We start from the raw sequence: 57,671 nt of genomic DNA, 5'->3' as shown, positions 1-57,671 counted from the left end.
GCCGAACAGACCGGCGTGAAGACCCTGTCCGACTACGCACGTCTGGTGCAAACCGATCCTTCGGCAGCCACGACATGTGTGGAGACGGAGTTCAACGTCCGCCAGGACGGATACCCGGGGATGGCGGCGAAATACGAATTCGATCCGGCTGCGGTGCCTCGACAGATCTTGCAGACCGGAATCATCTACCAGGCCACAGCCGACGGAACACAGTGCAAGTTCGGCGAGGTCTTCACGACCGACGGCCGCATCATCGCCTTGGATCTCGTGTTGTTGGAAGACGATCGAGCGTTCTTCCCCAAGTACAACCCTGCGTTGATCATGAAGAAGGAGTTCGCCGACGCGCACCCCGAGGTCGCCGAGGTGATGGCACCGATCTCTGCGAGGCTCACCGACGAGGTCATGACCGAACTGAATCGACAAGTCGACGTCGAGGGCCGAGAACCGGCCGAGGTGGCACGCGACTGGATGGTCTCCGAAGGTTTCGTCACCGCCGAGTAACCGGGTCGGCAGGTCACGACCTGGCACGATTCACACCGTCGCGGTGCGCCGGCATATCTCGTCCCATGGCGATGGCGTGAGCCCGAGTTCTCTTTCGCTGAACGACGAGTCGAGGATGTAAGGCGACGTCCGTTGGTAGGACAACTCGTTCAGTTCGCGCACCATCGGCACGACGAGTCCGAGGCCACGAGTAAGAACGCGGGGAACAGTCATCACGCGGACAGGGGGCTTTCCGACCGACGCGAGCGTATCGCTGATGGCTTGCTCGAGTGTGCGCGGTGCGTTGGTCGGCGCATGCCAGATGCGACCCCACGTCTCCGGGCGATCGGCAACAGCGATCAGTGCCCGCGCTTCGTCGAGTACATCGGTGAACGAGTGCGGCTGATCCTTCGCGTCGACTACCCACGCGGTCTTGCCCTGCAGGGCGCCCGGCAGAACGCGGGTGACATGGCCGTTGGCACCGACACCGATGCCCACATAGTCCGAGGCCCGCACCTCGACCGCCCGAAGGGTTCCCGCGTCGTGCGCGTGCTTCAGATCGGCCCACATTCGAGCACGGAGAACACCCTTGTGGTCAGTGGCAGCGTCGGGCATCCCTTCGACCATGCGACCGCCGGAGACAGGTCCGTAGGGGTAGAGGCACCCGACGACGGCGAGGACGGCACCACTACGTTCCGCCGCGAGACGTAATGACCGTGCAATCGGTGGCCACACGTCCTCCCACGTCGTGTAGTCCGAGGGATTCGCGCAATTGTAAAGGGCTACAGCACCTTCAGTGAGTCGACTCAGAGCGGCGTCGTCGGAAGCGTCGAGGGCGACGGACTCGATCCGACGAGACGACGACTCGATTGTCGTTCCCCGTCGGGTGACGACAACCACCTCGGATCCACGATCGGCGAGCATGCGGGCAACGTTCGTGCCGACGGGACCCGCCCCGACGACAATGTGGCGATCGGACATGGCATAGGCCTTTCAAGAAGGGGTACGAGAGCACTGCTCTCGAAATGAGTATGCACCCCTTCGTGCGACGAGTCAAGAGCACTGCTCTCGGTTTACGCACGGCCGACGCCATCGGTCACATTCAGGCCCCGAAAGTCCTCTCCACCACAGCCTTTGCTCGACGCGTCACCCGCAGGTAGTTGTCGAGGAATTCACCCGCGTCCGCATTCTCCCAACCGGCGACCTTCGCCACTGCCGACAGCACGTGCCCCGGACGCGGCAGCTGATCGGTCGGCTTCCCGCGAACCAATACGAGGGCGTTGCGCGCCTTGGTGGCCAGAATCCATGCCTCGCGAAGCAGTTCGACGTCGGTCTCGCTCATCAGCTCGGCAGCGCCAATAGCGTCCAAGCTCTGCAGGGTCGAGGTGTTGTGCAAGGACAGAACATCGTGCGCGTGACGAAGCTGAATCAGCTGCACAGTCCACTCGATGTCGGCGAGACCACCGCGACCGAGCTTGGTGTGCGTCGCAGGATCGGCGCCTTTGGGCAACCGTTCGGAATCGATCCGAGCCTTGATGCGGCGAATTTCGCGGACCGATTCGACCGAGACACCGCCCTCGGGATAGCGCACCTTGTCCGCCATCAGCAGGAATCGAATTCCCAGGTCCTGGTCGCCCGCAACCTGATGCGCGCGCAGCAACGCCTGCACCTCCCATGCCTGAGCCCACTGCGCGTAGTACGCCTCGTAGGAGGCGAGGGTGCGAACGACCGGGCCGTTGCGTCCTTCCGGCCGTAAACCGGTGTCGACTTCGAGCGGTGGATCGGTACTCGGCGCGCCCAGCAGCTTCCGAATACGGTCGGCAATACCGTTGGCCCACTTGACTGCAACGCTGTCGTCGATGCCCTCGACCGGTTCGCAGACGAACAACACGTCGGCGTCGCTACCGTAGCCGAGTTCCCCTCCGCCGAGTCGGCCCATACCGATGACGGCCAAGGTCGCGGGTGCAGGTTCGCCGCGCTCGGCGACGCTGGAACGGATCGCGGCATCGAGTGCCGCATTGATGACCGCAGCCCACACCGAGGACAACGCACGACACACCTGGGGAACGTCCAGCATTCCGAGGATGTCGGCAGATGCAACCCGCGCCAGTTCGTGACGCCGAAGCGCGCGGGCAGCGTTGATGGCACGCACTGGATCCTCGTACCGTGCGGACGACGACAGGATCGCGCGGTACGTCTCCTCGGGCTCGACGTCGAGCAGCCTCGGGCCCGTGGGACCGTCCGCGAAGAGACGGATCACCTCGGGTGCCTTGATCAGCAAGTCGGGTACGTATGCCGACGATCCCAGAACGATCATCAGGCGCTGGGCGACTGCTCCTTCGTCGCGTAGCGTCCGCAGGAACCACGTCTGATCGACCGCCGCCTCGGACAGTCGTCGATAGTTGAGGAGACCGGCATCGGGATCCGGTGTGTCGGCCAGCCATTCGAGCAGCGTCGGAAGCAGCACCGCCTGAATCTGACCCCGGCGCGCACCACCACCGACGAGTGCGCGAAGGTGACCGAGCGCGTTCTGCGGAGTGGCGAAGCCGAGCGCCGCGAGCTGCCGAACAGCAGCATCAGGGGTGAGCCGGACCGTGTCGGAATCGAACCGAACCACAGAATCGAGCAATGGCCGGTAGAAGAGCTTCGCGTGAAGTCGGCGGATTCTCTGCGCGTTTCGCTTGATCTCGGCGTTCAGGACCCCGAGAGCATCCCGGTTGCCGTCGGGACGCATATGCGCAGCCCTGGCGAGCCATCGCAGAGCTTCTTCGTCGTCCGGCGGCGGGAGGGTATGGGTGCGCTTCATCCGCTGCAACTGCAGGCGGTGCTCGATGAGGCGGAGGAATTCGTACGAGGCCGTCAGATTCGCCGCGTCGTCGCGGCCGATGTATCCACCCGCGGTGAGTGCGGACAGTGCGTCGACAGTGCCGAGCACGCGGAGAGACTCATCGGTTCGACCGTGCACGAGTTGCAGTAACTGCACCGCGAATTCGACGTCACGCAAACTGCCGCGACCCAGTTTGATCTCTCGCTCACGCAGCTCGGTGGGAACCATCTCTTCGACACGGCGACGCATCGCACGGACCTCGGGGACGAAATCCTCACGCTGCGACGCGAGCCAGACCATCGGGTTGAGGGCCGCGACATAGTCGTGCCCGAGTTCCAGATCACCCGTCATCGGGCGAGCCTTCAGCAGCGCCTGGAATTCCCAGGTCTTGGCCCATCGCTTGTAGTACGCAATGTGGGAATCGAGGGTGCGAACCAGTTCGCCGCGTTTGCCTTCAGGGCGCAGAGCCGCGTCGACCTCGAAGAAGGCCGAGGATCCGATTCGCATCATCTCGCCCGCGATGCGGCTGGCAACCGAGTCCGCAGGCTCGGCAACGAACACGACGTCGACGTCGGAGACGTAGTTCAGCTCGCGCGCACCGCACTTGCCCATCGCGATGACCGCGAGACGCGTCGGGCACGGCTTGTCCGGACAGGCTGTTGCAACCGCGACAGCGAGCGCGGCCGTCAGGGCGGCGTCGGCCATGTCGGACAGCTGCGTTCCCACCAATTGATACGGCAGCACCGGCTCGTTCTCGACGGTGGCCGCGAGGTCGGCGGCGGCGAGCACCATCACCTGGTCGCGGTATGTCTTACGCAGCGCGACAACCGCTTCCGGACCGATGATTCCGGCGCGATACAGGTTCGGTGACGCATTCTCACCGGTCTCCGGTACCGCCTGAACCGCGTCGAGAAGTTCCTTGGTGAGTTGATCCTTGCTCGGCAGTTCGGCTCGTCCGTTATTGCCCGACTGTGTGCCCTCGGGGGTGCGAAGCTTCCGCCACGCTTGCGGGTCGGACACCAGATGGTCGGCCAGAGCGCTCGACGCCCCGCACAGACCGAACAGTCGACCGCGTAGGCCCTTGTCCGAACGCAACGCGGCATCGAGTTCGGCATAACCGTCGCCGAGCGCATCATCGAGACGAACGACGGTCCGCAACGCGAGGTCTGCGTTGGCCGCGCGCGACAACGACCACAGCAATTCGAGGCTGTCCTCGTCGACCCAGCCGAGTTTCTGCAGGTCGGCTGGCGCAGACGGCTCTACCAGGCCCAATCGACCGGCCCCGGGGATGACGGAACGTGACGTGGGTGGACGCACCATCAGCGAACACCTCGACTCTGGCGTGACACAGATTCACCTCGTAGCGGTGGGGATTGCCCTTCAGAACTCCCAAAAGGCTAGTACCGAACGAAGTAGAACCTAACGCATCCCCGGCTCCCGAAATTACGAGCCCGAAGTTTTCTAAAGACCCAAGTAGGCCTTGAGTTCGTACGGGGTGACGTGGCTGCGGTATTCCTCCCACTCGCGGCGCTTGTTGCGCAGGAAGAAGTCGAACACGTGCTCACCGAGCGCCTCGGCCACCAGTTCCGAGTTCTCCATCGCGTTGAGCGCCTGGTCCAGGTTTCCCGGAAGCTCCTTGTACCCCATCGCGCGGCGCTCGGCCGAGGTGAGCGCCCACACGTCCTCCTCCGCTTCCGGAGGCAATGCGTAGCCCTTCTCGATGCCGCGCAGACCCGCGGCGAGCAGTACGGAGAACGCCAGGTACGGGTTGCACGCGGAGTCAGGGCTACGGATCTCGACGCGACGAGACGACGCCTTGTTCGGGGTGTACATCGGTACCCGGATCAGAGCCGATCGGTTAGCCGGTCCCCACGAAGCCGCAGTAGGTGCCTCGCCCCCGCGCACGAGGCGCTTGTAGGAGTTGACCCACTGATTCGTCACGGCACTGATCTCGTTGGCATGCTCGAGAATGCCCGCGATGAACGACTTGCCAGTCTCCGAGAGCTGCATTGGATCGTCCGGATTGTGGAAGGCGTTGGCGTCGCCCTCGAACAGGCTCATGTGCGTGTGCATCGCCGATCCGGCCTGGTCGCTGAACGGCTTGGGCATGAACGTTGCGCGCACGCCTTCCTCGATCGCGACCTCCTTCACGACATAGCGGAACGTCATGATGTTGTCGGCCATCGACAGCGCGTCGGCGTACCGAAGGTCGATCTCCTGCTGTCCGGGCGCAGCCTCGTGGTGGCTGAACTCGACGGAAATGCCCATCGACTCGAGCGCGTCGATGGCGTGCCGGCGGAAGTTCGGGGCGGAGTCGTGCACTGCCTGGTCGAAGTAGCCACCGTTGTCGGCGGGCGTGGGCGGCGAACCGTCTTCCGGGCTGTCCTTGAGGAGGAAGAACTCGATCTCGGGATGCACGTAGCAACTGAACCCCAGATCGGCGGCCTTGCTGAGCTGACGACGCAGCACGTGGCGCGAGTCCGCCCAGGACGGCGAACCGTCCGGCATCGCGATATCGCAGAACATGCGCGCCGAGTGCTGGTGTCCCTTGCTGGTGGACCACGGCAGAATTTGGAAGGTCGACGGATCGGGCTTGGCTACGGTGTCGGCCTCGGATACGCGCGCGAAACCCTCGATCGCACTTCCGTCGAAACCGATCCCCTCGTCGAACGCGCCCTCGAGCTCCGCTGGTGCGATTGCGACCGATTTCAGGTAACCCAGAACATCGGTGAACCACAAGCGGACGAAGCGAATGTCACGCTCCTCGAGTGTCCGGAGCACGAATTCCTTTTGACGATCCATGTCCGCGAGACTAAGCAAACTGCGTTAAATCTGTGTTACATCGTGAATTCGGTCTCACTTCCGAGAACTCTCACCTGGGAAAACACCCGTGTGAAGTTGCTCAACAAACCAAATCGTTACCTGGCGGGACGAGATCGACGAGATAGTCGACCAACGGGTCGTCGATGCACTGCTCACCGGAGAACGCGACCGTGTGCTGTGTTCCGTCGAATGTAATCAGGTCTGCGTCCAGCTGACGCGCCAGCTCGACACCGGCCTGATAGGGCGTCGCCGGGTCGAAGGTCGTCGACACCACCACCAGCTTGGGCAGTCCGCTCACTGCGATCGTATGAGGATTGCCGGTATTGGGAACGGGCCAGAACGCGCACAGGTCGAGAGGCGCATTGCCGGTCCCACGACCGTCGTCGAGGAACGGCGCCGCCTCACGGTAGCGTCGGTCTGCCTCGCCGGCCTCGGCACGATCGGTCGTCGGTGGATCGTCGACACAACGGATCGCATTGAAGGCATCGTCGAGGTTCGAGTAGGTGCCGTCGTCGAGACGGCCGGTGTAGAGATCTGCGAGTCGAAGCAGAGTGTCTCCTCGGCCCTCGGTCAACTCGGTGAGACCGACACCGAGTACTCGCCACAGGCTCTGCGAGTACAGCGCCTGCTGCACTCCCGTCAGCGCGTCGTCGTAACTCAGGCCACGGGGGTCGGTGGTCTCCGCTGGCCGATCGATCAACGGATCGACGAGCTCCCGGAATCGCACGGTGGCGGTCGTCGGGTCGTCGCCGAGTGCACAGGCGTCCGACTCGCTGCAGGACTCGGCGAACTCGTCGAACGCCGCCTGGAACGCGGCACCCTGATCGACGGCCTCGTCGACCGGAGTCTGCTCGGGGTCGAGCGCCCCGTCGAGGACCATCGCACGCACGTTGGCGGGGAAGGTCTCGGCGTAGGTGGTGCCGATGCGGGTGCCGTAGGAGTATCCGACGTAGGTGAGCGTGCTGTCTCCGAGCACCGATCGGATGACATCCATGTCCCGGACGACCTCTCGGGTCCCGACATGTTCGAGAACCTCGGTTCCGTTGCGGCTCGCACACTTGGCGGCGTAGTCCTGCTGCTCCGCCTCCTTCGCGGCGATGCCTTCCGGCGAGACGTCGACGTCCGGCTCACGACGCTCGGTGTCGACTTCCTCGGTCGTCAGGCATCGCACGGCTGGGGTCGACGCCCCTATGCCTCGCGGATCGAATCCGATGCGGTCGAACCGCTCGGCGACGGCAGACCCATCTGCTTGCGTCGCCGTGTAGAGGCCGGACACACCTGGGCCACCCGGGTTGAACAGAACCGAACCGATCTTGTCGCCGGACGCCTGTACGCGCGAGATCGCGATCTGGGCGGTGTCGCCGGCGGGATCGTCGTAGTCGAGGGGAACGGTGATCTTTGCGCATTGGACCGAGCTGCCGAGAACGGTGCCGTCGGTGTCGTACGACTCGCACGAATCCCAGACCGGTTCCTGAGTGTAGAAGTCCGCGAGCCCTTCCGGCACGACGCCTGCCCCCGGTTCGAAAGAACTGCTCGGTTCCGGTTGGGGTACGCCCTGAGATGTCTCGCCGGTACCGCACCCAGCCGACAACATCAGCACTGCGGCGACGAGCGCGCCGGTGCGGGCTTTCGACTTCGACTCGAAACGGATCGACCTCATAACCAACGATCGTGCCAGAACCAGACGGCGTCGGATTCTTACGGGAAGCAAACCCGCTCCCACCGCATTAGGCTTCGGTGCGTGCAGGTTCTGCGAGTCGCCCTTGCCCAGATCAACCCCACAGTCGGCGATCTCGTCGGGAATGCCGCGTTGATCGTGTCGTGGGCGTCCCGTGCGGCGCAGGAAGGCGCCCACGTGGTGCTGTTCCCCGAAATGGCGACAACCGGGTACCCCGTCGAAGATTTGGCCCTTCGACCATCGTTCGCTGTGGCATCCAGGGAGGCGCTCGGCGATCTCGCCGTCGATCTGGACCGAGCCGGCTGTGGCGACCTCGCCGTCGTCGTCGGCTACCTCGACCGCGACCGGACGGGCTCGCGCAACAGTGCAGCGGTGCTGTTCAGGGGCGAGGTCGTGTCCCGATACGACAAGCACGCGCTCCCCACCTATCGGGTGTTCGACGAGCTCAGATATTTCGCACCCGGGTCTCGCCTGAGCATCACCGAGGTCAACGGCTTCCGGCTGGGGCTGGTTGTGTGCGAGGACATCTGGCAACCGGGAGGGCCGGTTCCCGCCTACACCGCCGCCGGTGTCGATGCCTTGCTGTGCCTCAATGCCAGCCCGTACGAGCAGGGCAAGAGCGCTGTTCGACGATCTGTCGTGGAGCGTCGTGCGGCCGAGTCCGGCGTGCCGATCGTGTACGCGAATCTCGTCGGTGCGCAGGACGAACTGGTCTTCGACGGCGGCAGCATGGTCGTCGCGGCAGACGGGACCTTGCTCGGCCGGTCACCCGAGTTCACCGAACACCTGCTGTGCCTCGACATCGACATGCCCGAGGCCCGTCGCGAGGACACGGCGTCGATCGACGGCTGGACGGTGCACCGCCGCACCCTGCCGGACCTGCTAATACGTGGGTACGACCGTTTGGAGGGATCGGTTGCGCCGTTGATGTCCGACGAGGAACAGGTGTGGAGTGCACTCGTGACAGGTCTGCGGGACTACGTTCACAAGAACGGGTTCGCGACGGTGATTCTCGGCCTGTCCGGTGGAATAGATTCTGCTGTCGTCGCCTCCATCGCCGTCGACGCACTCGGCAGCGATGCGGTCTACGCGGTGTCGATGCCGTCGCAGTACTCCTCGGATCATTCGCGAAGCGATGCAGCCGAAATGGCGCAGAGAACCGGAATTCACTACCGCAGCGAGCCGATCGCGGACATGGTGGGCGTGTTCGTCGGGCAGCTGACTCTGGCCGGCCTCGCCGAAGAGAACATCCAAGCCAGATGTCGGGGCATGACACTGATGGCCCTGTCCAACGCAGCCGGACATCTCGTCCTGGCGACGGGCAACAAATCCGAACTGGCAGTGGGGTATTCGACGATATACGGGGATGCAGTCGGTGGGTTCGCTCCGATCAAGGACGTCCCGAAGTCACTCGTCTGGGATCTGGCTCGGTGGCGAAACAAGGCTTCCGTCGAGCGCGGTGAGGTCCCGCCCATACCCGAGGGCAGCATCGACAAGCCACCCTCGGCCGAGCTGCGCCCCGGCCAACTCGACACCGACTCCCTACCCGATTACGAAGAACTCGACGCCGTGCTGTTTCGCTACGTGGACTGCGACCAAGGTCTGACCGACATCGTCTCGGCCGGGTACGAGCGCACCCGCGTCGCCGAGATCATCGGCAAGGTCGACGCTGCGGAGTACAAGAGGCGGCAATACCCTATCGGGACCAAGATCACCTCTCGGGCGTTCGGGCGAGACCGCCGGATGCCGATCACCAACCGCTGGAGACAGGCACCCACCGAGGTGTGACGTATTGCACGTCTCAGTCTCTTCGTCGGCCGCTTCTGCAGGTGGCACACTGGCGGATGTCATCAACCCCATCCCGGGTACCCGCCGAGCGGGCCTCGAGGAACCGAAAGGGACAAAGATGTCCGACAACACGATTTACGGAGCCTCCGATTCATCGGTATCCGGCCTGACCCGTAAGACCCGCACACACCATCTGGCGCAGATGAAAGCCGAGGGTGAGCGGTGGGCGATGCTCACGGCGTACGACTACTCGAGCGCGCGCATCTTCGAAGAGGCCGGCATCCCGGTCCTTCTCGTCGGCGACTCTGCTGCCAATGTGGTGTACGGCTACGACACCACGGTTCCCATCACGATCGACGAGTTGCTTCCGCTCGTCCGAGGTGTGGTTCGCGGAGCTCCCAACGCCCTCGTCGTCGCCGACCTTCCGTTCGGCACTTACGAGGCGTCGCCGCAGCAGGCCCTGGCGACGGCGATGCGCTTCATGAAGGAAGGCCTGGCCAACGCGGTCAAGCTCGAAGGCGGTGAGCGCGTAGCCGATCAGATCGCGGCGATCACGGCCGCTGGCATACCGGTGATGGCCCATATCGGCTTCACCCCACAGAGCGTCAACGGCCTCGGCGGGTTCCGCGTACAGGGACGCGGTGATGGCTCCGAACAGCTGATCGCCGATGCGATTGCAGTCCAGGAGGCGGGCGCATTCTCCGTCGTCATGGAGATGGTCCCCGCCGACGTCGCGGGTCAGGTCAGCCGCAAGCTCACCATCCCGACGGTGGGCATCGGCGCGGGCAACGAGACCGACGCTCAAGTACTCGTGTGGCAGGACATGGCCGGCTACACCAATGGCAAGACGGCCAAGTTCGTCAAAAAGTTCGGGAACGTCGGGGACGAGCTCCGCAGCGCGGCATCGAGCTACCTCGCCGAGGTGCGCAGCGGGGTATTTCCAGGCCCCGAACACAGTTACTGATCACCGATTCGCTGATTTGTGAGACCGACTACGGCTCCGCCGTAGTGGCGCGGTTGAGTGCACTCCCGTGCGCTCAACCGCGCCACTGGCTCGGAGCGTCAGTGGTCCGCACCCTCTGGCACACTCGGTGCCATGAACTCAGGTCTGAGCACCAGCAGCTATCGCCGAGCAGCAGTGTCCCTCGCAGGAGCGGCCGCCGTTCTCCTGACTGTCGGCGCATGCGGTACCGATTCGACGAGCACCGGATCTTCGTCATCCTTGACCCCGACCACAACTGCCGCGCCGACAACCGAGCCGGCGGTGGCCGGCGGCGTCACAGAGCAGCAGAGCCAGCAATTGTGCACCGACCTGAGCGAGCAGCTCCAGGAGTGGCGCATCCAGGGCCCGACGCTGGGCCGTGGTGGCCTCAACATCGTCGTGCAGACGTGGGCGGCTCAGAGCGGAGTGATCAACCTTCAGGTCGTGCAGAACCGCGCCATCGTCGACGACATCACCATCGCAACGTGCCCCGACGTACGGGAAGAAGCAATGCGCTCACTCGACATCCCCGATCTCGCCTCGGGACTGGTCGGGTTCTGACGGTGGCCGATACACACGTGCGGGAGCTTTATCCACCGATCGAGCCGCACGACGCCGGTCATCTCGACGTCGGTGAGGGCCAACGGATCTACTGGGAAATCAGTGGAAATCCCGCCGGAGCTCCGGTCGTGTTCGTGCACGGCGGACCGGGCGGTGGAACTGGCCCCGCCCAGCGTCGATATTTCGATCCGGACAAGTACCGGATCATCCTGTTCGATCAACGCGGCTGCGGACGATCGACCCCGCACATCGCGGACGGTGCCGATCTGACGGTGAACACCACCGATCGACTGGTAGCCGATATGGAGAAGCTTCGCGAACACGTCGGCGTCGACCGCTGGCTGGTGTTCGGCGGGTCGTGGGGCTCGACCCTGTCACTGGTGTACGCGCAGGCCCACCGCGAGCGCGTCACCGGCCTGATCCTGCGCGGAATCTTCCTGCTGCGTCGAAGTGAAATCGACTGGTATTACAACGGCGGCGCCGGACACATCTTCCCCGAGCAGTGGGACCGATTCCTGGCGCCGGTTCCTGAGAGCGAACGCGTGGGCGACCTCGTCGAGGCCTATCACCGACTTCTTCGGTCGGACGATCGTGCCGTTGCCACCGACGCCGCAATTGCGTGGTCCTCGTGGGAGGCAGCGACAAGCTACCTTCTCCCCCGGCCGGACCAGATCGAGGAGAACGAGGATCCCCGGTTCGCGTTGGCATTCGCGGGAATCGAGAACCACTACTTCCGGAACAGCGGCTTCCTCGAGAAAAATCAGCTCCTTGCCGACGCCCACCTGCTCGCCGGAATCCCGGGGGTCATCGTGCAAGGCCGGTACGACGTGGTGTGCCCGGCAACGAGTGCATGGGAACTCCACAAAGCCTGGCCCGACGCGACACTGACGATCGTGGACGATGCCGGGCACTCAGCAGCCGAACCCGGCATCATCCATCACCTCGTCGAGGCGACCGATCGATTCGCGTCACCGCCGGAGTCGTAAGCGAATTCGATACGCCGGGAGGTGGTGTCGGCGACGGTCAACCTCACTGTCACCTTCTCGCCTTCCGGCGGATCGCCGGTGCACTTTCCGATGACGATGGGCGTGTCGACGAATACTTCCGCAGCGCGTTTTCCGTCCGATCCACGAAGCACACGACCCGAAAACTGCTCCCCCACGCGATTCTCGAGGATCGATGCCTCGGTCAGGTCGATGCACGCTCGATCGACCTTCGATGCCGTCGAATCGGATCCGCGCATCGCGGCGGGCAGGTCTGGCAATGCCGTTCTGGCCCATTCGGGTACGTCGCGGGCGGCAACGACGGCGAGGCAGACTTCGGTTGCGAAGCGGTCCGACAGTCTTCGCAAGGGCGCGGTGACGTGGGCGTACGGCGCCCCGATTCCCGAATGCTCGGTCAGTTCCGGCGCTTCGCCGTCGAACGCCGCGTAGTCCGCGCCCCGCAGCAAGCTCGTGGCCTGTGTCATCATCGCCAGTGTCTCGGGTGCGTCACTGGGTAGCGACGCCAGGACCGCGCCCGCCGATGCACCGTCGGGCCAGTCGATTCCGAGCATCGACGCAGTCTTCTTCAACGTCGACACAGCACCGGCCGGTGCGGGAGGGAGGGTCCGCAGCAGCCCGACGCCTGCGTCGAGCATGATTCGGGCTGCACACATTCCGGTCAGCAACGACACCTCGGCGTTCCACGAATCGACCGCGGTCCGCCCCTGCAACTCGATGCGCCAGGAATCACCGTCACGGACGACATCCTGCTCGGGAAGTGCGATATCGATCGCTCCTCGGCGCCGCGCGGCACGCGCCCGCAGTTCGCCGAACTCACCGAGCGCAGCAATGGACGGATGTGGAGTCCCGGCATCGAAGTCCGCCTGCACTTGCGCATAGTGGAGTCGCGCGACGGACCGTACGCTCGCCCGCTTCACCGTCCAGGAGACTGCCTCGCCGGATTCGTCGACTTCGATTCGCCAGAGAGCCGCCGGACGAATTGTGTCGGGGAGCAAACTCGCTGACCCCTCCGACAGCACGCGAGGATGCAGCGTGACGGACTCGTCGGGCAAATAGAAGGTCTGACCTCTCGCCCTCGTCTCGGTATCGAGCGCTCCACCGGGCGTGACGACAGCTCCCACGTCTGCAATGGCGTAGTGAATCACAAACCCTGTCGACGACTTCTCGACGTGCACAGCCTGATCCAGATCCATCGAGCCGGGGGGATCGATGGTCACCAACTCGATGTCGGTGCGATCCTCTCGATCCGACGCACACCGGTCCACCGCCGATTCGGCTTCTGCCAGCGCCTCTGCAGAGAATGTGTCACGAAGGTCGAATTCGGAGCGGATGGAGTCGAAATCGAACGATGGAGCCGACAGTCGCGCCAGGACGACCACCGTCAGTTGTTCCAGTCGTCGTCGGCCTTGTCGGCTGCCTTGTTTCGCTCGGCCGCGATCTGAATCGCACGCTCGGCGCTCTCACGATCCGGATACGGACCCATGCGATCGAGTGCGCCCGATTCTTTGCCCTGCGAGACCGTCTTGCTCCGTACGTCGTAGTACCAGGCTTCGTCGTCTGTGCTCATGGATTCCAGTCTGCCCGAAAACCCTCACCGAGACCGGCCATTCACGCACTGGTCATTCCGCAGGCTCCACTCCCCAGCCACGCACTGGTCATTCCGCAGGCTCCACTCCCCATCCACGCACTGGTCATTCCGCAGGCTCCACTCCCCTGGGTGCGAACGAGTCGGCATGTAAGCCGGATCCTGTGGACCACGCACGCCCGAGAGCGCACGCAGAACGACGACCATCCATCTGGGCACACCGTTGCCGGGTACCTCGAGCAGTCAACCCGCAGGCTCGGGCGAGCAGCCCTCGAACACCTGCGCAGCCGGACCTTTCGAAAAAGGTTCGGCCTTCGACCTTGCTCCGGGCGGGGTTTACCTAGCCACCCCAGTCGCCTGGGGTGCTGGTGCGCTCTTACCGCACCGTTTCACCCTGACCTGCATTGCACTTTCCGAAGAAAATGCAGTGCAGGCGGTCTGTTTTCTGTGGCACTGTCCCGCGAGTCACCTCGGGTTGCCGTTAGCAACCGCCCTGCTCTGTGGAGTCCGGACTTTCCTCGGCTCGGAGCTTGCCGGAATCGCTCCGCCAGTTCTCCGCGCCGCAGCCGCCCAACCGACTCGTTCGCAGGATCGAACTCTACTGGTTCCGAGCCGCGAACTACAGTTCACGTCATGGATCACGTCGTTCTGCTTCGCGGAATCAACGTCGGCGGCATCAACATCAAGATGGCCGACCTCCGCGCTGCACTCACGGCCGCAGGCTTCGAGAATGTCAGCACTGTTCTCGCCACCGGCAACGTTCAGCTCACCTCGCCGCAGAAGGGTGACGCTCTGAAGAAATCTGTCGAAGCGACACTCGCGGCCGCCTTCGGGTACGAGGCGTGGGTCATCGTGCTCGACCGTCCGCAGCTACGCGACATCGTCGACAGCTATCCGTTCGATCCCGATCACGACGGCTGGCACCCGTACGTCATCTTCGGTAACGATGCCGACCATCTCGCGGAGTTGACAGCGGTCGGCGACACTTTGGATCCGACGGTCGAACGCGTGTCATCGGGCGCAGGCGTGGTCTATTGGGAGGTGGTCAGGGGCAGCACCACCGACAGCGCGATCGGCAAGTTGACAGCCAAAGCGAAGTACAAGCCCACCATCACGACCCGGAATCTACGGACACTCGTCAAGATGCTCGCGTGAGCGGTGTCGCGGAACCGATCATCGCTGCAGCGTTGGTCGCCGCGGTTCTGATTTTCGCCATCGCCGCGCCCCGAGGTCTCCCCGAAATCGTCGTCGCGCTACCGGCCGCAGTAGCGGCCGTGCTTCTCGGTCTCGTTACCGTGCCGGACGCACGTGAGCAGGTAGTCGAACTTCTCCCGACGGTGGTGTTCCTGGCATTCATCCTCGTGCTGGCGCATCTGGCCGATGCCCTCGGGGTGTTCACCTGGATCGCGTCGGTAATGAGCAGATCGGCACAGGGAAGCCCACACCGTCTGCTGACGTCGGTCTTCGCGGCGGCAGCGGTCACCACTGCGGTCCTGAGCCTCGACGCGACCGTCGTGCTCCTGACCCCGGCAGTGATCGGCGCTGCGCGAGCCCTCCGCATGTCGCCGCGCCCGCACAGCTACGCCACCGCACACCTGTCCAATTCGGCGTCGACGCTGTTGCCGGTGTCGAACCTGACGAACTTGCTCGCCTTCACCGCGACCGGGCTGACGTTCGTTCACTTCGCGGCATTGATGGCGCTGCCGTGGATCGTGTCGATTCTGATCGAGTTCGCGGTGTTCTGGCTGTTCTTCCGACGAGATCTCGTCCGCACCGAACCTGCGATCGCGGACCAGCCTGCTCCCGAGAAGCCGGTGGCCACCCCCACTGTGCCTCTCGCCGTGCTCGGCGTGACCCTGCTCGGTTTCGCAGTTGCCGGGCTCTTCGGTGTCGAGCCGTTCTGGGTGGCTGCTGTCGGTTCGCTCGCGCTGGCCGTACCTGCGCTCGAGCAAGGTTTCACGGTGCCGAAGCGAATCCTCTGGGCAGGCGACCTGAAGTTCTGCGGATTCGTGCTCCTGCTGGGCATCGTCGTCGAGGGAGTGACCTCGGGGCCAATCGGCGAATGGCTGAGCGGAGTACTGCCTACCGAGGCCTCGTTCACCGGCCTGCTCGCTACGGCAGCGATCGCCGCGCTCGCATCGAACGTCGTCAACAATCTACCGGCGACCCTCATGCTGCTGGCCGCGTTCGGCTCGTCAGCCCCACCGGGACTGCTGCTGGCGATGGTCATCGGAGTGAACCTCGGCCCCAACCTGACCTATGTCGGATCGCTTGCGATCATGCTGTGGCGCAGGGTCGGTACCGCGAACGGTGAACCCGCCTCGATCGGTACGTTCACCGTTCTCGGTCTGATCACCACCCCGCTGACGATCCTCGGATCGGTTGCGGCACTGTGGATCGCGTTAGGCGTTCAGATATGAGGTGTCGTTGACCAGACGCACTGACGCGCCTCCGTCGGGATAGAACTCGGCGATGCTCAGCGAGGCCAGATCGAGATGCAGGCGGTAGAGCAGCGACGGGCCGACATCCAAGGCAAGCTGAAGAAGCAACTTGATCGGCGTCACGTGACTGACTACGACGACGGTCGATCCGGCATACGACGCGACGAGCTTGTCACGAGCGATCGTCACACGCTCGCGGACCGTGTCGAAGCTCTCGCCGCCCGGCGCGGACACCGACGTGTCGCCGCGCCACTGTCGATGCACGTCCGGATGGCTGTCCATCGCCTCGGAGAACGTGAGCCCTTCCCAAGCGCCGAAATCGGTCTCGGTGAGCTCGTCCAGTGTCGAAACCTCGAGTCCGGTCTTGCCGGCCAGTGCGCCTGCAGTCTGCTGCGCGCGACCGAGAGGCGAGGAGATGATCGCCGAAATGTCGTCTCGCGAAGCCAGATACGCTGCCGCGGCTGCGGCCTGCCGCTCCCCCAGCTCGGTCAACGATGGGTTGCCTCGTCCCGAGTAGCGCCGTTCCACGGACAAGGGCGTCTGCCCGTGGCGAAGCAACAGCAACCGCGTCGGTTCGCCCACTGCGCCGGTCCATCCCGGGGCCGCAGGTTTTTTCTCGGCCTCGCGCGGCGGTTCCAACACGGCCCCGTCAGCGGCCGCATCCATCGCCTCGTTCGCCAGCCGATCGGCGTGCGAGTTCTGCGCACGCGGAATCCACTGGAACGTGACGCGGTCGAACCCCCGGACCAGACCGGCGGCCTCCCGATTGAGCGGGATCATGTCCGGGTGCTTGACCTTCCAACGACCCGACATCTGTTCGACGACGAGTTTGGAATCCATTCGAACCTCGACCTCACGTGCGCCGACGTCGCCCGCTGCTGTCAAACCTGCAATGAGGCCGCGGTATTCGGCGACATTGTTGGTCGCCACTCCGAGCGCCAGACGACGTTCGGCGAGCACCTCCGACCGATCGGCCGAGAACACGACGGCGCCGTAGCCTGCGGGGCCCGGATTGCCTCGCGAACCGCCATCCGCCTCGACGACGACCCGTTGCGGTGAACTCACAGACCGGAGTCCTTGGTGCGCACGAGAATCGCGTTGCACTCGGAGCATCGCAGGAGCTCGTCCGCAGGCTTGGCCGCAATACGAGAGATTTCGCCGCGATCGAGTTCGATACGGCACGCGCCGCATCGCCGAGCCTGCAGCAATGCTGCACCGCGTCCGGTGAGCCCGCGCTGCTTCTCGTAGATTCCGAGCAGATCTTCGGGGAACGACGCGGCCAATTCGGTTCGACGCGCCGTCGCACGCTGCTCCGCGGCATCGACGTCGGCCACTGCGTCGTCACGGCGCCGGCCGGCGTCGACGAGCTCGTCCTCGATCTGAGTCAGCTGAGCACCCGCGTGGTTGTAATCGGTTTCCGACGCCTCACGCCGCTCCATGACCTCGAGCAGTTCCTCTTCGAGGATGCCCTGACGCCGTTCGAGGCTCGACAGCTCGTGCTGCAGCTCGGACATCTGCTTTGCTGCGACGGTCCCGCTGTCGAGGAGCTTCCTGTCGCGGTCCTCGCGTTGCCGGACGGCGTCGACCTCGCCTTCGAGCTTCTTGATGTCACGGTCGAGATCGTCCATCGCGATCTGGACGGTGACGGCGCTGTCCTTGCGGGCGATTCGCTCTGCCTCGAGCTTCTCGAATTCGACCTGCTCGGGAAGACTACGGCGACGGTGTGCGATCTGCGTCAGCTCGGTGTCCACTGCGGCCAGTTCGAGAAGTGAGGCCTGCACTCGGGGGTCGACATTCACGCGTGATGACTCCTGCGACTATGGAAGTTGATTCGATCTACACTACCGGCTCAGTGCGCCCCGACGGTCCATGGATCGGTGCGGAGGTCACTCACCCTGCTCCTCCACCCCGGCACAGTCCCGAACTCGGCATCGACAACTCCGCGTGCTTGCTCGCACCACGGCCATTCCGACGCCCAATGCGCGACGTCGACGACGGCAGGTCCGCCCGCTCTCAGGTGCTCGTCTACCGGGTGGTGCCGCAGGTCGGAGGTGACGAACACGTCTGCACCCAGGCGTGCGACGGCATCCAGGAACGAATCACCCGCACCGCCGCACACGGCGACGGTAGAGACGATGGAGTCGGGGTCACCTGCTGCCCGCACGCCCCACACCGTCGGAGGGAGCGCCGCCCGGACGCGTTCGGTGAAGGCCCGGAGCGTCGTCGGGACTTCGAGGCTTCCTACCCGTCCGAGACCGGTCGACGTCGGCAACCGCGCCTCCTCGAAGATGTCGAACGCCGGCTCCTCGTACGGATGTGCACTTCGTAACGACGCGAGCACAGCGAGTCGTACGGACGCGGGAGCCACCACTTCGATGCGATCCTCCTCGACGTGCTCGAGTGCACCGACCGATCCGATGGCCGGGTCTGCCCCCTGTTCGGGCTGGAATTGCCCCACCCCGCGGACACTCCAACTGCAGTTGCTGTAGTTGCCGATCCAGCCGGCTCCCGCCCTGAACAGCGCACCCCTGACCGCGTCGCTGTGGGAACCCGGAACCAGCACCACCCACTTGTCGATCGGTGGAGCATCGATCGTCTCGATGGGGCGCGTGTCGGTCACCCCGAGCAGATCCGCCAAAGCGTCGGATACTCCGGGGTCGGCGCTGTCGGCGTTGGTGTGGGCGGTGAACAGCGCACACCCGGCTTTGACGAGGCGGTGGATCAAAGCCCCCTTCGGAGTGTTCGCAGCGACGGAGTCGACACCTCTGAGCAGTAGTGGGTGATGCGCGACGAGAAGGTCCGCTCCCCACTCGATGGCTTCGTCGACGATGTCTGCGGTGGCATCCACGGCATACAGCACCTTGCTCACCTCGTCCGCGGGGTCGCCGGTGACCAGGCCCACCGAGTCCCAGCTCTCGGCAAGCGTCGGCGGGTATGCGGCATCGAGAACGGTGACGACATCGGCCAGAGTCACACGGACTGTCACAATCGGCTCCTAGAGAACATCGGCTAGTGCGTCGACGAGTATGTCGACCTGATCGGCATGTCGAACGGCGACGCGGAGGTGATCCGGTGCCAAGCCGGGGAACGTGTCACATCGGCGCACGGCGATGCCCTTCGCCCTCAGACGCAGGCGAACGCTGTCCGCGTCGGGCATTGCCAACAGCAGGAACGGCGCATGGGCCGGGGTATGAACTGCGATTCCGAGACCTTCCAGTCGTCGAATCATGTCCTCGCGGTCGGCCGAGATCGTCTGAGCCTTCTCCGCGGCGAGCCGAACGGCCTCCGGTTCACTGCAGGCGAGGATGGCCTCGATCTGCAGGCTGCCGACCGGCCAGTGTGCACGCCCTGTCGTCAGCCGCGCCAAGACGTCCGGGTGCCCGAGGGCATACCCACACCGCAGCCCGGCCAGCGCCCAGGTCTTGGTGAGGCTTCGTAGAACGAGAACGTCGGCAAACGATGTCGTCGCGACGGACTCGGCCTCCGCCGGAACCGCGTCGGCAAAAGCTTCGTCGACGACAACGATGCGGCCCTGCCGACGCAGGGAGAGCACTGCCTCACGATCGTGCAGCACCGACGTCGGATTGGTCGGGTTACCAAGGACGACCATGTCGGCTCGGGCCGGTACCAGGTCCAAATCGAGTCGGAACGGTGGAGGCAGCACGACCTGCTCAACAGCTATACCAGCTTCGCGCAGCGCCAGTTCCGGTTCGGTGAACGACGGATGGATCACGGCTGCGCATTCAGGGCCGAGCCTCGGCAACAGGGCGAAGCCCTCGGCGCCACCCGACAGCAGCAGCACCTCGTCCGGAGTACGCCCGTGCCGTCGCGCGACCATTTCACGCGCGCGGACGTCGGCCGCGGCGCTCGGATACGCACCGAGCGATGTGAGCGCGTCGGCCAGTCTCTCGCGGAGCCACCCCGGAGGTGCAGAACCTTGCACGTTGACCGCGAAATCGACGAGTCCTTCGCCTACATCTGCGTCACCGTGATGGCGGAGAAGCGACATCGAGTCCAATTCCAACGGATCCTTTCGTTGCCGATGAGCGTAGTCCCGACCGTCGGCGATATGGTTTTGTCATGACAAACCTCGACGCATCCTCACTCTCACGCGCCAAGGTAGTGCTGTTCGACCTGGACGGAACGCTCACCGATTCGGCTCCGGGCATCCTCGCCGGCTTTCGTCACGCATTGGCGTCGGTCGGCGCACCTGCACCGACAGAAAAGCAGTTGGCGTTGGTAATCGGTCCGCCGTTGATCGACACACTCCGGGGGTCGATGGGATTGTCCGAGGACGCCGCCGATGCGGCGCTGCAGGCGTACTTCGAGCGATACGACACCGTGGGATGGGCTGAGAACACCGTCTACGCCGGGATCGAGCAGGTGCTCGCGGAGCTGAAGGACCGGGGAGTTCGACTCGGCGTCGCCACCTCCAAATCGGAGCGATTCGCACACCGAATCCTCGATCATTTCGGGCTGTCGCACTATTTCGAGTTCATCGGCGGCGCCAGCAACGACGGTGAACGACGCGCCAAGCCCGACGTGATCGCCCACTCGCTCCGCAATCTCGGAATCGTCCCGAAAGAGGTCGGCGTCGGAGGTACAGAAGGCGTCCTGATGGTCGGTGACCGAGACCATGACGTCCACGGTGCTGCACGCTTCGGCATTCCGGCGATCTACGTCGACTGGGGTTACGGCATCGCTGGCGAGAACGACGACGCTGCGTTCACCGTGACGAACATGGACGAACTGTCGAAGGTGCTCAGTGACAACACCGAATAGGCCCGATGCCTCGGTTCACGTCACGTTCGTCTGCACCGGCAACATTTGCCGCTCCCCGATGGCCGAGAAGATCTTCGCCGCGTACATCCGGGAGGCGGGTCTTGGATCCGCCGTGCGGACCACGAGCGCAGGTATCGACGGCTGGCACGAGGGCGAAGGCGCCGACCCGCGGACGGTAGCCGAACTCGAGGCGCACGGATACGAGTCGGATCACGAGGCCGCTCAGGTCGGCGCGGATCACCTGGCCGCCGATCTCGTGGTTGCCCTCGACACCGGCCACGCCCGGCAACTACTTCAGTTGGGCGTACCCGCCGAACGGATCGCGCTGTTGCGATCGTTCGACGACGATGCCGAGGAAGAATCGGTCGCTGATCCGTACTACTCCTCGGACGACGCGTTCGCCGAGGTGCGCGAGCAGGTCGAGGCAGCGATGCCGGGACTGGTCCGTTGGGCCGAGGAGCGCGTGTCCGACGAGGCGTCGTAGATCTCGTTTCGCTCAGCCGCTACCGTAGATGTCGTGCGAAGGCTCAGATTTCTGCTGCGACCGGGATGGTTCGCGTTGGCGGCCGTCGTCGCACTGTTCGCATACCTGTGCTTCACGGTGCTCGCGCCATGGCAGCTGGGAAAGAACACGTCGACGTCGCACCGCAACGAGCTGATCAACGAATCGGTGAACGCCGAGCCGGTGGCCATCGACCAGTTGCTGTCCGGGCCCGGGTTTGCGGACGACGACGAGTGGCGTCGCGTTGTAGCAACAGGCTCGTACGACACCGGCAACGAAGTTCTCGTCCGCCTCCGCAGCATTCGCGAGCAACCCGCGTACGAGGTGATCACACCGTTTCGACTCGACAGCGGCCCGACGGTTCTCGTCAACCGCGGCTATGTGCTGCCGGTGCAGGGAACTGCGCCTCCGTCGATAGAGCCGGCGCCGACAGGCGTGGTGACGCTCGACGCGCGGATTCGCATAGCCGAGGGCACGTCGCGGGATCCGATCGAGGAAGCCGGCCACATTCAGGTCTACAACATCAATCCCGATCAAATCGGGACTGCAGTCGGGGTGGACGTCGTCCAGGGTTATCTTCAGCTCGACGAGGACCAGCCAGGCGGACTCGGACTGATCGAACTCCCCCAGACCGACTCTGGGCCCTATCTGTCGTACGGCTTGCAGTGGCTCGCGTTCGGCATCATGGCTCCGCTCGGATTGGCCTACTTCGTACGGGCGGAATGGCGAGAGCGTCGCAAGACGACCAACCAGGACTTGGCCGATCTGGATTCCGAAGTCGCTACTTCCGACGCTTCCGTTCCCGCTGCCGTACGCCCACACGCCGATTCGGCCGTCGAAGAACCCGAATTCACGTTGCCCACGCGCAAGGAACGCAAGTCGAAGGCCAAGGCCAAAGCCGGATCAGCGCCGCTCACGGACAAGGACGTGCGCCTTGCCGACCGTTACGGCAAGAATCGCTGATACTGCCGTCGCCGCAACCTGCACCAGAACCGACAACGTCGCGGCACGATCGAGATCATCCGGTGTCGGTGCCCGACCAGCCCCCAGCGTGGGACGAATCTCGACACCATGAGCGTATTGAGTTCTGCCGCCGAGGCTGACTCCGAGGGCGCCGGCCGCCGTCGCCTCCGCAACACCTGCATTCGGACTCGGGTGCCGGGACGCGTCGAGGCGCCATGCACGCAACGACTGGCTTGGACGCCCACCGACGGCGGGTGACACCACTGCGGTGACAGCGCCTGTGAGCCGAGCCGGGGCGAGGTTGACCACGTCGTCGAGCCGAGCGGCGAACCAGCCGAATCGCAAGTACCTCGGCGACCGATAGCCGATCATCGCGTCGAGAGTATTGACAGCCCGATATCCCAGGATGCCGGGGACCCCTGCCATCGCACCCCAGAACATGACGCCGACGGTGGCATCGGAGGTGTTCTCGGCGATCGATTCGAGCGATGCCCGCGCCAAACCGTCGATGTCGAGCACACTCGGATCGCGGCCGCACAGTGACGGAAGAAGCGTGCGCGCGGACTCGACCTCCCGATTGCGCAGGTGCGCGGCCATCTGCGCCCCCGTGCGAGCCAGCGAGGTCCCACCGAGTGCAACCCAAGCTGCGGACGCTGTGACCACAGTGTCGAGGACTGGGCTGCGGCGTCCAGCAACGGTCGAGGCTGCAACGGTCGAGGCTGCGGCACCCATCGTCGTCACTGCACCGACCAGAACAAGGGTGTGCAGTGCGCCCGCCCACCTACTGTCGCGATAGGTCCGCTGTTCCAGCGTCCCTGCGACACGGCCGAATCCGGCGACCGGATGGTATTCCCTAGGGTCGCCGAGCATTCGGTCCAGACAGAGCCCGAGCACGAGGCCTGCGGCGCGACTGTGAAACCGCGTCCAGCGGAAGTTCATGTACCGACGGTAGCGAACAACCAGCGAAACTCCTGCCGCCGCCCGTCCGATGCTCAGGCCCAGCGCGACCGATAGGCGCCCGAGATCTGCCTGTTGTCGAAATCGAGGTCGTGGCCGGAATGAAGCATGGCAGCTGCCATGCCGAGAAAGCCGACCGTTGCCATCAGAAGCATCGTCATGGTGTCCCCCAGGATCGCCGTTCGCCCACTACGCGGGCGTTGATGATCTTGATTGTTGCCGAGGCGTAGACGAATGGACATGCAGATGAGGGCGCCATCACATGTGTCGACAGTCACCGAGAGATTCGCGGCTAGGATCGACCACATGACCGGAGATGGCACGTTCGACGCAGGCAGCACCACCGCAACGACCTCGAGCGGGCGACCGAGCTGGGTGAACAAGACGATCATCGGCGCGGTCGCACTGGTCGCACTGGTGATCGCGTACCTGATTCTCGCGGCATTCCTGCCCCGGTGGTGGAGCATTCGAGTCGCCAATCTGTCCGATCAGGCCTTCAGCAAGGGCATCTTCTGGGGGCTCGTGTTCGGCACCGTGTGCACACTTGTCCCTCTCCTGCTTTTCACCGCGGCATGGCGCGTCCGCAAGAAGCGCGGCGGGAAGGTGACGGCCATTGTCTCGATCGTGCTGGCCGTCGCTGTCGCTGCGCCGAACCTGTTGACACTCTCGATCGTTCTCGGCAGCAACAACGCCGCGCACGCAGGCGAAAGGACGCTCGACACCGAGGCGCCTGGCTTCCGTGGAGCCACCGCACTCGGTGCCGTCATCGCGGTCGCGTTGTTCACGGCTCTCGTCTACCTCGTCGTCCGTGCCCGCAGGCGTCGTGCACAGAAGAAGATCGCAGCCTCGAATCCTGCACCCCAGGTGTGACGTCAGTACGTACGCGGAATCCCGATCACCTTGGTTGCATCGACAGTCAAACCTAGTCGCGAATCCAGACCCAGCGCAGGAACTTCCGGGGCATCGTTCGGGTCTGCGGCGACCGCGCCCACAACGTCCGCACCTGCGATGGCGAAGTTGGAGATCGATCGACGAACATGATTGGCGGAGGTCGCGATGACGACGGAGTCCGCTCCGATCGACTCGACGATCGGCACGCTGAACAGCGCGTTCTGCACCGTCGAATTGGCCTTGTTCTCCACATGAATTCGCTCGGCGGCAACACCGTTGTCGACGAGCCACTCGCGCATCGCGTCCGCCTCGGCGATTCCGCTCTGCGGATTTCCGCCGGTGACGACGACGGGCGATTCCGGTGAAGCCGATGCCGCTGCCGCTGCGCTCTCGAGCCGATCGACCAACTCGTCCTGCATCGAACCATCCCCGTGGAGACCGAACCCGAGCGCGACTATTGCAGTTCGCGGACCGTCGAGCGCCGGGGCGAAGTCCACGGTCGACTCGGCCGAGGTGGCAATGATGCTCAACGCTCGCACAACGGTGTCGTGCAGCGTCGGATCGAGTTCGGCGAGCCGGGCGAGTGCAGCGTCCGAGCCGTCCACGTCTTCGGCAGCATTGCGATAGAACGCCTGCAACGCAACAACATTTGCGTCCGACGGCGAGGCGAGCGCCAGCGCGTCGAGCGAGGCGAGTCCGAGGTCGTAGTTGCCCTTGACGAGGTTGTCCTGCGCAGCGTTGTACAGGGCAGGCGTCGCGGGTTCGGCAATCGACGCGATGAGTGCGCCCGGATCGATCGGGAGCGGCACCGGTTGCGCAGTGGCAACACCACCGCAAGCGAACACGACGACCGCCGAGGCGGCTATCGAGATACCGACGCGTTCTCTGGACAAGCTGATTCGCACAGCGCGTCCTTCCTGCAGACGACGTAGAGGTCGCCTAGAGGTTAGCTCGAGTGTGACCACTGCGGCTAATGTTGCTGAAGTGGAGGAAGTTACACCGTTGTAATTCCCCTACGCCGAAAAGCGCGTTGCAGCAACGGAAATCGCCACTCAGGGCACTACGGGAGCCTTGCCGCCGTCGTAGGGTTCGATCACGATCTGCGCGTCCGGCGCGAACGTCAAATAGACAGGCCCAGCCTCTTCCGCCACGGTCACGACGACCGACAACCCTTCTTGCCCCACCGCCTCGATGAGACCACGTTGGTCCCCTGCCTCGTCGACGAGGGCGTAATCCCCCACCACGACGAGCAGTTCCTCGGCTGAGAGTGTGCGTCGGCCACCGAAATCTTCCACAGTCATGGCTCCACCGTAGGCGACCGGTCCGGTCACCACAGTTGCGAGCGATTGATGATCACGTCGAGAAGCAACACGCAGCCGATAACCGCGAACACGATCCGAACCAGGGTCGGACCGAATCTCGTGAGGACTCGAACCACACGCCGGTAGCGACGACGGGCAGCGCGGCTACGGCCCATGGACATGACGAGCACCACCAGCGGCGGCGCCAAGGCGAGCGCACAGTAGGCGACCACGATCACCGGCCATGTCGGCGGAAGCGGACTGTACGAAGACAACATGGCGAGACCTGCGAGATAGGGAACGGCGGTCGGTGCCTGCACGATTCCGACAGCGAACCCTGTCACCGCGAGCAACGACGGACTTCTTCTGAACTTCGCCGTCCATGCGGGCGGTGGACGATTCGACTGAGGAAGTAGCGCCAATGCGATCAGAACGACGCTCAACACCAGTTCACCCCAGTACCGAAGGGTCGGCGTCAGCTCGAAGTCGAATATGCCGGTCAGGAAATCGAACCCGAGCACAGCGAGAAGCCCGAACGACGAGGTCGCAAGAAAGACGCCACCGATGAACGCCAGCCCAGTCTTCAGTGGAGGTATTCGACGAAGCCGAGCATCGTAGGCGATCGCGGCGGTGATTCCGATCAACAGCACATCGAGAGAATCCAGTACTGCAAACCCGACGAGCGCTGACAGCAACGTGATCATGTGGGAGCTAAGACTATACGGATCGATCAGACACTCCGGCGGGGTGCGATCTCCCCTAGGACATCGAAGTCGTAGTCACCCGCTCTGGCGAGATAGATCGGCTGAACGATGTGCCCACCCACCATCGTCAGGTGTCCTCGCGCGCCGTCGTACGAGAAGTTCTGCGACACCGAGTCCAGGACCGCTACCTCGGTGGTACCCGCTTCGTTGACGAGGTGCCCGAGGAAAGTGACCCCCTCGTAGCACGATTGACCGAGCGATCCGACTATCGGTGCGTCCGGACCGAATCGTGCCGAAAACCTGCCGGAGAAGTCGAGGCTCTCCTTCGTGGCAAGTGTTTCGAAGTATCCAGAGGACACGTACAGATCGCGGGTATTCTCGGAACCTGCGGCGAGCAGCATGTTCTCATCCATCAGCGGACTCAGCCGTACGCACTGATGATCCAGACCGACTGCGGCGAAATGTTGATGGAAAGCGGCCGCGTCGTCTCCGAGCAGGAGTACGACGACGCCATCGCACTCCGACTTCTCCAATGCGCTGACCGCCCCCGAGTAGTCGGATGTGCCGATCGGCGAAAAGGCTGAGAAGGCAACGGATGCGCCGATCGACCCGAGATACCGGGTGACGATCGCAGCGCTCTTGCGAGGCCACACGTAGTCGTTGCCGACGACCGCCCACTTCGTCCGGCCGAGTTCGTGCACCATGAATTCGAGAGCCGGAATCAACTGTCCCGACGGTGTCTCACCGGTCACGAACAACCCTGGGTAGCGGTCGCCTCCCTCGTACAGTGAGGTGTAGACGTACGGGATGCGTCCGGATGTGATCGGAATCAATGCTCTGCGCACCGCCGAGGTGTGCATCCCCGCGACGGCGTCCACAGCGCCGATTTCGATCAGTGCACGCACGTCGGCAGCAACCTCGCCCGGAGCACGGCCACCGTCGATCGGGAGCAGTTCGACGTGTCTGCCAAGTACTCCGTCGCCGGCGTTGAGCTCCTCCTGAGCCAGTTGAGCAGACAGTTCGCTCGAAGGCCCGATCAATCCGAAGGGACCGGACATCGGAAAAACGATGCCGACCGTGAAGGTCTCGCCGTCGAAGTAGCGTGTGGTGTCCAGATTTTCCGTCATCGACACCCCGTCCCGGCCGTCCGCAGTCGTCGCGCTCGCATAGACTGCACTTTCAGGAATCGAGGCCGTGCGCCTCGGAGCGCCTGCAGTTCGATTCATGATAGGAGTCTGATCGCGTGACGCCGACGGAACCCATGCGTCGCGTTGGCGGCGCAGACCGACTTCTCTCCGCACTCGAGCGAGCCGTCAGTGAACGAATGCGCCTCGCGCTCGAACTGGAGGGCCTAGACCTCGAGGAGTGGCGAGTCCTGAGCTTTCTGTCCGACGGCGACGGACACACCATGGCGGACACCGCAGAATTCGCGTTGCTGCCCCCGCCTACGCTCACCAAGGTCGTCAACCGACTCGTGTCGAACAATCTGGTGCATCGGCGTACCGGCACCGTCGACCGTCGTCAGGTCCTCATTCGCACCACTGCGCGCGGACAGCGAAAGTTCGAGGACGTTGCGGGTGTCGTCGAGTCCGTACACCGCGCACTGTTCGCTTCCGACGCCGATCGCGAAGTGTTCGAGACCGCACTCTCCACGGCACTGGAGAACGCGAGATCCTCGACAGTGACTGTCGATCACTGACCCGAGGTCAGATGCGGGTGTTCGGCCACGACGTTGCTCAACAACTCGTCGACGGCTTTGACCCGCGCCAGTCCGGTGAGTTCGCGCGGTACCGCGATCCAGTACGTCCGCTCGATCGAGAATCGTTCTGCCACAACACGAACCAGCGAATCATCGGGCTCGCCGATGTAGCTCGGCAGCGGCGCTATGCCCAGCCCGCTGCGTGCCGCGAGCCAATGCCCGGTGATGTTGTTCGTTTGGATCTGGGCTCGCCCGTCGGCGAGAATCGAATCGAAAATCCGGAGTGGCGCCACATCGAGGAGTGCGCCGACGTACCAGATCAGTGTGTGGTCGCGAAGGTCGTCCATCTTAGTGACAGCCGGAGACGATTCGAGATACTCACGTGTCGCGTAGAGGTGCAGCGAGTACGTCGCAAGTTTGCGAAAGACCACGAACCTCGGTGACGGCTGCTCCAATGTCACCGCAATATCGAATTCTCTCGTGTCGATCGTCTTGTGTTCGGTTGCGGTCACGAGTTCGACGTTCAGATCCGGGTGAGCCTGACGCAGCGTCGTCAGGTTCGGCGTCAACACGAACGCACCGAACCCGTCGGGCGCGGCAATTCGTACCGATCCGGTGAGGGATCCGACACTGGACGTCTGGTCCTCGAACGCTGCCACCAGGGTGGACTCGACGGTTTCCGCGTAGCCGACGAGCCGATGTCCCGCCTCGGTCAATCTCCACCCCGCCGGAGTGCGATCGAACAGTCGCCTGCCCGCCGCCTTCTCGAGGCTCGTGATCCGCCGACCCACCGTCGTGTGGTCGACTCCCAGAGCGCGGGAGGCCTCGTTGAGCCGGCCGTGACGAGAAACCTCGAGGAAGAACCGAAGGTGGTCGGCAGTGAACATTCGTCGACGATAGCAAGCCGTGCATTTTTGCACGACGTAGTGCGTCTTTGGCCTTTGACATGAGCACCGATGCCATCGAGACTGGGATCACATTCACGAGCGAAGGACGACAACTGTGACCTCGATCAGCCACTGGCTCGACGGCAAGCCCTTTGCAGGGACATCGGACAGGACCTCCCCTGTCACCAACCCCGCTACCGGCGAAGTGACCGGACAGTTGGCGCTCGCCAACTCAGGCGACGCGAAAGCCGTCATCGACGCCGCCGCAGCAGCGTTCCCGATGTGGCGCGACACCTCGCTCGCCAAGCGCACCCAGATCCTCTTCACGTTCCGCGAACTGCTGAACAAGAAGAAGGGTGAACTCGCCGAGATCATCACGGCCGAACACGGCAAGGTCCTGTCCGACGCCCTCGGCGAGATCAGCCGCGGCCAGGAAGTCGTCGAATTCGCGTGCGGCATTCCCCACCTCCTCAAGGGTGGTTGCACCGAGAATGCTTCGACAGGCGTCGACGTGTTTTCGATCCGGCAACCCCTCGGGCCTGTCGCCATCATCTCCCCCTTCAACTTCCCGGCCATGGTCCCCATGTGGTTCTTCCCTATCGCCATCGCGACCGGCAACACCGTCGTACTCAAACCGTCCGAAAAGGACCCCACAGCCAGCATCTGGCTGGCCGAGCTATGGGAAGAAGCCGGACTCCCTCCAGGTGTCTTCAATGTCCTGCAAGGCGACAAGCTGGCCGTCGACGAACTGCTCGAAAACAAGAAGATCAAGTCGATCTCCTTCGTCGGCTCCACTCCTATCGCGCAGTACGTCTACTCCACCGGAACCGCCAACGGCAAGCGCGTGCAGGCACTCGGCGGCGCGAAGAACCACGCCATCGTCCTACCCGACGCCGACCTCGATCTCGCCGCCGACGCAATGGTGAACGCAGGCTTCGGCTCCGCAGGTGAACGATGCATGGCCATCTCCGCCCTCGTCGCCGTCGGCGACATCGCTGACACCCTCGTCGCCAAGATCGCCGAACGCACAAGACCATTGGTCACCGGCGACGGCACCACGGGCTCCGACATGGGCCCCCTGGTCACCAAGGCGCACCGCGACAAAGTCGCCTCCTACGTCGACGCCGGTGAAGCGGCAGGTGCCACCATCGTCGTCGACGGCCGCGGCGTCACAGCAGACGGCGGGGCAGATGGTTTCTGGCTCGGACCGACGCTGATCGACAATGTCACCACCGACATGAGCATCTACACCGACGAAATCTTCGGACCGGTCCTGTCCGTCGTACGGGTCGACACCTACGACCAAGCCCTCCAACTGATCAACGACAACCCCTACGGCAACGGCACCGCCATCTTCACCAACGACGGCGGCGCAGCCAGGCGCTTCCAGAACGAAGTCGAGGTCGGAATGGTCGGCATCAACGTCCCGATACCGGTTCCGATGGCGTACTACAGCTTCGGCGGCTGGAAGAACTCTCTCTTCGGCGACACCCACGCCCACGGCACCGAAGGAGTCCACTTCTTCACCCGCGGCAAGGCCGTCACCTCGCGTTGGCTCGATCCCAGCCACGGCGGCATCAACCTCGGGTTCCCCGAAAACAGCTGAGCCCCGAAAACTGCTGAGCCCGAGTCCGATTCACCTACGAAGGAGTAGGATGGTTGCCAATATTTCGTTTCCGCGTTTCCTCAAGCTCGGCCCCGGTGCCGTCGAGGAGCTGGGATCGGTCCTGATCGACCTCGATGTCGAACGCCCTCTTCTCGTCACCGATGCGTTCATGGTCAGCACCGGCGCAGCCGAGCGGTTACTGAAGATCATCGACGCGACCGGCAAGAAGGCCGCGCTGTTCGCCGAGACGGTTCCTGACCCGACGACGGATTCTCTGCAGGCGGGTCTCGACGCGGTGGCAGCCCACGACGCCGACGCCATCATCGGATTCGGCGGCGGCAGTCCGATGGACACTGCCAAAGCTTTGGCAGTGTTGTCGACGCAGGGTGGCGTCATGCGCGACTTCAAGGCTCCTCGGCTCTACGCGGGAGCGGCGCTTCCCATCATCGCTATCCCGACCACTGCCGGAAGTGGCTCCGAGGCAACTCAGTTCACGATCATCACGGACGTCGAGTCCGATGAGAAGATGCTGTGCCCGGGCCTGTCGTTCTTGCCGATCGCATCTATTGTCGACTCCGAACTCACGATGTCCATGCCGCCGAGACTGACCGCAGACACCGGCGTCGACGCATTGACGCACGCCATCGAGGCGTACGTCAGCAAGAAGGCCAACCCCATTTCCGATGGACTTGCACTTTCGGCGATGAGGACGATCGGCAAGTACCTTCTGCGTGCATACCGGGACGGCTCGGATCGGGAAGCGCGTGAGCACATGATGCACGCCTCGACTCAAGCCGGCATGGCGTTCTCCAATGCAAGCGTGTGTCTCGTGCATGGCATGAGTCGGCCTATAGGCGCGCATTTTCATGTGGCACACGGACTTTCCAATGCGATGTTGCTTCCTGCGATCACCTCGTTCTCGATTTCGGGCGCACAGGACCGCTACGCCGATTGTGCACGGCAACTGGGCGCCGCCGAGCGGACCGATTCCGACGACAGCGCATCGAAGAAATTGATCGAGTTCATCGACACGCTGTGCGCCGACGTCGAAGTACCCAGGCCGGGTACCTATGGCATCGACCGGGCGCGCTGGGACGAACTGATTCCGTTGATGGCCGAGCAGGCCCTGGCATCAGGATCGCCGTCGAACAACCCGGTGGTTCCCACCGCCGAGGAGATCGCGGAGCTGTACCGCACGGTGTACTGAACAGCGGTGTACTGAAAGTCGACGCCTGATGGCCTCGCACCCCACTGGGGTGCGAGGCCATCAGTCGTTGCTGCCCGCTGCAATCGAATCCAACGGCGTCACACACTATTTACATAGTTCCTAGAAAAATAGTGTCCGCAGGAAGTATTCTGTTGTTCAGTGCACGTCCCGCGGTGCCCACTCGCGCCGGGCGCACGTGCCCCTCGGCAACTCCCTCGACACCTCACCGCATCTGCCGGTCAGCCCGCCCATACTCCGGCGTCGATCTAACGAACTGGACAACCGACATGAACATGAAGAAATACTTCGAAGGACCGGCCACGAGCCTCGACGATCAGATCGAGAGCTACGCAACATCGAGGGTCCCGGCAACTCAGCGATGGCCCCGGCCAGCAATTCTTCTGGTGCTCACCGGGAACGTCACGGCCATGTTCTGGTTCTCGCTGGGAGGCCAGATCGGCTTTCTCGTCGGATGGCCGATGTTCTTGATACCCATCGCATACATGGTTGTCGGCGCCACTCTCGTCGGTAGCCTCATCATGCGAATCGCGAGCCAGGAGGGCTTGTCGCTCCCCCTCCTCACCCGCGGTCTCGGCTTCGGAACGAAGGGGTCCGCAGTTGCCTCGCTGGTCTATGCGGTCAATTACGTCTTCTACTTCATCTTCGAGGGGAGCATCGTGTCCCACGGACTGAGCGAGTTTGCGGGCATCGACATCGATTCCTTCTGGGCCACCATCGTTTTCGCGATCGTCGCTCTGGTCGCCCTGTACTTCTCGTGGCGCGGAATGCACTCGATGAACGTTCTGCAGCGGTTCGGTATGCCGATCTTCCTGATTCTCTTCGCGATCGGGATGTACATGTTGGCGAGCGGCTACGTACTCGTCGGGCCCGGTGAATGGGTCGCCACCGACGGTTTCTCCTCGACGGCGATGTGGCAGGCATTGAGTTTGGCCAACGGCCAGGTCGTGTTCCAGGCACTCATCGCAACCGACTACGGACGGTTCGTGAAGAAGGACGTCACCTACCGCGGCACGGCAAGCTTGATGCTGGCCGAGTTGCTGATGATCGTCGTCGTGATGGTTCTCGGCGTCTTCCTCGGATTCACGATGCTCCGACACTTCGACGGCACTGCAACGCCGGAACTGTCCGCGACGGATCCCGGTCTCTACTTCGCGATCGTGATGGGTCTGCTCGGCGTCATCTTCGCGATCGTCACACAGGTACGTATCAACGTCATGAATCTCTATTCAGGGTCGCTGGCGCTGTCCAATGCATGGGACGTGCTGTCTCCGAGGAAGCTCGGCCGACAGTGGTGGATGGTCGCACTCCTCGTCGTCGGAGTTGCGTTCTACCCCATCAACATCCTGCAATACACGGACAAGTTCCTCGCAGTCACCGGCATCATGACCAACACCTGGATCTTCATACTTCTCGCGGACTACTTCATCTGCCGCAAATGGCTCGGTCTCGCACCCTCCAGCAACATCGAGTTCCGTGACGGCTGGGTCCGCAACTGGAACCCCTGCGGTATCAGCGCGATGCTGATCGGCATCGCAGTCGGCGCCGTCGGAGTCTTCGGGATCTACCCGTCGTACTACGCATCGTTCATTGCAATGTTCATCGGGCCGATCATCTACGTACCACTGACCGTTCTGACACGCGGGCGCTTCTACACGCCAACCGACGCACCCTCACCGGTCGCACAGCCCGACGCGACACCGACGCACTGAAAGGACCCACCATCGTGACTTCGCCCGCTCCATACCTCAGCGCTGCCATCCAATTCGAGCCGACTCTGTTCGACAAGTCCGGCAACGTGTCGTCGTTGCTCACTCTGGTCACCGAGGCCGCGGTGTTCGGCGCCAAGCTCATCACCACACCCGAGATGGCGACCACCGGATACTGCTTGTACGACTACGACGAGGCAGCATCGGTCGTCGAAACCATCCCTGGCCCTACCACCGACAGGTTCGCGGAGGTGACCCGCGAGCACGGTTGCTTCGTCGTCATCGGGATGCCGGAGATCGATCCGCAGACAGGCCTGTTCTACAACAGCGCAGTGCTGATCGGACCCGATGGAATTGTCGGAACTCACCGAAAGACCCACTCGTACATCGCAGAACCCAAGTGGGCAGCTCCGGGCAACCTCGGTCATGTGGTTCACGACACCGAGATCGGCAGGATCGCACTGCTGATCTGCATGGATATTCACTTCGTGGAGACAGCCCGTGTGGTCGCCCTCGACGGCGCCGACGTCATCTGCCACATCAGCAATTGGCTTGCCGAGCGAACACCGGCACCGTACTGGATCAGTCGCGCATTCGAGAACGATTGCTACGTCATGGAAAGCAACCGGTGGGGCCTCGAGCGCACGGTGCAGTTCAGCGGAGGAACGTGCATCATCGAACCCGACGGCACTATCGCCGCGTCGCTCGACAGCGGCGACGGAATCGTCTACGCGACCATCGACCCGGCTCGATCCCGACGTCCTCACCCGGCAGGCGAACGTCGACCCGAGCTGTATCGAGAACTGCAGTCGAACACCTTCTTGTGGAATCCTCTCGACTTCTTCTCCCTGTACGGCCATCAACCGTTGCCGACTGGAACACGCACCGAGGTCACCGTCGTGCAGTCGACACCGACCGAGTCGGTCCAGGCGAACCTTGCCGCCATCGACGACGTCATGTCGGCTGCGAGCCCCGGATCGGTGCTCGTCTTTCCGGAACTGTCTGTCACCGGGCCTGTGTCGAGCACACGACACCCGTCGAGTTGCGCCGAGACCGTCGACGGAGAGTCCATCGCGCACGTCGCGGCAACAGCAGCGCGAACGTCGACGACAGTCGTCGTCGGCATCGCCGAGGTCGACGGCGGACATATCTACAACACGGCAGTGGTCGTGGGGCCGACTGGGGTGCTGGGCACCTACCGCCAGACGCACGTCGCGCCAACCGACGCCGAGTTGTTCGCCCCCGGAAGCGAATGGACCGTTCTCGATCTCGAGGTCGGTCGCGTCGGGATTCTGATCGGCAACGATGCTCTCTTTCCGGAGGCCGGACGTGTTCTCGCGCTTCGAGGTTGCGATCTCATCGTGTGCCCGGCAGCGATGGTCGCGCCTGTCGGAGCCAACCCCGGGACGTCGATCCCGCATCCGGGGGACATCCTCACCGGCGCTGACCCGATGCACTGGCATCACATGAGAGTGCGAGGAGGGGAGAACAACGTGTGGTTTGCGTTCGCCAATGCCTACGACGTCGACCGTGGGCTACTCGGACGAAGCGGCGTGTTCGGCCCGGACACCTTTGCATTCCCTCGCGGTGAGAGCACGGTGTCCGAAGGTGTCGGTACCGCGACTGTCGTGGTGGATACCACCAATCTCGAGACCGTGTACCCCACCAACGTCGTGCGCCGAAAAGACCTGGTAGCGATGCGGTTACCGCACCACTACGCTGCGCTGAGCGCGGTGTCACCGGTGGAGGTGGACGCCCTGGTTCGGTGACCGTCGTCACGACGGGCTTGACCTCTACTGAACTCGAGGTTTCAGGATGGTCATGTACACGAAATACATGCAACAGGAGACGAAGACTATGACGACCGAACGATACGTCCTTCCCGAACTCACCTATGACTACGCAGCGTTGGAGCCGTACATCAGTGGTGAGATCATGGAGCTTCACCACTCCAAGCATCATGCGGCGTACGTCGCTGGAGCCAACACCGCACTCGATCAGCTCGAGGAATCACGTGCGGCCGGAGATCACTCTCGAATCTTCCTGCACGAGAAGAATCTTGCATTCCACCTCGGTGGCCACCTCAACCACACGCAGTTCTGGACGAACATCTCACCGAACGGTGGAGACAAGCCAGTCGGCGAACTCGCGTCGGCAATCGACGACCAGTTCGGCTCGTTCGACAACTTCCGCGCCCAGTTCACTGCAGCCGCCAACGGCTTACAGGGGTCGGGTTGGGCTGTGCTCGGGTGGGACGAGCTCGGAAAGCGACTGCTCACGTTCCAGCTCTACGATCAGCAAGCGAACGTGCCTCTCGGCATCACCCCACTGCTGATGTTGGACATGTGGGAGCACGCCTTCTACCTGCAGTACAAGAACGTCAAGGCTGACTATGTCACTGCATTCTGGAATATCGTCGACTGGTCCGACGTCGCATCCAGGGGACCCTGGAACTGAGCCGGGGAACGCGGCTATTCTCGGCTGTGTGAGTGCACCTCCCGGAAGCCGAGTGTGATGTTCACGAGTGCCGTCGCCAACGCGATCGCTGATGGCACCGTGAACGTCGCGTTCCGTCGATGGTCGAAGGCCCGGGTCTACGTCGGCACCTCGATCACCACATCTGCTGGCGTAGTTCTCATCGAGCGGATCGACGAGATCGATCCGAACTCGATCAGCAACGACGATGCACGTGCGGCTGGAGCCGCGTCGCGACAGGAGCTTCTCGCGACTTTCCGAGGTCCGGAACACCTCCCGGTGTTCCGGATCGAAGTCAGGTTTCACGGCGCCGATCCCCGCGAGAGTCTGCGGGCCGACACCGACTTGGACGGCGACGCACTCCGCGACTTGGATGCCACGCTCCGACGCATGGACCTTCGCGCGGATACGCCGTGGACGACCTCGTATCTCGAGCTCGTCGCGAATCGGCCAGGTGTGCGAGCGGCCGATCTCGCGGCATCAGTCGGGTCGGACACCGCGCCGTTCAAGCTCAGGATCCGAAAGTTGAAGAATCTGGGCCTGACTCGCAGCCTGGACGTCGGATACCGCCTGTCACCGCGTGGACGCCACTACCTGGAGATTTCGGCGAAGCGCCTACGGTGAACAGATGAGCTCAGGTCCCAAGACCGTCACCATCGTCGGCGCTGGTATCGCGGGCGCCGCCTGCGCCGTCGTGCTTAGAGAATCCGGCATACCCTTCCGCCTCGTGGACCGCGGTCGAGCCGTCGGTGGCCGCATGGCCTCGCCCGAATTGCACGGGCGACGTGTCGATATCGGAGCGGGTTACTTCACGGTGCGTGATCGTCAGTTCGCAGAGGTCGTCGCTCGCTGGCAGGGCGCCGGGCTCGCTCGACAGTGGACCGACACGTTCGGCGTGCTGTCCCCCGACGCTGCTCCCGGTACCAGTACAGGTCCGATGCGATGGGCGACTCCAGGTGGCCTCCGGTCGCTCGTCCGGGAGATGCTCGACGACATCGACACGGAGACGCTCGATCTGGACCAGCTGCCCGATGGCGACGTGGTTCTCGCGATGCCGGATCCACAGTCGAATCGTCTTGTTTCCGTGCCTGATTCCGTGGACTACGACCCGGTCGTGACGGTCGTGTGCGGTTTCGACGCGTGGGATCTTCCGTTCGAGAATGCGGCATTCGTCAACGACCACTCCGTGCTCGAATTTCTCGCGGACGACGGATCGAGGAGAGGCGACTTCGCCACAGTTCTGGTCGCGCACACGACGGCATCGTTCGCCCGTGGGTACCTCGACGATCCCGCGGCGGCCGTCGCGCCTACCGTCGATGCACTGAAAGAAGTGGTCGGCGCAGCAACACCGTCGTGGACGCACGCGCATCGCTGGACGTTCGCGAAACCCGTCGCCGCCCACGACAGCACATTCGGCTCTGTCGAATTGGGTTCCCGACGAGTATATTTCGCCGGGGATCAGTGGTGTCCGCACGGTGCACCGAGGATCGAAAGCGCGTGGCGCTCCGGAACCGATGCAGGCCGCGCACTGTCGCGCAGCAGGCTCGGTGCAGACGGGTAGACAGAATCGCACCGAGGAATCAATCCAGCGCTGTCGCCGCCGCAGCCACGATTGCTTCCGACAACTCCTCCAGCGCAGCCGTTTTCAGAGTCCACTGCTGCCAGTACAACGTCACATCGATCCCGGTGCCCGGAGCGAGGTCGACCAGGTCCACACCGATCTCCATCCGATCACACTGTTGCCGAGGCAATACCGCCCAACCGATTCCGTGACGTACGGCCTCTGCGAAGTCTGCGGACGAAGGGATGTAATGCCTTCGTGTGGGGGCCAATCCCGGCCCCCACTGTTGCAGGTAGCGGTCCTGCAAGTCGTCCGAGCGGTCGAATACGAGCATGGGCGCGCGCGTGAGAGCCTCGCCCGACGGGCCGTCGGGTAGCCACCTGCGACGAAAGGCCGGCGAGCACATCGGGCGGTACCGCATGATGCCCAACCTCGTCACCGAACAACCCTGAACCGGCTCGTCGGACGTAGTGACCGCCGCCATGACGACGCCCTGCCGCAACATCTCGGCGGAGTGATCCTGATCCTCTCGGCGGACGTCGAAGTCGACATGGTCGGACAGCTCGGCGAGCGCTGGGAGCACCCAGGTATTGAGCGAATCGCCGTTGACCGCAATCGGAACACTGGTGGGCTTCTGCGCGAGCCCGTCGATCGTCATCTCGGCGACGAGCGCACCGATCTGGTGCGCAAGGCGGAGATAGGGTGTTCCGGCAGCAGTCACGCGAACCGGCTTGGACCTGCGTAGTAGCACCGTTCCCGCCGCCGTCTCCAGGGACTTCACCCGCTGACTGATGGCGGAGGGCGTGACGTGTAGTCGACGCGCGGCGGCGTCGAACGATCCCTCGGCGACCACCGCCGCCAACGCTTCGAGCTGCGGCAGGTCCAGATGCGACATAAGCAATGCTAACGCAGCATCAGAAACTTTCGTTGTACTTAATTGGGGACCTCTCCTAGCTTGTGACCATGACCTTCTCGCTCGCGCCCACACTCGCCGGATTCGCATTCGGCCTATCGTTGATCGTCGCGATCGGTGCACAGAATGCGTTCGTGCTGAGGCAGGGCATAGAACGCCGACATGTTCTCGCCGTCGTCGCCGTGTGCGCCGTGTCGGACATTCTTCTCATCGGCGCGGGCATCGCCGGGGCCGGATTCATCGTCGATTCCGCACCGGGATTGCTGAAGTTCGCCTACTGGGGCGGCGCCGCCTTCCTCATCTGTTACGGACTACTGTCGGCTCGGCGCGCGTACCGGCCGACAGCGTTGACGACCGAGCACAGTCCTGATCCCGCGCGGATCGGAACAGTGATCGTCACCGCCTGCGCGTTGACCTGGCTCAATCCCCACGTCTACCTCGATACGGTCGTGCTGCTCGGATCGGTCGCGGCAACCTACGACACGGCACGAGTGTGGTTCGGGGTCGGCGCAGCGACGGCCAGCATCGTATGGTTCACCGCCCTCGGATTCGGTGCGCGTCTGCTGCGACCGGCGTTTTCGAAGCCGTCAGCGTGGCGAATTCTGGACGGCGCCATCGCAGCGTTCATGCTCGCCCTCGGAGCCACCTTGGTAGTCCAGGCGGTAAATAGTTAGTGCACTAACTATTCGTGTACTCTTCAAATATGACCGCTGAAGATCCCCTCGCGTTGGACCGCCAGGTGTGCTTTGCCCTCGCTGTCGCCAACCGAGCAGTCCTGGCCGTCTATCGACCACTACTCGAGCCGATGGGCCTCACCCACCCCCAGTACCTGGTCATGCTTGCGCTGTGGGGATCGTCGCCGATGTCGGTCAAAGCCATCGGCAGTGCCCTCCAGCTCGACTCCCCCACCCTGTCTCCCCTCCTCAAACGTCTGGAGGCAGGCGGTCTGATCGTGCGGGCGAGGAACGCTTGCGACGAACGCCAGCTCGAGGTTCGACTGACACCCGCGGGAGCTGCCATGAGGAAGCAAGCAGAGAAAATTCCACCCGCGGTGGTCGAGAAGCTCGGAGTCGATATCGCCGAGCTGGAAGAGCTGCACACGGTGCTCGGACGAATCAACCGAGCCGCGATAGACGCAGGAGCGCTGGCATGAGCGACCCAACACGTCCGAATGCAGTCCAATGGCTGGGCTACGTCCTGGGACGGAAGCTTCCGATGTCGATGCAGGACTGGGTACGAAACGACCTCGTCGGAAAGGGCGCAGTGCCGAGACACCTACTGCGGTCGATGATTCCGTTCATGCCCATCTTCATCGGGTTTGTCGTGTTGTTCCCCGGAGCCCTGTGGCTGCGCGGCGCAATGGTTCTTCTGAGTGTGCTGCTCGCCCTGTTCTACACGGTGGCATTCATGGAACTCAACCGCGCTCGCCGACTCGAATTACACGGTCTTCCTTCGAATCTGAAGAGTGACCGCAAACGAGCAGCGCTCGACACCGAACGTGCCCGGTACGAGCAATTGCACCTCGGTGACCGTTCCTCGCGATGAAGTCCGTTGCACCGGAGCAGAATACGGCAGGAATCAGCCGACGATGATGCGGTCCCCCACCGCAACGACTGCCCGGCTCAAGCTTTTCGACGCATGCCGACTGAGAGGCCCCTCACCTATTCGCAGTGCATGAATGGTCATCAGCAGCTCGATGAGCGTTCTCGTCGACAGCGTATGCGAGGCATGTGCCGTTGCCGCCGCACGCTTGGTTGCTGGGACCGGGCCAGGCGGCAGGTAGTCGAATGCGCGCTGGACGTGCTCCTCTTCGAATTCACGTCGCAGCGCCGAGGCGTCTGCCGTGGCGCCGGGTAGGTGATAGTGCAGCAGTCGTGACTCGTCCGGATGCTTCTCGACCCACGTCCATACCGCGAGGATGACGGGTTCCAACGATGGAACTTCGCTGGAATCTTCCTGTGCGCGAACTTCGGCCACGACCTCGTTGACCATGTCGAGCACGCGCCGCATCGCCAGCTCGAACAACTCGTCTTTGCCGGCGAAGTGGTAGTAGACGGCAGACGGCACGACATCGGCCTCGTCGGCCACGTCCTGGATGCTTGCATCCGAGAAGCTCTTTGCCGCGAAGACCCGGATCGCCGCCCCAACTATTTCATGTCGTCGCGACGGCCTGTGCGGTAACTTCTTTCCCACCTTGTCGTCCGCCCCCTGAACACTCACCTGACAAGCTCACCTCTCGTAGGACGAAGCACTAGTGTTGCATGACCGTAGTCCTAGGAGAGTGAATGTCGGCAACACTGAAGCGACCAGCGCACCGTCCCTCGCGCCGTGGGGTCATCGTAGAAACAGCGTTCGAGTTGTTCGCGTCCCGACCAGTCGATTCCGTGACGGTCGCCGATATTGCAGCCGCCGCAGAAATGACGTCCGCAGCGATCTACTACCACTACCCGTCGCGCGAGGAAATCCTGCTCGAGGGTCTGCATGAGTTCGCCGCCGAGTACGTCGGCGAGATCGAGCGGATCGCCCGCGAGGTGGTGATTCCGGCTCGCAACATGGGCTCGCTCGTCGAACCACTCGTGGCGTGGCTGTCGGACAACCGCACCAGCTCCACCGTGTACTTCGTTCAATCCCGTGGGGCAAGCCAGCAGGTCGAAGCGATTCGTCGCTCGAATGCGCTCGTGCTGATCCCGGTTCTGAGCGCAGCGGCCAAGAAGGCGAGAGGAAAGCTGTCCGCCGCCGAAGCCAGCGTCGTAGCGGTCGCCATGATCGCGCAGATCGAAATCTTCGCCTCGGCGTTCCTGTCCGAGGATCGCTCCTTCACCACGCTCGGCCTCCGGCGGTTCATCCAGTCCGGAACGGACTTGGCCGATCGAATCGCAGGAACCACAACGACCTGACCCAGCCGTTTCGGTCCTACGCTCGACCCATGACCGGAACTGTCGACGAATACCTCGCTCCCTTCTCGGATCACGTCGCCGAGATGATGCTGGAATTCCGCGAAGCTGTGCTCGCATCCGGTCCGGAGGTTTTCGAGAAGGTCCATCGCACTGAAATCTCGTGGTCCCGGAAACGCGTCTTCGCCGGTGCATTCGTGAAGTCGGGGCGGCTGGAGGTCTCGTTTCACCTGCTTCGCGCAGTCGAGCATCCCCGATTGCGCGAGTCGTTCTACACGACGAAGAAGGTCGTCACGCATCGGCTGGCGTTCGACGAACCCGGCCAGGTCGACGAAAAAATTCGGTCGTGGTTGGTGGAGGCCTACGAGACAGTCGGGCCGGGTACGCGGTAAATGACGTCGGGAGTCAGGTCGCGCAGGTTTCAGCCCACGCGCAAGTTGCAACCTGCGCGTGGGCTGGAAGGTGCGCGTGCGGGCCGAAGGATCGACGCTGGAAAAATCGTGGTGGGCGCAGAGGGGTTCGAACCCCCGACCGCTGGTGTGTAAAACCAGAGCTCTACCGCTGAGCTATACGCCCGAGTACCGGTGGCCGAAGCCACCGGAACGCTTGAAGAAATTTATCGTCTCAGCGCCCGATCTCCAATTCGGCAGGTCAGACGCCTAAAAAGCTCACACCGAAGCCAGTGCCGTCTCCCACGCTGATGGGTCACGAGCTTCTCCCGGCTGGTTCATCTCCGCGTACCGAATGATTCCGTCTTTGTCGATGACGAAGGTGCCTCGGTTGGCGAAGCCGGCTTTGTCGTTGAACACCCCGTACGCCTGAGCGACGGATCCGTGCGGCCAGAAATCCGACAGCAGCGGAAAGGTGTACCCCTGCTCGGCCGCCCAGATCTTGTGCGTCGGCGGTGGGCCGACAGAGATCGCGAGAATGGCGGTGTCGTCGTTCTCGAACTTGGGCAGACCGTCACGGACCTTGCACAGTTCGCCCTGGCAAGTCCCCGTGAACGCGAGTGGATAGAAGACCAGTAGGACGTTCTTGTCACCGCGGTACGACGACAAGGTCACTTCCTGATTGTTCTGGTCCTTGAGGGTGAAGTCAGGCGCCTCTGCGCCCACCTCGAGTGGCATCGAATCCATCTTCCTGTTCGAGGGGTCGCTACCGTTTGGTCGCCCGTGTCTTCGGCTGCACCAGTCGGCTGCCGATCCAGTCACCGAGATTGGCGGCCGAAGTCTGCGTCAACCCTGCGGTCGGCGCCGATTCAGCGATCTCACTCGGCTCGACGTGTCCCGGGAGTCCTGTCTTGGGGCTGAGAACCCAGACGAATCCGTCGTCCGAGAGCGGACCGATGGCATCCATCAGTGCGTCGACAAGATCACCATCGCCGTCGCGCCACCACAGCAGCACCACGTCGATGACTTCATCGGAGTCCTCGTCGAGTGTTTCACCGCCGATGGTGTCCTCTACGTCGGCACGCAGGTCGTCGTCTGTGTCCTCGTCCCAGCCCAGCTCCTGAACGACCAAGTCGCGGGTGATTCCAAGTTTCTGAGCGTAGTTCTGAGCGTCCGCCGCGGCGACCACGGTGGTGACCTCCTTGCATAGTGGGTGAAGTAGTGCAAGCGAACAGTGTTTTCTCCGCATCCGCAAGCTGACCGCGCCGAAATTGCGTACATAAATTTCTACTGGTGGGTATTGGGACTCCGTACTACCTCCGCGAAACATCTGTAGGAGGATTGAGGAGAATCACCGGAATGAGGAACGCGGCCCGCCGTCACAGAGCGCGAGTTGCATGGAACGGCCGCCGCACCGAGCGACCGCCACATTGAGGAGTACACACGTTGTCCGAGTTGAACCAGGACGATCGGCAGAACACACAATCTGCCGGCAAGCCGAGTGGGCCTACCGGCTCTGACGGTCGGGTACGCGTCATCCGCGAGGGTGTCGCGTCGTATCTACCCGACATCGACAATGACGAGACCAACGAATGGATCGAATCCTTCGACGGCTTGTTGGAGAGGTCGGGCCCCAACCGCGCTCGCTACCTGATGCTCAGGTTGCTCGAGCGCGCCGGTGAACGCCGCGTGGCACTGCCGTCGCTGACGTCGACCGACTACGTCAACACCATCCCTACCGAGAACGAGCCGTGGTTCCCCGGTGACGAGTCGATGGAACGCCGCTACCGCGCGTGGATCCGTTGGAACGCCGCGATCATGGTGCATCGCGCGCAGCGCCCCGGCGTCGGCGTCGGCGGTCACATCTCCACGTACGCGTCCTCCGCGGCGCTCTACGAGGTCGGCTTCAACCACTTCTTCCGCGGCAAGGACCACCCAGGCGGTGGCGACCACATCTTCATCCAGGGCCACGCCTCCCCCGGCATCTACGCACGCGCATTCCTCGAAGGCCGCATCCCGGCCGAGCGGATGGACGGCTTCCGCCAGGAAGCGAGCCACGAGCAGGAGGGCGGTGGACTGCCGTCCTACCCGCACCCGCGCTTGATGCAGGATTTCTGGGAATTCCCGACGGTGTCGATGGGCCTCGGCCCGATGAACGCCATCTACCAGGCGCGCTTCAATCACTACCTGAACGACCGCGGAATCAAGGACACCACCGATCAGCATGTGTGGGCGTTCCTCGGCGACGGCGAGATGGACGAGCCCGAATCGCGTGGCCTCGCACATGTGGCAGCGACCGAAGGTCTCGACAACCTCACCTTCGTCGTCAACTGCAACCTGCAGCGCCTCGACGGCCCGGTCCGCGGCAACGGCAAGATCATCCAGGAACTGGAGTCGTTCTTCCGCGGGGCCGGCTGGAACGTCATCAAGGTCGTGTGGGGACGCGAGTGGGATGCACTGCTGCACGCAGACCGCGACGGTGCGCTCGTCAACCTGATGAACACCACGCCCGACGGCGACTTCCAGACGTACAAGGCCAACGACGGTGGCTACGTGCGTGATCACTTCTTCGGGCGCGACCCGCGCACCAAGGAGCTGGTCAAGGACCTGTCCGACAGTGACATCTGGAACCTCAAGCGAGGCGGCCACGACTACCGCAAGGTCCACGCGGCCTACGCGGCGGCGATGGCGCACAAGGGACAGCCGACGGTCATCCTGGCGCACACGATCAAGGGCTACACCCTCGGCAAGCACTTCGAGGGCCGCAACGCCACGCACCAGATGAAGAAGCTGACACTCGACGATCTCAAGACTTTCCGGGACCTGCAGCACATCCCGATCTCCGACGAGGAGCTCGAGAAGGACCCCTACATGCCGCCGTACTACCACCCCGGTGCGGATGCTCCCGAGATCCAGTACATGCTCGATCGTCGCAACAAGCTCGGCGGTTTCGTCCCCGAGCGTCGCGTCAGTGCGCAGCCGCTTCCGCAGCCGAGCGACGACACCTACAAGACGCTCCGCAAGGGCTCGGGCAAGCAGGAAGTCGCCACCACGATGGCGCTCGTGCGCGTGATGAAGGAACTTCTTCGCGACAAGGAGATCGGCCACCGGATCGTGCCGATCATTCCCGACGAGGCACGCACATTCGGTATGGACTCGTGGTTCCCGTCGCTGAAGATCTACAACCGCAACGGCCAGCTGTACACCTCGGTGGACTCGGAGCTGATGCTCGCCTACAAGGAGAGCTCGGTCGGCCAGATCCTGCACGAGGGCATCAACGAAGCCGGTTCGACGTCGTCGTTCACCGCGGTCGGAACCTCGTACGCCACCCACGGCGAGGTCATGATCCCGCTGTACATCTTCTACTCGATGTTCGGCTTCCAGCGCACCGGCGACGGTCTGTGGGCCGCTGCCGATCAGATGGCCCGCGGATTCGTACTCGGCGCCACGGCCGGTCGCACCACACTGACCGGTGAAGGTCTGCAGCACGCCGACGGTCACTCGCTGCTGTTGGCCTCGACCAACCCGGCTGCAGTCGCGTACGACCCAGCGTTCTCGTACGAGGTCGCGCACATCGTCAAGGACGGTCTGCGTCGGATGTACGGCGGCACCAAGGGTCCAGACGGAGAGTTGCTGCCTGGCTTCGGCGGAGAGAACATCTTCTACTACATCACCCTCTACAACGAGCCGTACGTGCAGCCGGCCGAGCCGGAGAACCTCGACGTCGAGGGACTGCTGAAGGGCATCTATCGGTTCGAGGCTCCGCAGGAAGGCGACGGACCCGAGGCGCAGCTGTTGGCGTCGGGTGTCGGCATGGTCTCGGCCCGTAAGGCTCGCGAAATGCTGTTCGAGGAGTGGGGCGTGCGTTCGGCGGTGTGGTCGGTGACGTCGTGGGGCGAACTGCGTCGCGACGGCGTCGACGCGGAGCGGGAGTCGCTGCGCAATCCCGGTGCCGACAAGCGCGTTCCGTTCGTCACCTCGGCGCTGGCCGAAGCGAACGGTCCGGTCATCGCGTCCTCGGATTGGATGCGTGCGGTTTCGGACCAGATCCGTCAGTGGGTTCCGGGTGATTACGTCACTCTCGGTACCGACGGATTCGGGTTCTCCGATACCCGTCCGGCTGCGCGACGCGTGTTCAACGTCGACGCGGAGTCGATCGTCGTCGCCACGCTGTCGGCTCTTGCTGCGTCCGGCGAGATCGACAAGTCCAAAGCCGTCGAAGCGGCGGACAAGTACAAGATCGACGACGTGACCGCAGCTCCCACGTCGTTCGCCGACACCGGTTCTGCGTAGCCACTTCGGTGACGACCCTCGCCCGTCCACTTGTGTCCGTTTTCACGGGCATCGGTGGGCGGGCGTAGGTTTTTCCCATGGTGGAGACGAGAGCGGAGCCTGCGGCGTGACCGAGGGCAAGACTCCAGAGGGCGGGAACCCGGACCGTAGGCGTTCCGGGTTCGACCGCGAGGAGTACGTCAGCGACAGCTACATCACCGACAACGAGGTTCATCTGCCGGTCAAGGCGCTCACGCCCGCACGACAGAAGCGCGATCCGCTGCCCGATGCACTGCTGCGGCGCGTCAAGCAGTTCTCCGGTCGGCTGTCGACCGAGGCTGTAACGGCCATGCAGGACCAGCTGCCGTTCTTCGGTGGTCTCGACGCGGCACAGCGGGCAAGCGTGCAGTTGTTGATTCAGACCGCGGTGGACAACTTCCTGGAGTGGCTGAAGAACCCGCAGAGCGATATCCGGTTCAGCCTCGATGCATTCCAGGTCATTCCGCAAGATCTGGCTCGGCGGCTCACGCTGCGTCAGACGGTCGACATGGTCCGTGTCGCGATGGAGTTCTTCGAACAGTGGCTGCCTGCGCTGGCGCGCAACGACCAGCAGCTCGTCGCACTCACCGAGGCTGTGCTGCGATACGGCCGCGAGTTGGGGTTCGCGGCGGCATCGGTCTACGCCAGTGCCGCGGAATCGCGCGGCGCCTGGGACACGCGACTCGAAGCTCTGGTTGTCGACGCCGTGGTCCGAGGCGATACGGGATCGGACATGCTGTCGCGAGCTGCGACGCTCAACTGGGACGCGACAGCACCTGCCACCGTCCTGGTGGGCACTCCTCCGGACAACCTGGGTGTCTCGGTGGTGGGGACGGTGCACGCGGTAGCGCAGAAGCATGGTCGGGCCGCTCTCGCAGTCGTTCAGGGCACCCGTTTGGTGATGGTGGTCAGCGGCCAGTTGTCCGACGACCCGACCAGTGATTCATTCTTGGACGAAATGCTGCAGAACTTCTCGGACGGTCCGGTGGTGATCGGGCCGACGACGCGCACATTGGGCGCAGCGCATTCGAGCGCCGTCGAGGCTTTCGCCGGTATGCAGGCTGTTGCGGGATGGCGGGGTGCCCCCCGGCCGGTGCACGCAGGGGAGTTGCTACCCGAACGCGCGCTGCTCGGTGACGCGGCCGCGATCGCCGCGCTCAACGACCTCCTTGTGCTTCCTCTGTCGTCGGCAGGTTCCGGCCTTGCCGACACCCTCGACGCCTACCTCGACTGCGGTGGCGCGGTCGAAACTTGTGCGCGTCTGCTGTTTGTTCATCCAAATACTGTGCGATATCGGCTGAAAAGAATAGCCGAAGTCACAGGACGAGATCCGACATCATCCCGTGATGCGTACGTGTTGAGAGTCGCGGCAACGGTAGGTCGACTGACTCGAACCCATCACGAACCGCACTATCCTGCCCCACAGATCACACACGTCACATTCGGAGAAGTGGTTACGTAACGCCTACACATGCTTCGGCGATGCAAACCCTCCACAAGCCCGTTTGTTGGGTCTCCACAAATTGGGGGTCGAGAGTTCATCGGGAGCGACATCTCCTAAACAGGCCTCAAAGGTGTTCTCTTAACGATGTGATTGCGTTGCTTGCGCCCGGCCAGGGCTCCCAGACACCCGGCATGCTTGTGCCATGGCTCGAACTACCCGGAGCCGCCGACCGCGTTGCCCTGTGGTCCAAGGCCTCCGGTCTCGATCTCGCGCGGCTCGGTACGACTGCCACCGCGGAGGAGATCACCGATACCTCGGTGACGCAGCCTCTCGTCGTTGCCGCTGCGCTTCTTGCGTTCGAGGAAATCGTCGGACAGGGAATCCTGCCCGCCGACGCCATCATCGCCGGGCACTCCGTCGGTGAGCTGACCGCCGCAGCAGTGGCAGGGGTGATCACGTCCGACGAGGCAGTCACTCTCGCAGGCGTCCGTGGCGCCGAGATGGCGAAGGCATGCGCGCTCGAGCCGACCGGTATGTCAGCGGTGCTCGGTGGCGACGAAGCCGTCGTTCTCGCTCGACTCGAAGAACTCGGTCTGGAACCGGCCAACATAAATGCTGCGGGACAGATCGTCGCGGCAGGGCTACTGACGGCACTTGCAGAACTCGCCGAGAACCCGCCGGAGAAGGCCCGCGTGCGTGCACTTCCGGTTGCAGGCGCATTCCACACCCGATTCATGGCATCCGCGCAGGACGCGGTCGCTGCGGCCGTCGCTGCGATCACACCGTCCGAACCCGTCCGAACGCTGCTGTCGAACGCCGACGGCAAGCCGGTCACATCCGGTGCGGACGCCGTCGCCAAACTTGCCGCACAGGTCACGAAACCTGTCCGGTGGGACCTGTGCACGCAGACGCTGCGTGACGGGGCGGTCACTGCTGTGGCAGAGTTGCCGCCGGCCGGAACGCTCATCGGAATCGCAAAGCGTGAGATGCGCGGGACACCGAACCTGGGGCTGAAGAAGCCCGAGGACATCGCCGCACTGGCGGAGCTGATCTAGAGCTCCCCTTTGACTTCCCGCGACGAAGTCGTCGCGGGTTCGAGGTGCCGTCTTCCGCGGAGGACGGGCATCTGGCGTCCACGAAGACGTCGCAGGAAGCACACGCAACACCATGACTTCGGCACGCCGATTCACGTCGTGCCGATCACCGAATAGAAGGGAGCCACTCAAGTGGCCAGCCAGGAAGACCTCATCGCCGGACTTGCAGAGATCATCGAGGAGGTCACGGGTATCGAGCCCTCCGAGGTGACCATCGAGAAGTCCTTCGTGGACGACCTCGACATCGACTCGCTGTCCATGGTCGAGATCGCTGTTCAGACCGAAGACAAGTACGGCGTCAAGATCCCCGACGAGGACCTCGCCGGACTGCGCACCGTCGGCGACGCAGTGTCGTACATCCAGAAGCTCGAAGCAGAGAACCCGGAAGCTGCTGAAGCAATCAAGGCCAAGCTCGACGACTCCGCGAGCGAGTGAGTCGAACCGTGACCAACCCATCCACCACGAACGGACGCTTCCCGAGTGTCGTCGTCACCAGCCTCGCTGCGACCACGTCCATCGCCGGTGATGTGGACGCTACGTGGAAGGGTCTGCTGAACGGAGAGAGCGGAATCGCCACACTCGAGGACGATTTCGTCAGCGAGTACGACCTTCCCGTTCGGATCGGCGGACACCTCGCGGTGAGCCCGACGTCACTCCTCAGTCGTGTCGAGATTCGCCGGTTGAGCTACGTGGAGCAGTTGGCCACCGTGCTCGGCCGTGAAGTGTGGAAGAACGCCGGCAGCCCCGAGGTCGACCCGCTTCGCCTCGGAGTGTCCATCGGAACCGGACTCGGCGGCGGTGACTCGCTCATCGAGGCCAACGACAAGATGAAGGCCGGCGGCTACCGCAAGGTGTCCCCGCTCGCAGTTCAGATGGTCATGCCGAACGGCCCCGCTGCGGTCGTCGGTTTGGAACTCAAAGCACAGGCAGGCGTCATCACGCCCGTGTCGGCGTGTTCCTCGGGTTCGGAAGCGATTGCCCACGCATGGCGAATGATCGTCATGGGTGACGCCGATATGGTCGTCACCGGTGGCGTCGAGGGTTACATCGATGCGGTGCCGATCGCGAGCTTCTCCATGATGCGCGCGATGAGCACCAACAACGACAACCCGAAGGGTGCATCGCGTCCGTTCGACAAGGACCGCGACGGATTCGTGTTCGGTGAGGCCGGCGCGCTCATGGTCATCGAGACCGAGGAGCACGCCAAGGCTCGCGGAGCGACGATCCACGCACGCCTTCTCGGTGCAGGCATCACTTCCGACGGTTTCCACCTCGTGGCACCCGACCCGGAAGGGACCGGCGCTGCTCGCGCTATGTCGCGAGCAATCGAGACCGCCGGTCTGCAGAAGTCGGACATCACGCATGTGAACGCGCACGCAACGGCGACACCTATCGGTGACACGGCCGAGGCGCTCGCGATCAACAAGGCAGTCGGCAATCACGCCGCCGTCTACGCGCCGAAGTCTGCACTCGGACACTCGATCGGTGCCGTCGGCGCCCTCGAGTCGGTATTGACAGTGCTCGCAGTGCGAGAGGGAATCATTCCTCCCACGCTGAATTTGGAGAACCAGGATCCCGCAATCGATCTCGACGTCGTCAAGGGTGAAGCCCGTGTCGGACAGATCGAGTACGCGATCAACAACTCGTTCGGATTCGGTGGGCACAATGTCGCGCTCGCCTTCGGTCGGGCCTGATCTTCACCTCTGGGTGACGATCTGACCCGTGCAGGACTCGAACCCGGGTGGGAGTCAACAACTCTCACCCGGGAACGCCCCTCACCGGGGCATGCAGAAGGAGAACGCGATGACCATTCTGTCCCCCGTGACACGCTCGGGTAGTTCCACCGACCCCCGTGATCCCGTCGCCCGCCTCGAGAAGCTTTTCGACGCCGGCACGATGATTCCGCTGCACGACCACGACAAATCAGGCCTCCTCGCCGCGTCCGGCGACATCGACGGTGTTCATACCGTCGCCTACTGCTCCGACGCCACCGTGATGGGCGGCGCCATGGGAGTGGACGGATGCAGGCATATCGTCTCCGCGATCGACACCGCGATCGATCGCGGCGCCCCCATCGTCGGAATCTGGCATTCCGGTGGTGCTCGGCTCGCTGAGGGCGTCGAGGCACTCCACGCCGTCGGCCTCGTGTTCGAGGCGATGGTCCGGGCCTCCGGCCTCGTCCCACAAATTTCCGTCGTCCTCGGCTTTGCAGCCGGCGGCGCAGCGTACGGTCCAGCTCTGACCGACGTCGTCATCATGGCTCCCGAAGGACGCGTGTTCGTGACCGGACCCGACGTGGTCCGCAGCGTCACCGGCGAACAGGTCGACATGGAGTCGCTCGGCGGTCCCGACACACACCACAAGAAGTCCGGTGTCTGCCATATCGTCGCCGACGACGAACTGGACGCCCTCACCCGAGCTCGTCGGCTCGTATCGATGTTCAGCGAGCAAGGCACATTCGATATCGCCGCCGCAGTACACGGCGACACGGACCTGCGCGCGCTGCTGCCCGAGTCGAACCGCCGCGCCTACGACGTACATCCGATCATCGACGAGCTGCTCGACAACGTCGAGGGCGAGTCGACCTTCGAAGAGTTCCAGGGTGGTTGGGCTCGCAGCATCGTCATCGGTCTCGGCCGACTGAGCGGCAGGACCGTCGGCGTGATCGCGAACAATCCGATTCGTCTCGGGGGCTGCCTCAATTCCGAAAGCGCCGAGAAGGCGGCACGTTTCGTGCGTTTGTGCGACGCTTTCGGCATCCCGCTCGTCGTGGTCGTCGACGTTCCCGGATACCTGCCCGGTGTCAGCATGGAATGGGAAGGTGTCGTCCGTCGCGGGGCGAAACTGCTGCATGCCTTTGCCGAGGCGAAGGTCCCGCGCGTCACGCTCGTCACTCGAAAGATCTACGGCGGTGCCTACATCGCGATGAACGCTCGCGCGCTCGGCGCAACCGCCGTCTACGCGTGGCCGGGTTCGGAGGTAGCCGTCATGGGAGCCAAGGCGGCCGTCGGAATTCTGCACAAGAAGGCACTCGCTGCGGCGTCCGATGACGAGCGCGACGCACTCCACGACCGGTTGACGCTCGAACACGAGTCCATTGCTGGAGGCGTCGACCGCGCAGTGGCTATCGGTGTCGTCGACGAGGTGATCGAGCCTGCGCTGACTCGCTCGACCATCGCCAAAGCTTTGGCTGCGGCTCCGGCCCTCCGCGGGAACCACAAGAACATCCCGCTCTGATCGACCTCGAAGAACAACTGTGCCCCCGGTGACCTGTCACCGGGGGCACAATTTCGTTGCGACCTAGGTTTGCTCAGCCCTCGAGCCACTTGTGTGACTGCGCGATCCTGATGAGGACCTGCCGGACGTCGAGAATCTGATCGGCGGTCAACGCACGATTGGCGTGCAGCAGACCTTCGGTCAGTTCCGCAGAGAACTCACGCAGCGACAGCACGTCGCAGACGACGTCGTCGTACTCGGTCGTCTCGGCGTCGGGCACTACTGCGGGAACTGCCGCCCGAGTGACGGGCTTGGGCGAATCGATGATCTGTACCTGAGCTGCTTTGAGACCGCGGTCGCCCTCTTCGGCGAGATACTCGACGCGAACACCGGGCGCGAGAAGCCGCTTGTCGAAATCCAGATCGTTGACGTGGATGAACACATCCTCGCCGCCCTCGTCCGGAGCGACGAACCCGTATCCCTTGAATTCGTCGAAACGAATGACCTTACCGGTCGACAACATTGAAACCACCTATCCACACGTACCAACCCACATGCCTACCCTGGCACGGTTGCGACGATACCGGACAGCGGTAGACGAACGTCAGCCAGCGTGACGACTCAACCAGGTCACCTCGGCGCCGCCGCCGCCGATCCGATACGGCTCCAGCGCTTCGTCCCAGCTACTGCCCAGAGCGTGTTCGATTTCCGCAGCAAGGTTGCCGGAACTACCCTCGATCATTGCTTTCAGTCGCATTTCGCCGAGGATGACGTCGCCGTTGGCGCTGGTCGAGCCCCGCCACAAGCCCAGACCGGGCACGTGCGCGAAACGCTCACCGTCGACACCGTCACTGGCGTCTTCGGTCACCTCGAACCGGAGCATCTGCCACGAGCGCAGAACACCCGCCAGTACGGCGCCGGTGCCGACGGGGCCGACCCAGTTGCTGGTCGCACGAAGCTGACCGTCCGACGATGGCTGCGCGGACCACTTGAGGTTCGCGCGGCAATCGAGGGCATCCGACAGCGCCCACTCCACATGCGGGCACAGCGCAGCCGGCGAGGAGTGGATGTACACCACACCCGCCGTCGTATCCGCGAATTGGTTCGATACGCGCATTTCGAAAACACCTCCAGCTTCGACGAGGGACGTCTTCCCCAACGACCTCGACACGCCTGGATCAGTGCTGCCGTATTACACGTACATGCACTAGTGTGCCCCGAGTTACCCCTGTTGCGCCAGTGCTCTTTCGTTCTTGGTGGTTCACCTGGGGTTATTGTGCAGAACTTCGTCCGAGAGTTCGGGCCAGAGCGGTTTTGCCCACTCGCCGAATGCGAGATCCGTCAGCACAACCGTCGCCAGACCTACATCCGGGTCGACCCACAGAAACGTTCCCGACTGTCCGAAGTGACCGAATGTCCGCACCGAATTGTCGGCTCCGGTCCAATGCGGTGACTTGCTGTCGCGAAGCTCGAAGCCCAGTCCCCAGTCGTTGGGCTTCTGGGATCCGTAGCCGGGCAGAATGCCAGAGAGCCCATCGAACTGGACCGACGTGGCCGCAGCCAAGGTCGACGGAGACACCAGCGTGGGAGCGAGCAGTTCGGCAGCGTACGCCGAGAGATCGGACGCCGACGACCGAGCACCATGTCCCGGCGACCCCGACAGCGAGGAACTAGTCATTCCGAGCGGCTGAAACACCGCTTCGTCGAGATAGTCGGTGAACGCAATTCCGGTGTCCTGAGCAATCGTGTCCGCCAGCACCTCGAAACCCGCACTGGAATAGATGCGCCTACTGCCGGGCGCGGCCTGCACCTTCTGCTCCCCGAACGCGAGACCGGACGTGTGCGAGAGCAGATGGCGGACCGTCGATCCGTCGGGCCCCGCCTGCTGCTCGAGATCGATGGCCTCTTCCTCGATCGCGACCAACGCCGCGTACGCAACGAGCAGTTTGGTGACCGAGGCCAGCTCGTAGACCCGATCGAGATCGCCGTACCGGTCGACCACCCCTGCCTCGGACACCACCGTCGCCGATGCGTTGTCGACTGGCCAACCCGCGATCAAATCAAGACTGTGCACATCGACAACCCTAGTTCGTGCCCCCTCCTCCGCTTGAATGGTCCTCCCACGCCATCTGACCGTATGGAAGTGACATTCAAGCGATGGTGAACCACCAGAAATACATGAACTACCGGTCGGCGTCGGTGTACTTGATGACGCCGCGGATGTTCTTGCCGTCGAGCATGTCCTGGTAGCCGAAGTTGATGTCGTCGAGTGTGTAGGTGTTGGTGATCATGTCGTCGAGATTGAGCTGCCCGCTCTTGTACATCGACAACAGAAGCGGGATGTCGTGGCGCGGATTGCCACCACCGAAGATTGCGCCCTGTAGATCCTTCTGGAGCATCGTAAACAGGAACAAGTTCAGTTTGACGTCCATGTCCTCCATACGCCCCATTCCGGTGACGACGCAACGCCCGGCTTTCGCGGTCAGGAGCAACGCGGCCTCGATGTCCTCGCCCTTGATCTCGCCGACGGTGATGATCGTCTTCTCCGCCATGCGCCCTTGGGTGAGTTCCATCAGCGGCATCAATGCCTCGGCAGCACTGGCGAATACATGAGTCGCACCGAACTTCAACGCTTGATCACGTTTGAACGGAACAGGATCGATGGCGATGACCTTCGTCGCCCCCGACTGCACGGCGCCTTGCAGCGCGCTCAGTCCCACTCCCCCGACGCCGATGATGGCGACGGTCTCACCGGGGGTCACCTTGGCGACGTTGACGGCCGAACCCCAACCGGTCGGCACACCGCAGCCGACGAGCGAGGCGACGTCGAAAGGAATATCGTCGTCGATCTTGATGGCGGAGGTCTCGTGCACGGTCATGTACGGCGAGAACGTGCCGAGTAGGCACATCGGGATGACGTCTTGGCCGCGAGCTTGGATCCGAAAGGTGCCGTCGCTGATCGCCATTCCACTCAGAAGACCCATTCCGAGGTCACATAGATTCTGATGCCCGTTCGCGCAGGCCGGACAGTGGCCGCACGACGGGATGAACGACAGGACGACGTGGTCGCCCTCCTTCAGGGTCTTGACCTCCGGTCCCACCTTCGTGATGACCCCGGCCCCCTCATGCCCTCCCATGACCGGGTACGACGGCATGGGCGTCGCTCCGGTGACGATGTGATGGTCGGAGTGGCACATGCCCGCTGCTTCCATGCGGATTTGAACCTCTCCCGCCACCGGGTCGCCGACCTCGATCTCCTCGACCGACCACCGTTCGTTCAGACCCCACAGCACAGCGCCTTTGGTTTTCATTTGCGACTCGCCACCTCCACGCCGTCCGGCTCGCCGTTCGAGCCGATTGCAGTGAAACCGACGATAGTCACAGAACCGCAAAATTGGAACACGTTCTAGCTATCCGATTCGATTGGATTCAGAACCGACTGCTCCAGGAATCGACCGAGGAGGCACTCCATACCGCTCGGCACGGTTGCGGGCCCGCGCTAGGCTCGCACGGACGAATGGAGAGTTACTAGATGACGATCAAGTTCGGCTCGTGCAATCTCTGTGAGGCGATGTGCGGCCTAGAGTTCACCGTCGAGGACAACACCGTCACGTCCGTCCGCGGTGACAAGCAGGATCCGCTCTCCCGTGGACACATATGCCCCAAGGCGGTGTCCTTGATCGATCTGCACGCCGATCCTGATCGTCTGATCAAGCCGGTACGTCGCACCGACAGCGGGTGGCAGGAAATCGACTGGGACGAGGCCTACGAACTCGTGGCCGAGGGCCTGGCGTCGACTCGTAAAAAGCACGGTTCCAATGCAGTCGGCATCTATCAGGGCAATCCCAACGTGCACAGCCTCGGCGCGATGACGCACGGAATCCCGTTCACGTCGATGCTGCGAACCAAGAACCGCTACTCGGCAACATCCCTGGACCAACTCCCCCACCAACTCGTCAACCATCTTCTGTACGGTCACCAGCTCGCACTACCAATCCCCGACATCGACCGGACCGACTTCTTCCTCGTATTGGGTGGAAACCCGATGGCGTCGAACGGCTCGATGATGACGGTGCCCGATTTCGCGAACCGCGTCCGTGATCTCAAGGCACGAGGGGGCAAGCTGGTCGTGATCGACCCTCGCCGAACCGAGACTGCCGACATTGCGGACGTTCACCACTTCGTCAGGCCGGGAACCGACGCGCTGCTCCTGCTTGCACTGATCAACTCGATAGTCGGATCGGGCAAGACACGAACTGCGGCCTACGTCGACGGCGAAGCCGAGATTGCTTCGCTCGTGGCCGATTTCACGCCGGCGTCGGTAGCGCCCGTCGTCGGAATCTCCGCCGAGGACATCACGACACTCGCAAAGGACTTCGCCGAAGCGGACGCTGCCGTCGCGTACGGGCGGATGGGCGTCTCCACTCAGCAGTTCGGCAGCGTGTGTCAATGGGCCATTCAGGTGCTCAACATCCTCACCGGCAATCTTGACCGCGTGGGCGGTGCGATGCTGACCGATCCCGCCATCGACCTTGTCGAGAAGAACATCGTCGGCAGAGGTCACTTCGACAAGTGGCGTTCGCGTGTACGTGATTTGCCGGAGTTCGCGGGGGAATTCCCGTGCTCGACGATGGTGGATGAAATGACGACTCCGGGTGACGGCCAGATTCGGGCGATGGCCGTGTTCTCCGGGAATCCCGTGTTGTCGATGCCGGGCGGCGAGAAGCTCGATCGAGCGTTCGCGGAGCTGGACTTCATGGTGTCTTTCGACTTCTACATCAACGAGACGTCCCGACATGCGGACGTGATCCTGCCGCCGACGATGTCGCTCGAACGCGACCACTACGATCTGATCTTCCAGACCTTCGCCGTGCGCAACACTGCGAAGTTCATGCCCGCCGTACTGACCAAGAAGGCCGGCGCCAAGGCGGATTGGGAGATCTTCCGCGACCTCGCCGTCCGGTACCAGGCGGCACTCGCAGGTTCCACCCTCGGTGCGCTTCGTGCGCGCCTGACCCCGAAATCCATTGTGACCGAAGCTCGTCTGCGCCTCTCGCCTCGCCGAACTGTCGACGTGTTGCTACGCAATCACCGCAAGGGCCTGTCGGTCTCGAAGCTCGCGAAGTCTCCACACGGCGTGGACCTCGGTCCTCTCGAACCTGGTCTTCCGCGCAAGCTCCGCACTTGGAACAAGAGGATTCAACTCGTTCAGGACATCATCGTCGCCGAACTCCCCGCGCTGCACGATCTGATGACCACCACCGAGGTCCCGACCGACGGACAACTCTTGATGATCGGACGTCGACATCTGCGCAGCAACAACTCGTGGATGCACAACGCACCGCGGCTGACGAAGGGCAAGCCTCGCCACCAACTGCTCGCGCATCCCGACGATCTGACGGCACGCGGCATCGAGGACGGCTCGCTGGTAGCCGTGACGTCAGCTGCAGGTGCGGTCGAGATCGAGGTGATCGCCACCGACCGGATGATGCCGGGCGTGGTCAGCATGCCGCACGGATTCGGCCATCAGCGCAAGGGAGTCGAGCTTTCGGTGGCATCGTCGGTGGTGGGAGCGAGCGCCAACGACATCACCGACCCGCAGCAGGTGGACGCAGTGTCGGCCAATGCGATCCTCAACGGAGTACCGGTAACCATCGCGGCCGTATGACGACCCCTCCGAGGGGTACTCGACAGGCGATTCGGTAGCATTCGTAACCGCTCGCCACACGCGAGATGGGGCGGTAGCTCAGTCGGTTAGAGCCGTGGACTCATAATCCATTGGTCGCGGGTTCGAGCCCCGCCCGCCCCACAGCGAAGGCGTAGGTCAGACGACCAATTATTCACTTCCAGGCCAATAAAGTACGCGCAGGGATAGCAGTGGGATGGCAGCTTCCAAACTCAGGCGTCGATATCGGTAGCGGCGTCCAGAGCATCTGCCACCGCATCGAGACCGTCTTCGAATAGACCGGTGTATACATC

The 57,671-nt window shown here is 63.4% G+C and carries 56 protein-coding genes, 2 tRNA genes and 1 other RNA gene (1 of these 59 running past the window's edge); 32 read left to right on the top strand and 27 right to left on the bottom strand.

All coding sequences use genetic code 11. The annotated features are described in order from the left end of the window. On the top strand, positions 1–501 hold the 3' portion of the coding sequence (locus tag WDS16_RS07000) for a glycine betaine ABC transporter substrate-binding protein (RefSeq protein ID WP_338891539.1). 492 nt of this gene lie to the left of the window's left edge; the window shows 501 of its 993 coding nt (coding positions 493–993); its start codon lies off the left edge, out of view; the stop codon is at positions 499–501. Between the two features lie 30 nt (positions 502–531). Here the strand turns inward: WDS16_RS07000 and WDS16_RS06995 are convergent, their stop codons facing one another. From WDS16_RS06995 to WDS16_RS06980, 4 genes are all read right to left on the bottom strand, one after another. Continuing rightward, positions 532–1,461: an NAD-dependent epimerase/dehydratase family protein gene (locus tag WDS16_RS06995; protein ID WP_338891537.1), complete on the bottom strand. Its 930-nt coding sequence runs from the start codon at positions 1,459–1,461 to the stop codon at positions 532–534. 121 nt (positions 1,462–1,582) lie between these two features. After that, positions 1,583–4,627, bottom strand: a complete 3,045-nt coding sequence (locus WDS16_RS06990) for a bifunctional [glutamine synthetase] adenylyltransferase/[glutamine synthetase]-adenylyl-L-tyrosine phosphorylase (RefSeq protein ID WP_338891535.1) — start codon at positions 4,625–4,627, stop codon at positions 1,583–1,585. 141 nt (positions 4,628–4,768) lie between these two features. Next, positions 4,769–6,109: a type I glutamate--ammonia ligase gene (glnA, locus tag WDS16_RS06985; RefSeq protein WP_338891533.1), complete on the bottom strand. Its 1,341-nt coding sequence runs from the start codon at positions 6,107–6,109 to the stop codon at positions 4,769–4,771. 100 nt (positions 6,110–6,209) lie between these two features. Further along, entirely contained in the window at positions 6,210–7,790 is a 1,581-nt protein-coding gene (locus WDS16_RS06980) for an alpha/beta hydrolase (RefSeq protein WP_338891531.1), read from the bottom strand. Between the two features lie 81 nt (positions 7,791–7,871). Between WDS16_RS06980 and WDS16_RS06975 the strand changes: the two genes are divergently transcribed. The 4 genes from WDS16_RS06975 (at position 7,872) to pip (ending at position 12,125) form a co-directional block, all read left to right on the top strand. After that, a complete protein-coding gene (locus tag WDS16_RS06975; protein WP_338891530.1) occupies positions 7,872–9,596 on the top strand; it encodes an NAD+ synthase in 1,725 nt (574 codons plus the stop codon). A 118-nt stretch (positions 9,597–9,714) separates the two neighbouring features. Next, complete coding sequence (gene panB / locus WDS16_RS06970) at positions 9,715–10,560, top strand: 3-methyl-2-oxobutanoate hydroxymethyltransferase (protein ID WP_338891528.1); 846 nt, start codon at positions 9,715–9,717, stop codon at positions 10,558–10,560. Positions 10,561–10,692: 132 nt separating this feature from the next. Beyond that, positions 10,693–11,139 (top strand): hypothetical protein, encoded by a 447-nt coding sequence (locus tag WDS16_RS06965; protein WP_338891527.1) that lies wholly within the window; start codon positions 10,693–10,695, stop codon positions 11,137–11,139. A 17-nt stretch (positions 11,140–11,156) separates the two neighbouring features. Then, entirely contained in the window at positions 11,157–12,125 is a 969-nt protein-coding gene (gene pip / locus WDS16_RS06960; protein WP_338893271.1) for a prolyl aminopeptidase, read from the top strand. On the opposite strand, the gene WDS16_RS06955 is transcribed toward pip, so the two are convergent. The 3 genes from WDS16_RS06955 to rnpB form a co-directional block, all read right to left on the bottom strand. Further along, on the bottom strand, positions 12,077–13,513 hold the full coding sequence (locus WDS16_RS06955) for an RNB domain-containing ribonuclease (RefSeq protein ID WP_422395817.1): 1,437 nt from the start codon (positions 13,511–13,513) through the stop codon (positions 12,077–12,079). The two genes, pip and WDS16_RS06955, sit on opposite strands and share 49 nt — an antisense overlap. Before the next feature lie 11 nt (positions 13,514–13,524). Beyond that, positions 13,525–13,710 (bottom strand): hypothetical protein, encoded by a 186-nt coding sequence (locus tag WDS16_RS06950; RefSeq protein ID WP_338891523.1) that lies wholly within the window; start codon positions 13,708–13,710, stop codon positions 13,525–13,527. A gap of 153 nt (positions 13,711–13,863) precedes the next feature. Beyond that, positions 13,864–14,310: RNase P RNA component class A (gene rnpB, locus WDS16_RS06945), an RNA gene on the bottom strand. Positions 14,311–14,361: 51 nt separating this feature from the next. Between rnpB and WDS16_RS06940 the strand changes: the two genes are divergently transcribed. Next, positions 14,362–14,883 carry a DUF1697 domain-containing protein gene (locus WDS16_RS06940; RefSeq protein ID WP_338891522.1) on the top strand — a complete coding sequence of 174 codons (522 nt, stop codon included), beginning with the start codon at positions 14,362–14,364 and terminating at the stop codon, positions 14,881–14,883. Beyond that, positions 14,880–16,148 (top strand): SLC13 family permease, encoded by a 1,269-nt coding sequence (locus WDS16_RS06935; RefSeq protein ID WP_338891520.1) that lies wholly within the window; start codon positions 14,880–14,882, stop codon positions 16,146–16,148. Before WDS16_RS06940 ends, WDS16_RS06935 begins: the two co-directional genes overlap by 4 nt. On the opposite strand, the gene WDS16_RS06930 is transcribed toward WDS16_RS06935, so the two are convergent. The 4 genes from WDS16_RS06930 to cobC are packed head-to-tail and all read right to left on the bottom strand — an operon-like array spanning position 16,131 to position 20,178. After that, positions 16,131–17,234 (bottom strand): bifunctional RNase H/acid phosphatase, encoded by a 1,104-nt coding sequence (locus tag WDS16_RS06930; protein ID WP_338891518.1) that lies wholly within the window; start codon positions 17,232–17,234, stop codon positions 16,131–16,133. The two genes, WDS16_RS06935 and WDS16_RS06930, sit on opposite strands and share 18 nt — an antisense overlap. After that, complete coding sequence (locus WDS16_RS06925; RefSeq protein WP_338891517.1) at positions 17,231–17,968, bottom strand: zinc ribbon domain-containing protein; 738 nt, start codon at positions 17,966–17,968, stop codon at positions 17,231–17,233. The genes WDS16_RS06930 and WDS16_RS06925 overlap by 4 nt, the downstream gene beginning before the upstream one ends. A gap of 50 nt (positions 17,969–18,018) precedes the next feature. Then, on the bottom strand, positions 18,019–19,155 hold the full coding sequence (locus tag WDS16_RS06920) for a Nif3-like dinuclear metal center hexameric protein (RefSeq protein WP_338891516.1): 1,137 nt from the start codon (positions 19,153–19,155) through the stop codon (positions 18,019–18,021). 9 nt (positions 19,156–19,164) lie between these two features. Further along, positions 19,165–20,178, bottom strand: a complete 1,014-nt coding sequence (cobC, locus tag WDS16_RS06915) for an Rv2231c family pyridoxal phosphate-dependent protein CobC (RefSeq protein ID WP_338891514.1) — start codon at positions 20,176–20,178, stop codon at positions 19,165–19,167. 71 nt (positions 20,179–20,249) lie between these two features. On the opposite strand from cobC, the gene WDS16_RS06910 reads away from it, so the two are divergent. From WDS16_RS06910 to WDS16_RS06900, 3 genes are read left to right on the top strand one after another with little or no spacing between them, the layout of a single operon-like run. Continuing rightward, entirely contained in the window at positions 20,250–20,951 is a 702-nt protein-coding gene (locus WDS16_RS06910) for an HAD-IA family hydrolase (RefSeq protein ID WP_338891512.1), read from the top strand. After that, positions 20,935–21,435, top strand: a complete 501-nt coding sequence (locus WDS16_RS06905) for a low molecular weight protein-tyrosine-phosphatase (protein ID WP_338891510.1) — start codon at positions 20,935–20,937, stop codon at positions 21,433–21,435. The genes WDS16_RS06910 and WDS16_RS06905 overlap by 17 nt, the downstream gene beginning before the upstream one ends. Positions 21,436–21,468: 33 nt before the next feature. After that, positions 21,469–22,416: an SURF1 family protein gene (locus WDS16_RS06900; protein ID WP_338891509.1), complete on the top strand. Its 948-nt coding sequence runs from the start codon at positions 21,469–21,471 to the stop codon at positions 22,414–22,416. On the opposite strand, the gene WDS16_RS06895 is transcribed toward WDS16_RS06900, so the two are convergent. Then, positions 22,357–23,355, bottom strand: a complete 999-nt coding sequence (locus WDS16_RS06895; protein WP_338891508.1) for a cobalamin biosynthesis protein — start codon at positions 23,353–23,355, stop codon at positions 22,357–22,359. The two genes, WDS16_RS06900 and WDS16_RS06895, sit on opposite strands and share 60 nt — an antisense overlap. A 53-nt stretch (positions 23,356–23,408) precedes the next feature. Then, the gene (locus WDS16_RS06890; RefSeq protein ID WP_338891507.1) at positions 23,409–23,651 is read right to left on the bottom strand and encodes a hypothetical protein; all 243 of its coding nucleotides are present in this window, start codon (positions 23,649–23,651) and stop codon (positions 23,409–23,411) included. Between the two features lie 28 nt (positions 23,652–23,679). Here WDS16_RS06890 and WDS16_RS06885 point away from each other — a divergent pair, with 28 nt between their 5' ends. Next, positions 23,680–24,243, top strand: a complete 564-nt coding sequence (locus tag WDS16_RS06885) for a permease (RefSeq protein WP_338891505.1) — start codon at positions 23,680–23,682, stop codon at positions 24,241–24,243. 2 nt (positions 24,244–24,245) lie between these two features. Here the strand turns inward: WDS16_RS06885 and WDS16_RS06880 are convergent, their stop codons facing one another. The 4 genes from WDS16_RS06880 to WDS16_RS06865 all read right to left on the bottom strand — a co-directional run bounded on the left by WDS16_RS06880 (position 24,246) and on the right by WDS16_RS06865 (position 27,495). Then, positions 24,246–25,169: a YdcF family protein gene (locus WDS16_RS06880; protein WP_338891503.1), complete on the bottom strand. Its 924-nt coding sequence runs from the start codon at positions 25,167–25,169 to the stop codon at positions 24,246–24,248. 147 nt (positions 25,170–25,316) lie between these two features. Further along, entirely contained in the window at positions 25,317–25,565 is a 249-nt protein-coding gene (locus tag WDS16_RS06875; protein ID WP_338891502.1) for a hypothetical protein, read from the bottom strand. Between the two features lie 26 nt (positions 25,566–25,591). Then, a complete protein-coding gene (locus WDS16_RS06870) occupies positions 25,592–26,269 on the bottom strand; it encodes a GAP family protein (RefSeq protein ID WP_338891500.1) in 678 nt (225 codons plus the stop codon). 26 nt (positions 26,270–26,295) lie between these two features. Further along, positions 26,296–27,495, bottom strand: coding sequence for a substrate-binding domain-containing protein (locus WDS16_RS06865; RefSeq protein ID WP_338891498.1), 1,200 nt, complete (start codon positions 27,493–27,495; stop codon positions 26,296–26,298). A gap of 17 nt (positions 27,496–27,512) precedes the next feature. On the opposite strand from WDS16_RS06865, the gene WDS16_RS06860 reads away from it, so the two are divergent. Continuing rightward, a complete protein-coding gene (locus WDS16_RS06860; RefSeq protein ID WP_338891496.1) occupies positions 27,513–27,968 on the top strand; it encodes a MarR family winged helix-turn-helix transcriptional regulator in 456 nt (151 codons plus the stop codon). Here the strand turns inward: WDS16_RS06860 and WDS16_RS06855 are convergent. Continuing rightward, positions 27,962–28,855: a LysR family transcriptional regulator gene (locus WDS16_RS06855; RefSeq protein WP_338891495.1), complete on the bottom strand. Its 894-nt coding sequence runs from the start codon at positions 28,853–28,855 to the stop codon at positions 27,962–27,964. The two genes, WDS16_RS06860 and WDS16_RS06855, sit on opposite strands and share 7 nt — an antisense overlap. Before the next feature lie 115 nt (positions 28,856–28,970). Here WDS16_RS06855 and WDS16_RS06850 point away from each other — a divergent pair, with 115 nt between their 5' ends. The 7 genes from WDS16_RS06850 (at position 28,971) to WDS16_RS06820 (ending at position 37,431) form a co-directional block, all read left to right on the top strand. Beyond that, on the top strand, positions 28,971–30,461 hold the full coding sequence (locus WDS16_RS06850) for a CoA-acylating methylmalonate-semialdehyde dehydrogenase (RefSeq protein ID WP_338891493.1): 1,491 nt from the start codon (positions 28,971–28,973) through the stop codon (positions 30,459–30,461). 49 nt (positions 30,462–30,510) lie between these two features. After that, a complete protein-coding gene (locus WDS16_RS06845; protein WP_338891492.1) occupies positions 30,511–31,668 on the top strand; it encodes an iron-containing alcohol dehydrogenase in 1,158 nt (385 codons plus the stop codon). Positions 31,669–31,955: 287 nt separating this feature from the next. Further along, entirely contained in the window at positions 31,956–33,398 is a 1,443-nt protein-coding gene (locus tag WDS16_RS06840) for a purine-cytosine permease family protein (RefSeq protein WP_338891490.1), read from the top strand. A gap of 14 nt (positions 33,399–33,412) precedes the next feature. Further along, positions 33,413–35,164: a nitrilase-related carbon-nitrogen hydrolase gene (locus tag WDS16_RS06835; protein WP_338891488.1), complete on the top strand. Its 1,752-nt coding sequence runs from the start codon at positions 33,413–33,415 to the stop codon at positions 35,162–35,164. Positions 35,165–35,252: 88 nt separating this feature from the next. Next, positions 35,253–35,852, top strand: coding sequence for a superoxide dismutase (locus tag WDS16_RS06830; protein ID WP_338891486.1), 600 nt, complete (start codon positions 35,253–35,255; stop codon positions 35,850–35,852). A gap of 57 nt (positions 35,853–35,909) precedes the next feature. Further along, complete coding sequence (locus WDS16_RS06825; RefSeq protein ID WP_338893270.1) at positions 35,910–36,494, top strand: hypothetical protein; 585 nt, start codon at positions 35,910–35,912, stop codon at positions 36,492–36,494. Between the two features lie 4 nt (positions 36,495–36,498). Continuing rightward, positions 36,499–37,431: an NAD(P)/FAD-dependent oxidoreductase gene (locus WDS16_RS06820; protein WP_338891484.1), complete on the top strand. Its 933-nt coding sequence runs from the start codon at positions 36,499–36,501 to the stop codon at positions 37,429–37,431. A gap of 19 nt (positions 37,432–37,450) precedes the next feature. Here WDS16_RS06820 and WDS16_RS06815 read toward each other — a convergent pair whose 3' ends face one another. Then, positions 37,451–38,326, bottom strand: a complete 876-nt coding sequence (locus WDS16_RS06815) for a LysR family transcriptional regulator ArgP (RefSeq protein ID WP_338891482.1) — start codon at positions 38,324–38,326, stop codon at positions 37,451–37,453. Between the two features lie 68 nt (positions 38,327–38,394). Between WDS16_RS06815 and WDS16_RS06810 the strand changes: the two genes are divergently transcribed. From WDS16_RS06810 to WDS16_RS06800, 3 genes are read left to right on the top strand one after another with little or no spacing between them, the layout of a single operon-like run. Then, positions 38,395–39,018 carry a LysE/ArgO family amino acid transporter gene (locus tag WDS16_RS06810; protein ID WP_338891480.1) on the top strand — a complete coding sequence of 208 codons (624 nt, stop codon included), beginning with the start codon at positions 38,395–38,397 and terminating at the stop codon, positions 39,016–39,018. 29 nt (positions 39,019–39,047) lie between these two features. Further along, positions 39,048–39,497, top strand: coding sequence for a MarR family transcriptional regulator (locus WDS16_RS06805; protein ID WP_338891478.1), 450 nt, complete (start codon positions 39,048–39,050; stop codon positions 39,495–39,497). Then, positions 39,494–39,889: a DUF5313 family protein gene (locus WDS16_RS06800; protein ID WP_338891476.1), complete on the top strand. Its 396-nt coding sequence runs from the start codon at positions 39,494–39,496 to the stop codon at positions 39,887–39,889. Before WDS16_RS06805 ends, WDS16_RS06800 begins: the two co-directional genes overlap by 4 nt. Before the next feature lie 33 nt (positions 39,890–39,922). Here the strand turns inward: WDS16_RS06800 and WDS16_RS06795 are convergent, their stop codons facing one another. Next, the gene (locus tag WDS16_RS06795) at positions 39,923–40,564 is read right to left on the bottom strand and encodes a TetR/AcrR family transcriptional regulator (protein WP_338891474.1); all 642 of its coding nucleotides are present in this window, start codon (positions 40,562–40,564) and stop codon (positions 39,923–39,925) included. A 65-nt stretch (positions 40,565–40,629) separates the two neighbouring features. Between WDS16_RS06795 and WDS16_RS06790 the strand changes: the two genes are divergently transcribed. Next, positions 40,630–41,241 carry a helix-turn-helix domain-containing protein gene (locus WDS16_RS06790; protein WP_338891473.1) on the top strand — a complete coding sequence of 204 codons (612 nt, stop codon included), beginning with the start codon at positions 40,630–40,632 and terminating at the stop codon, positions 41,239–41,241. Positions 41,242–41,270: 29 nt separating this feature from the next. Next, entirely contained in the window at positions 41,271–41,630 is a 360-nt protein-coding gene (locus WDS16_RS06785; RefSeq protein WP_338891471.1) for a DUF5655 domain-containing protein, read from the top strand. A 109-nt stretch (positions 41,631–41,739) separates the two neighbouring features. Here the strand turns inward: WDS16_RS06785 and WDS16_RS06780 are convergent. From WDS16_RS06780 to WDS16_RS06770, 3 genes are all read right to left on the bottom strand, one after another. Beyond that, a tRNA-Val gene (locus WDS16_RS06780) sits at positions 41,740–41,814 on the bottom strand. A 92-nt stretch (positions 41,815–41,906) separates the two neighbouring features. Next, entirely contained in the window at positions 41,907–42,365 is a 459-nt protein-coding gene (locus tag WDS16_RS06775; protein WP_068374900.1) for a peroxiredoxin, read from the bottom strand. 28 nt (positions 42,366–42,393) lie between these two features. Continuing rightward, positions 42,394–42,816, bottom strand: coding sequence for a DUF3052 domain-containing protein (locus tag WDS16_RS06770; protein ID WP_338891470.1), 423 nt, complete (start codon positions 42,814–42,816; stop codon positions 42,394–42,396). A gap of 257 nt (positions 42,817–43,073) precedes the next feature. Between WDS16_RS06770 and aceE the strand changes: the two genes are divergently transcribed. The 6 genes from aceE to WDS16_RS06740 all read left to right on the top strand — a co-directional run bounded on the left by aceE (position 43,074) and on the right by WDS16_RS06740 (position 51,713). Further along, the gene (aceE, locus tag WDS16_RS06765; RefSeq protein WP_338891469.1) at positions 43,074–45,920 is read left to right on the top strand and encodes a pyruvate dehydrogenase (acetyl-transferring), homodimeric type; all 2,847 of its coding nucleotides are present in this window, start codon (positions 43,074–43,076) and stop codon (positions 45,918–45,920) included. Between the two features lie 193 nt (positions 45,921–46,113). Then, on the top strand, positions 46,114–47,400 hold the full coding sequence (locus WDS16_RS06760; protein WP_338893269.1) for a PucR family transcriptional regulator: 1,287 nt from the start codon (positions 46,114–46,116) through the stop codon (positions 47,398–47,400). Positions 47,401–47,528: 128 nt separating this feature from the next. Beyond that, positions 47,529–48,437: an ACP S-malonyltransferase gene (locus tag WDS16_RS06755; RefSeq protein WP_338891468.1), complete on the top strand. Its 909-nt coding sequence runs from the start codon at positions 47,529–47,531 to the stop codon at positions 48,435–48,437. 171 nt (positions 48,438–48,608) lie between these two features. Further along, complete coding sequence (gene acpM / locus WDS16_RS06750) at positions 48,609–48,911, top strand: meromycolate extension acyl carrier protein AcpM (RefSeq protein ID WP_338891466.1); 303 nt, start codon at positions 48,609–48,611, stop codon at positions 48,909–48,911. Positions 48,912–48,919: 8 nt separating this feature from the next. Next, positions 48,920–50,170 (top strand): KasA/KasB family beta-ketoacyl-ACP synthase, encoded by a 1,251-nt coding sequence (locus WDS16_RS06745; RefSeq protein ID WP_338891464.1) that lies wholly within the window; start codon positions 48,920–48,922, stop codon positions 50,168–50,170. Positions 50,171–50,279: 109 nt separating this feature from the next. Then, on the top strand, positions 50,280–51,713 hold the full coding sequence (locus tag WDS16_RS06740) for an acyl-CoA carboxylase subunit beta (RefSeq protein WP_338891462.1): 1,434 nt from the start codon (positions 50,280–50,282) through the stop codon (positions 51,711–51,713). Between the two features lie 73 nt (positions 51,714–51,786). Here WDS16_RS06740 and WDS16_RS06735 read toward each other — a convergent pair whose 3' ends face one another. From WDS16_RS06735 to WDS16_RS06720, 4 genes are all read right to left on the bottom strand, one after another. Next, positions 51,787–52,215 (bottom strand): cold shock domain-containing protein, encoded by a 429-nt coding sequence (locus WDS16_RS06735; protein WP_338891460.1) that lies wholly within the window; start codon positions 52,213–52,215, stop codon positions 51,787–51,789. Between the two features lie 81 nt (positions 52,216–52,296). Further along, positions 52,297–52,809 carry a DUF3145 domain-containing protein gene (locus WDS16_RS06730; RefSeq protein ID WP_338891458.1) on the bottom strand — a complete coding sequence of 171 codons (513 nt, stop codon included), beginning with the start codon at positions 52,807–52,809 and terminating at the stop codon, positions 52,297–52,299. A 144-nt stretch (positions 52,810–52,953) separates the two neighbouring features. Next, positions 52,954–53,766 carry a serine hydrolase domain-containing protein gene (locus WDS16_RS06725; RefSeq protein WP_338891456.1) on the bottom strand — a complete coding sequence of 271 codons (813 nt, stop codon included), beginning with the start codon at positions 53,764–53,766 and terminating at the stop codon, positions 52,954–52,956. 109 nt (positions 53,767–53,875) lie between these two features. Next, positions 53,876–55,003: an NDMA-dependent alcohol dehydrogenase gene (locus tag WDS16_RS06720; protein WP_338891455.1), complete on the bottom strand. Its 1,128-nt coding sequence runs from the start codon at positions 55,001–55,003 to the stop codon at positions 53,876–53,878. A gap of 221 nt (positions 55,004–55,224) precedes the next feature. Between WDS16_RS06720 and WDS16_RS06715 the strand changes: the two genes are divergently transcribed. Next, the gene (locus WDS16_RS06715) at positions 55,225–57,360 is read left to right on the top strand and encodes a molybdopterin-dependent oxidoreductase (RefSeq protein ID WP_338891453.1); all 2,136 of its coding nucleotides are present in this window, start codon (positions 55,225–55,227) and stop codon (positions 57,358–57,360) included. A gap of 67 nt (positions 57,361–57,427) precedes the next feature. Then, positions 57,428–57,501, top strand: a tRNA-Ile gene (locus tag WDS16_RS06710). The last annotated feature ends 170 nt before the right edge of the window (positions 57,502–57,671 follow it).

Origin of the sequence: Rhodococcus sovatensis (assembly GCF_037327425.1) — a bacterium.
Classification (GTDB): Bacteria; Actinomycetota; Actinomycetes; order Mycobacteriales; family Mycobacteriaceae; genus Rhodococcoides; species Rhodococcoides sovatense.
This window is presented reverse-complemented; position numbering and strand designations above follow the sequence as displayed.

Bases quoted from the DNA above. Each gene is read 5' to 3' on its own strand.
- WDS16_RS06995 (WP_338891537.1), bottom strand. From the start codon at position 1,461: ATGTCCGATCGCCACATTGTCGTCGGGGCGGGTCCCGTCGGCACGAAC.
- WDS16_RS06990 (WP_338891535.1), bottom strand. From the start codon at position 4,627: ATGGTGCGTCCACCCACGTCACGTTCCGTCATCCCCGGGGCCGGTCGA.
- glnA (WP_338891533.1), bottom strand. From the start codon at position 6,109: ATGGATCGTCAAAAGGAATTCGTGCTCCGGACACTCGAGGAGCGTGAC.
- WDS16_RS06980 (WP_338891531.1), bottom strand. From the start codon at position 7,790: ATGAGGTCGATCCGTTTCGAGTCGAAGTCGAAAGCCCGCACCGGCGCG.
- panB (WP_338891528.1), top strand. From the start codon at position 9,715: ATGTCCGACAACACGATTTACGGAGCCTCCGATTCATCGGTATCCGGC.
- WDS16_RS06965 (WP_338891527.1), top strand. From the start codon at position 10,693: ATGAACTCAGGTCTGAGCACCAGCAGCTATCGCCGAGCAGCAGTGTCC.
- WDS16_RS06950 (WP_338891523.1), bottom strand. From the start codon at position 13,710: ATGAGCACAGACGACGAAGCCTGGTACTACGACGTACGGAGCAAGACG.
- WDS16_RS06940 (WP_338891522.1), top strand. From the start codon at position 14,362: ATGGATCACGTCGTTCTGCTTCGCGGAATCAACGTCGGCGGCATCAAC.
- cobC (WP_338891514.1), bottom strand. From the start codon at position 20,178: ATGTCGCTTCTCCGCCATCACGGTGACGCAGATGTAGGCGAAGGACTC.
- WDS16_RS06910 (WP_338891512.1), top strand. From the start codon at position 20,250: ATGACAAACCTCGACGCATCCTCACTCTCACGCGCCAAGGTAGTGCTG.
- WDS16_RS06895 (WP_338891508.1), bottom strand. From the start codon at position 23,355: ATGAACTTCCGCTGGACGCGGTTTCACAGTCGCGCCGCAGGCCTCGTG.
- WDS16_RS06885 (WP_338891505.1), top strand. From the start codon at position 23,680: ATGACCGGAGATGGCACGTTCGACGCAGGCAGCACCACCGCAACGACC.
- WDS16_RS06875 (WP_338891502.1), bottom strand. From the start codon at position 25,565: ATGACTGTGGAAGATTTCGGTGGCCGACGCACACTCTCAGCCGAGGAA.
- WDS16_RS06870 (WP_338891500.1), bottom strand. From the start codon at position 26,269: ATGATCACGTTGCTGTCAGCGCTCGTCGGGTTTGCAGTACTGGATTCT.
- WDS16_RS06865 (WP_338891498.1), bottom strand. From the start codon at position 27,495: ATGAATCGAACTGCAGGCGCTCCGAGGCGCACGGCCTCGATTCCTGAA.
- WDS16_RS06855 (WP_338891495.1), bottom strand. From the start codon at position 28,855: ATGTTCACTGCCGACCACCTTCGGTTCTTCCTCGAGGTTTCTCGTCAC.
- WDS16_RS06845 (WP_338891492.1), top strand. From the start codon at position 30,511: ATGGTTGCCAATATTTCGTTTCCGCGTTTCCTCAAGCTCGGCCCCGGT.
- WDS16_RS06840 (WP_338891490.1), top strand. From the start codon at position 31,956: ATGAACATGAAGAAATACTTCGAAGGACCGGCCACGAGCCTCGACGAT.
- WDS16_RS06830 (WP_338891486.1), top strand. From the start codon at position 35,253: ATGACGACCGAACGATACGTCCTTCCCGAACTCACCTATGACTACGCA.
- WDS16_RS06825 (WP_338893270.1), top strand. From the start codon at position 35,910: ATGTTCACGAGTGCCGTCGCCAACGCGATCGCTGATGGCACCGTGAAC.
- WDS16_RS06820 (WP_338891484.1), top strand. From the start codon at position 36,499: ATGAGCTCAGGTCCCAAGACCGTCACCATCGTCGGCGCTGGTATCGCG.
- WDS16_RS06815 (WP_338891482.1), bottom strand. From the start codon at position 38,326: ATGTCGCATCTGGACCTGCCGCAGCTCGAAGCGTTGGCGGCGGTGGTC.
- WDS16_RS06810 (WP_338891480.1), top strand. From the start codon at position 38,395: ATGACCTTCTCGCTCGCGCCCACACTCGCCGGATTCGCATTCGGCCTA.
- WDS16_RS06805 (WP_338891478.1), top strand. From the start codon at position 39,048: ATGACCGCTGAAGATCCCCTCGCGTTGGACCGCCAGGTGTGCTTTGCC.
- WDS16_RS06800 (WP_338891476.1), top strand. From the start codon at position 39,494: ATGAGCGACCCAACACGTCCGAATGCAGTCCAATGGCTGGGCTACGTC.
- WDS16_RS06790 (WP_338891473.1), top strand. From the start codon at position 40,630: ATGTCGGCAACACTGAAGCGACCAGCGCACCGTCCCTCGCGCCGTGGG.
- WDS16_RS06785 (WP_338891471.1), top strand. From the start codon at position 41,271: ATGACCGGAACTGTCGACGAATACCTCGCTCCCTTCTCGGATCACGTC.
- WDS16_RS06775 (WP_068374900.1), bottom strand. From the start codon at position 42,365: ATGCCACTCGAGGTGGGCGCAGAGGCGCCTGACTTCACCCTCAAGGAC.
- WDS16_RS06740 (WP_338891462.1), top strand. From the start codon at position 50,280: ATGACCATTCTGTCCCCCGTGACACGCTCGGGTAGTTCCACCGACCCC.
- WDS16_RS06735 (WP_338891460.1), bottom strand. From the start codon at position 52,215: ATGTTGTCGACCGGTAAGGTCATTCGTTTCGACGAATTCAAGGGATAC.
- WDS16_RS06730 (WP_338891458.1), bottom strand. From the start codon at position 52,809: ATGCGCGTATCGAACCAATTCGCGGATACGACGGCGGGTGTGGTGTAC.
- WDS16_RS06720 (WP_338891455.1), bottom strand. From the start codon at position 55,003: ATGAAAACCAAAGGCGCTGTGCTGTGGGGTCTGAACGAACGGTGGTCG.
- WDS16_RS06715 (WP_338891453.1), top strand. From the start codon at position 55,225: ATGACGATCAAGTTCGGCTCGTGCAATCTCTGTGAGGCGATGTGCGGC.